The following is a 55,444-nucleotide window of genomic DNA, read 5'->3' as shown; positions in this document are numbered from 1 at the left end:
CACTTCACCACAACATCGAAACCGGACGGTGCGATCCATCTCTGACAGAGCTGGCGAGCGGCACCGGCATGAGCGACCGCAACGTTCGCCGTATGCTCCGAGAGTTGGAGCAGACCGGTTGGGCACGTGTCCAGAGTCGTGGTTATCACCGCTCCAACTCGTTCGAGCTTTGTGTTCCAGAGAAAGAATTAGACCGGACAGGCTTGTCCGGTCAGACCGATTTAAGACCGGACACTGATGTCCGCCCTGACGATCCGAGACCGGACAAACCGGGTCATATGACCGGACAAACCGGGTATGTAAGACCGGACACTGTTGTCCGCCAGAAAAGAGAATCGAACAGCGAAGAGAAAAGCGTAGAGAGAGAGTCTCTCGATCTCGGTGACGAAGATTCAGGGCAGCGTCGATCAGAGACTCACGATGACATCGAATCCAGTTTTGAGGAGTTCTATCGGAAGTACCCTCGCAAGGTTTCCAAGGGCGCCGCGCTCAAGGCCTACCGCGGCGTCGTCACCAAGAAGCTGGCGACGCGGGCCGAGCTGCTAGCCGGCGCCATGCGCTACGCCGCCGAGCGCAGCGGCCAGGATCCGAAGTTTACGAAACATCCGGGCACATGGCTGCACGGCCAGTGTTGGCAGGACGAACCGGCCGCTCCGATCACCAGCACAATCGACGCCGACGGCCGCCCCATGGCGTCACCACCACCTAGCCGGCTGCCACCGCAATGGCGCCGCGAAAGCAACACCGAACGGCTGATGCGCAAGCTGCAGGGGGGTGCGTGATGACAACCGACATCATCACCCCGACCGGTGCCGGCTCACTGGTGAAGCAAACGCGCACAGACGTCGCCACCCTCATGAACAGCGCACTGGCGCCTTTCATCTTGCAGGAACAGTGGTGCAGCTCAATCCAGGCTGCCAGAGATGCCGCCCCATTCCTCGCCGGCGATAAGGACGGCGAGCTCGTCGCGCTTTCCGACAATGCCGACTGGAGGGCTTCCCGCAATCGAGCGCTCGAGATCCAGGAGAGCCTACCACCACCCGCCGAGATCGAGGCGGCCTACCAGGCGGTGGATCAAACTCTTCGCGTCAAGCCCGTGTCGGGCGAGTATCAGCTGCTCGCCTCGAAGATGCTTGATGTGCTCGGGATCAAAGGCGGCGACGATACCGACGCTTATGTCGAGGCGCTGGCCTGGACGCTGTCGGATGTCTGGCGCGCGAAGGGTGACTCCGCCGATACGCCTCACTGGATTCCAATTCCCGCGCTCGCCAAGGCCGTCGACCGCGTCTGGCAATATCGTGATTCCTGGTATCATTTTGGCGGAACAAAGCGGCCGCCCCTCCCTGACATCGTCGATCACTGCAAGGAATACCGGCGCGATCTCGTCAATGTGCGGGATGGTATCGACATGCTTGGCCGTACCCGGAAACGACTCAGCCAGATCATCCGGACCGTCAATGCGTATGAAACCGAGGAATGGTGAGGAGCGCGCTCAAGCGCGCGCGGGCTCACCAGACTCAGAGTTGAGCAGGCTTGTCGACGGTGCCAACACCCTCGCAGTTCTGACAGACGCCGCGCATTCGTTCGTGTTTGTTCGGATCACCGCAGCAAACCGGACAAGGAACCCATTCTTTCTTGTTCGGCTCTATAAAGATTTCCATCCGCCCGTCGCAGACCACACATACACATTTCCCGTTGCAGACAGGGCACAAGGTCGTTCCGCCCGGCATTCTCAGAGCCTCCTCAGTGTCGTGGCGCGAAGGCCCTACCACACCGGCCCGTACCCTAGAAACGTCGCGGCCAGATCATCCGAACCGAGCGCGCCGCCCAAGCGGGCGCGCGGGCTCGAACCTCCCTTCGCCTGAAGGCCGCGAGAGTAATGAAGGATCATTTCGCCGTCGGGATAGCTCTTCTGGCTTCGTCAAGGCACACGGGTGACACCGCGTCGATAACCGGCTGCAGCGCCGCTAACCTCTGACCGGCGGGCAAATCGGAGGTCGCTCGCAATTGATTCTCGGACACCCGGTCGGCGATCCCGTTCGCGTAGCAATTGCAATACATCGAGAGGATCGCCTTCGAAATCCCAGCGTTGGCGGGGTCGTTCGCTTGCTTTTCGCCACACGTCCTGATCGCCGCACCGACGAATCCATCACGCATCGCGCCGGTAAGACCGACCTCCTGGCCTTTGACATAGGCCACGCCGTACTTCACGACGAAGAAGGCAATGCCAAATGCCGCCGCCCACGCGATCCAACCACCAATCTGCCTGCCCATGTTCCCGCCCCAGTTGTCGCCGGGAACTATATAGATCAACGGACGAAGCCGGCAAGTGCCCAGCGCAAGCCGCGCACGCTTCCCTCGCCATCTCAGAACGATCTTTGAGGAGCGCGCCGCCACGCGCGGGCATCCTTAGTTGGCAGACGTCTTCCCTGAGGCCAGTTCGTAGACGCGATGCAGCTGTTTCGCGAGCAAAGATTCGATCAGCCGTTCCATTTTGGAAACGTCAATCGTTTTGTCTTTCTTGTAAGCAGCGTCAGCGTCGTCCAACGCATCCTCATAGTCCCCGCGATGTGCAATCACCAACTCTGGAAGTGTGGGGGAACCGGGGAGGACAAAACCAAGCCTCACCGATAGGACGAAAAAGGAAAGCACTCTGGATGTGCGGCCGTTACCATCCGCAAACGGATGAATCCAATTGAGCCGCCACATAACGTAAGCGGCCAAGTAAACTGGCGGCTTGTCCCAATTGTCGTTCACATAATCGCACAGCTCCTCAAGGAGCTCGGGGACCTGGTGCGCGCCAACCGGTTCATGCTCACTGTTTACAATTTCAACGCCGCCAGGCCGTTGTACACCGGCGTAGGCGCTGATGCCTTGCAGAGCTTCACGCTGTAAGGCGTAAATGAGCGAGGGGCGAAGTTTAAACGGAGTTCGCTCTAAGGCCTGATGGACGCTCTTTTCCGCGTAGTCATATTGGCGGAGGCCGTTTGCGGCCTCCGCTTCAGCTTTCAACTGAGGATCAGTGATAAGCTCCGGCTCGAGGGCGTGACTGTGCCTCTCCTTACGCGGTTCGTTTGTCATCTGCCGCCAGCTTCTCGGCTTGGCGATCGATCATTTCACGCGTAATGCGGCTATTTTCGAACGCGGTGTTTCCATACGCAAAACTACGGCGCTGTTCCTCGCGCTGCGCAGGGGTCGGGGTCACCCGCTTTGCCACTTCGATCAGTTCCTTAAGTTCTTCCGTCATGGCGGCTCTCCCGTATTCAGAATCGGTTTGTACAACGCAACGGATAACGGCGCTAGCGTCTTTCGAGTTGCGTAAATTTTCCGTTGCAGAGCTGTGACGCTGATGCCACTGCCCCACCTCGCACAACCCGCACGCGTCCAAGCGCTTCGAGAATTTTTCGGCCGCCTAGCGGACCCACAGGGCTACGACGGCACAGGCGAAGGCAGCCGTGAGGGTGACGAGGTCAATTGACCAGTATTGCCCGATGAGATCGAGATGCCTTGAGCGGTTTTCGTCCCGGTATGTGTGAAGGTGCATGGCAGCCTCCTGTCGGGGTGGAGACGGTCATTTCAATCGTCTGCCGCCAAAACAGTTCCACGCAATTAGGCGTGGTCGTCTTTTACTGTAACAGCTCGCTTATAACCCTTGACCTGTTACGCGTAACATGTCAACATGCGTTGTGTTGTGAAGGGAGGCCACCATGAAAAACGCCATCGCCTATATTAGGGTCTCGACGCAGAAGCAGGGCAAAAGCGGACTTGGCCTGGAGGCGCAACAGGCCCTGATCCAGCGCTTCGCCGATCAGGAAGGCGTTCAGATCATCCAGACCTTCACCGAGGTGCAGAGCGGCAAGGATGACGACGAGAAGCGGCCACAGCTCGCCGCCGCTCTGGAAGTGGCCCGCAAGGCCAAGGCGCCGGTTATCGTCGCGAAACTCGATCGGCTAAGCCGTGACGTGCATTTCATCTCCGGCCTGATGAAGCACAAGGTTTCGTTCATCGTTGCCGATTTGGGTGCCGACACCGACCCGTTCATGCTGCACCTCTACGCCGCGCTCGCCGAGAAAGAGCGACGCATGATCAGCCAGCGCACCAAGGATGCACTGGCCGCCGCGAAGGCCAACGGTAAGCAGCTCGGCGGACTGCGTGACCATGGTCGCGAAGCCAAAGAGGCCGCAGTTGAGCGGGCGAAGGCACTGAGGCCGTATTTCGAGGAGCTGGCAGGTAAGTCCGCCCGCGAGATCGCGCGCATCCTGAACGACCGAAACGTCGCCACGCCTACTGGCAAGCCGTGGTCCGCCATGACGGTTATCCGCGCGCGCGATCGATTGGCCGCATGATCGCCGGTCTGCGAAGCCTCGCGCCTTAAGCAGCGCGCCACCAGAGGCGTCGTCAGGCTTCGCGCGCGCCCACTCCCCGACTCAGCAAATCCCGTGTAAGCGATTGCTGCCCCCGCAACCGACATGAGGACAGCTATGGCCAACTTCAAGGAATTGACGCGCCAAGGTGGCGAAAAGATCATCATCAACGTTGATGAGATCTTGACTATGCAGCGGCAGCCGGATGCCACGACCATCCACTTCTCCAAGGATCACGTGGTCCACGTCGAAGAGTTGCCTGCTGATATCCTGGCCGATCCCATCGATCGTCGCCTTTAGGGTCTCCCTGACTGTGGGTACGTTGAAGCTGCTAACGAGCTATTTGCAGATCATCAATCCATTCTTGGCCGCGATTCTGGCCGCCTGGAATGCATACGACGCGCGCGACAAGTTCTGGCGCTGCGCTGGTCTTGTGGCATCAACAGTGCTCCTCCTATTCATTGCGGTATCGGCGTTCATTCACCGCTGATCACCAACCACCCACCAACACGTATTCGTGACTTGCCGGAGAACATGGCGGTGAACAGGCTGATAAATCTGATTCGCTAGCTTCGCAGGCTCGCAGTCAGATCAACCCGCCCGCCTTAAGGAGACCACGGGCAACACCGGAACGGTGGTCGCGTGGTCATGCCTGTTTCCAAGTTTGATCAAAATCTCGGCCGTCGCGGCAAGGCGCGGATGCTCGAGCTCGCCGCCGAGGCCGAGGCAGAGCGGCAGGCCGAGGCCGCGGGGCTGTTGCGCGACTTAGGCCGCGAGCCGTCGCACGCCGAGCGCGTGATCGTCGAGCAGCTGAGCATGTTGATCGTCCGGGGTCGCCGGCTCCGCCAGTGCGGGAAGGGCGCCGACGCCGAAATGGTCGCGCGCTTGGTTTTGCGCGGTTTGACGCGGTTAGGCATCCGGCAGGGTAAACCCAACCAGACGCACCAATCCTCCACCGCCGAGCGCATCGCGGCTATCGGCGCGGCGAGGAAGGCGGCCGAGGCGGCGTCATGACGGAGGCACCCATCTCCGCCATCAGCTTCTTCGACGGCCTGAACTGGATCGATGGCCGACCGCTGGTCATCGAGGATTACCGGAAGGACATCTTTCATAAAGCGTTTGATACCTACCGGGACGACGGCATCCCGCAATATTCGATGGTGCTCGCCGGCCGAAGCAAGAAAAACTTCAAATCTGCCGATCTGGTCCTCGGCGGTTTGTACTCCTTGACATGCCGCGAGAGTCCGCAAGGCTCCGATGTCCTCCTGGTCGGAAACGACGAAGACCAAGCGGCCGCTGATCTCGATCTTGCAAAGAAGATCATCGCCGCGAATCCCGAGCTTGGCGAAGGGCTGGAGGTTCTGGCGAAGGAAATCCGGCGCAAGGATAACCGCGGCGTGATGCGGGTAATCCCGGCGCAGAACGTGATCGGTCAGCACGGCCGAACCGCGGTCTTTGTCGGATTTGACGAAATCCACGGGTACAGAAATTGGGACCTGCTTGAGGCGCTGGCGCCGGACCCGACCAGGACCGACACCCTCACATGGATCACAAGCTACGACTCCATCTATGACCTCGAAGGTTGCCCGCTGCACGATCTCAAAAAGATCGGCATGGAAGGGTCAGACCCGCGGATGCTGTTTTCGTGGTACAGCGCCGACTACTGCACCGATCCGAATTTCGCGCATCTTCCGCCGGACGAGCGCGCCAATCCAAGCATGGCGAGCTGGCCCGAGGGCCGAGGCTATATCGAGCAGCAGCGGCGCCGTCTTCCCTCGGCCCGCTTCCGCCGCCTGCACCACAATCTCCCAGGCGCTCCGCAGGGCGCGCACTTCGATCAGGGTCGCGTCGAGGCAGCGATCGTCTCCGGGCGACAGGTGATAGAACCGCAGGATGGCGTCGATTACCTCGCCTTCGTCGATATGTCGGGCGGTAGCTCCGATGATGCGACGCTCGCAATCGCACACTGGGACGACCGCAAGGCTGTTCTGCATCTTCTCATCAATCAGGGCCAGCCGACTCCCTTCAATCCGCGAGATGCCGTCAAGCGCTTCGCTGTTATGTGCAAGCTCTACCGCTGCAAGGTGGTTCACGGTGACGCTTATGCCGGTGAGACCTTCCGCCGCGACTTCGCCGATTGCGGCATCGACTACATCGTCGACAAGCGGACCAGGACCGACATTTACGAAAGTCTCGAGGTTGCGCTCAACGCCGGACAGGCCGAGATGCTCGACATCCCCGAGCTGCGGCGGCAACTGCTGACGCTGGTCCGCAAAGGCGCGACAATCGATCATCAAAGCGGCCAGCACGATGACTGGGCAACCAGCGCCGCCGGCGCGCTGACGCTTGCCAATCCTGACATCGGGAATCCAGAGCCGGCCATCCTGACGCACTACCGCAAGCTGTCCGAGGCCGTGGACAAGGAGCGCGCCGCCCCGCAAGCGGAGCAAGAACAGCAGCATCCTGAGCCCGGCGCGCTGAGGCGCGCGGATGGCCGCGCCAAGTTGAAATTGGTCACGGCAGTATCGCACCTAATCACCGCAAGCGGTGAAACGATCGCGGTCGAGTCCGATGCCGACGGCACGTTCTATGTCTGGGTCTCCGAGAGCGACGCCCGCCACATGCTCTCGCCATACAATCAACCGCTGCTCGAAGCCAACGAGGAGCTGCGCCAGATGCTCGGGCCGAACCCGCCGCAGCCGCAAGGCATCCGCATTGCCTCGATCCTGGAGGCGCAGCGGCCGCAGACCCGGAAAGAGTATTTCGAGTCTGTGATGCGGCGGAGGATCGCGGGCGCCAATGAGGTGGTCGAGATCATGCGACGCAAGGGGAGATGGCACGGATGAACAGGATCACAGAAATCCTCAATCACAGGGGGAAAATCATAATGCTGTTTGCAACACCCGAAAGCATCGAACGAGCGCGCCGTGATCTGCACAAAAATTACGAGGCAGAATATCGCGCGATACCGAACCGCTACCGAATCGCGAAGAGCATCCTCGAGGATGGTGATCTCCGCAAGCTTGCCGGCGCCGATCTCAGTGACTCACTGGCCGCGAAGCAGCTGGCCGACGAATTGACGAAGAAGCACTGCGGCAAATCGCATGTCGCGGCATCCGTCGCTGCCGGCGAGGCGATCATCGCGCAGCTCGATCTCGTCAAGCAGATGTTGGAGAGGGCGGAAGAACTCGATCGCATCGAGCGCCGCAGCGAGGCTTACCGCTTCGCGGTCAATCCTCCGGAGGCGAACTGAAAATGAGCGACGACGCCGAAAAGTCCATGACGACGGAGCGCGGCATTGCTCGCGATCTATCTCAGTACACACAAGCCGCGCAGAGTCGCGGCGAGGGATCGGATTGGTTCGGACCGCAGACCCCGATGCGACCAGTGGCGCCGCCGGAAGTGGCAGGCCGCGCGCTCGACTTCATTCCTGGCTACAACCTCAACACCCGTCCGCGCAACGGCGAAGCGGTCGACTTCGCGGCGCTGCGGTGTCTCGCCGACTCATACGATCCGCTCCGTCTCGTCATAGAGCGCAGAAAAGATCAAATTTGCCGATTGCAGTGGACGATCCGGCAGAAGCATGAAGGCAACGGCCGCAGGCCGAAAACGGCGCAGTTGCCGGCATCGGTGCGCTCGCGCATTGAGGATGTACAGGCCTTCTTCCGGCGCCCGGACTACGAGGTGACCTTCAGCGGATTCTTGCGTTCGGTTCTTGAGGATGTTCTGGTTATCGACGCGCCAGCAATCTTTTGCGAGCGAACTGCGTTCGGGTCGCTCACCGGCTTGCGCGTCGTGGACGGCGCCACGATCAAAAGAGTGATTGACGACTGGGGCCGCACGCCGAGGCCACAGCGGTGGACTGGTCGCCCATTCATGTGGAACGGCGCCGAGATCAACGCAGGCAACATCGTCGCGAGCGGCTTCCGCGTCCACGGTGGACTGGCTTGGCCTCCGGCCTATCAACAAGTCCTCAAAGGTTTGCCCGCGGTCGATTATACGGCACACGATCTCATTTACCGGCCGCTCAACATCAGGCCCGGACGGATCTACGGCTGCAGCGCCGTTCAGCAGATCATCAACACGGTTGAGATCGCGACGAAGCGCGCCGATAGTCAACTTGACTGGTACACCGAAGGCAACATGCCTGAAGGGATTTTTGGCCTCCCTGAGTCTTGGGTTCCGGACCAGATCCAGCGATTTCAGGATTATTGGGATAATCTGCACGTCGGCAATCTCGGCGTCCGCCGCCGGATGAAATTCATCGCCGGCAGCGGCAAGTACCAGCCACTAAAGGAGCCTGATCTTAAATCTGAGATGGACGAATGGCTATGCCGCATCATTTGCTTTGCGTTCTCCTATCCGCCGAACGCCCTCGTTCGCCAGCTCAATCGAGCATCGGCAGAGCAGCATGAGGAGCAGGCCGAGAAGGAAGGCCTGCAAAGTCTCAAGCAGTGGGCGGCCGAGATGTTCAACGACATCATCGAGCGCGAGTTCGATAGCAGCGGCGAGATCGAATTTGCTTGGGTCGAAGAGGAAGAGATCGACCAGTCGAAACAATCTGAGATTCTGGCCCGCTATGCCGACTCCGGCATCATGACGCGCAACGAAGCGCGAGCGCAGCTCGGCCTCGAGCCAGACCCGTCACCGATTGCTGGCGTGCTCGCGGTGCGCACGCCAAGCGGCGTCGTGCCCATCAACACAACGGAGAAAAATGATGTGCAATCAGAACTTCAACCCGCTCGACGACAAGCTTCTTCATAGAAACGAGGATCTCGACGCCCTGCGCAAGGACCGGGTCGCGCCGACAAAGCAGCGATCAGATACCAGCGAAGCCGAGCTTCGCAAGCGCGCCCTCGCGGCCGAGTTGCAACGTCACTATAGGTAAGCACCAATGCCAAAGACTGCAGTCGACCCGTTCTTCGTGACCAGCGGGCCAGACTCTGCGCCGCGCAAGGCCGCCGCGGTCACGCCGAGCAATACCCAGGATCTCAGCAATGTAACCAAGATGATTTTTGTCGGAGGCGCCGGCAACCTCGCGATCATCATGGCCGATGATGCCGATGCCTCGCCGGTCACAATCAATGCGGTGCCGGCGGGCACGATGCTCGAGCTTCAGGTCCGTCGCGTCATGGCGGCCAACACCACCGCTACCAACATCCTGGCGCTCTGGTGAAAGCGACAACTATCTTCTAGAGGAGGTAAGGACTCATGGCAGTAACCACCTACATCTGCCGACTGTTCGGCGGCAGAAATGTCACCACGATCCACGACAGTGTCGCCGGCACGGTCACCGTCGCCGGCCAAGTGCTCACGCTCTCGACGCTTTCGGCGGCATTGCAGGCGCAATTCGCGGCAGCCATCGCTTCGGGAAGCGGATCGAACCCCATCTTCTACAAAGGGTCTGCCGCTTTCGGTGGGTGCAACGTTTCACAGGCAATCGGCTCGATCGCAGATGCGAATCCTGCATGGGCGAACGCGATCAGGGCTGCGCTGGCGAATGTGCGCGATGACGCGGCGACGATCCAGGCCGGACTCTAGGATGATTTCGGTCGCGCGCTGTCCCCGGCGCGCGATCGGGCCCGGGAAGAAGGCGCGCACGGATGCAATGCCGCCTTTCCCGGGCCACCTTCAAGGTTTGCGCGAGGCATCCTTGCTCGGTCGGCGCGCGGGTCGGGTTTTAGAAAGGTCGCCTCCGTTGCCTCGCGTGGCGTTGGACATGAAGCGGTCAAGGCGATCGACGCGCGCATCATTTTGAGGAGTAGTGACGTGGAAGCTTACAAGATTGGGGTCACTATCGCGCTCGCCAACGGCGTCAGTCCGGTCCTCGCGATCATCGGTCGCGACATGCTCGGCCTCGGCACGAAAATAAAAGATATCGAGAACAACTTTGCCGGATGGTCGAAAGCCTTGTTAGGTGTCGGCGGCATCCTGGCCGGCGCGACGATCTTGGGAGCTATGGGAAAGCTCGTCGACAAGACCCGGGAATTTCAGGACGAGCTGATCAAACTGCAGCGCCTCGGCGGCGAGATCGGCAACGCCGCCGCAAGCGGCACCATGACGGCCAAGGCCTTCGACATCTCCAAGCGGGTACCGATGAAGGTCCAGGACCTGCTGAAAATCCCTGGCGCCACGTACTCGATCATGGGCGAGCACGAGGCGATGGAGACCTGGGAGCCGCTCGCAAAATACGCATGGACGCAACAGGCCGATGCGCACTTCCAGGGCGATGTAACGGGTGCCTTGCAGAAGGTGATCCGCGCCGGCGAAATGTCGGGCCGCATCACCGATCCGGTCACCAAGAATATCGACCCCCAGCGACTCGCCGCGTTTCTCGATACGGTTGCCCGCATCAAAGCGGCGACCCATGGCACTGTTAATGAAGACACCCTCCTCGCGCTGGCGCAACAGGGCGGTCCGACGCTGCGCGGCTTGAGCGATCAAGGATTCCTCTCGTTAGCGATCCAGTCCCAAATGATGGGAGGTCATCGCGCCGGTACCGCATACATGTCTCTTTGGCAGCAGCTCGCCGGGGGCACGATGATGAAGAGAACCGCCCAGGGCATGGAAGAGATGGGCTTCCTCAAGCCGGGCGAATGGACGACCGAGGGCGGCCACGTCTCGATCTCGAAGGAAGCATCGAACCGGCTCACAAATCTGATCGGACAAGATCCACTCGCCTTCGCGCAGAAGATCAACGAGGAGCTCGCCAAACGGGGCATCACTGATCCGATCGAGCAACAGCAGGCCATCATGCGCATGACCGGGCGTCAGACGACGCAGCGGCTAACGATGGAAGAAGCCACCGGGATGCAGCAGATGATCGCCGAGCGCGCGCGCATGCAGCAAGGCCTCGGCGCTGGCGCATCTTACGACCTGATCAACGACAAGAGCGTCACGGCAAATCTGGAGGCGATGAAAAACGCATGGAACAACCTTCTCGTCGCGGTCGCGGGCCCCAACAGTGAGAACGTCGTAGCCGTCCTGAAGCAGCTGACGGGCGCGATCAACGGCATGACGGCGGCCGTTTCCGGAATCTCGCCCGAGACAATGAAGGCGATCTTCGGAGTCGTCGCCGCCATCGGCGCGGGCCTCGTCGCCCTAGGCGCGATCTCGCTCGCGAGCCTCGCATCGGTGCCGGCACTGATCGGGGCCGCCGTGATCGCCCTTGGAGCATTCGTTGCCGTCAACTGGGAGTCGATCAAGAATCACTACGAGACTATCAGGAACGTTGCGACCACCATCATCAGCGCGGTCCCTGGGCTCGGAGCCGTCGCCGCCGCGCTGCACGAGTTGTCCAAGGTCCAGTGGCAGACCATCGTCGCCGCCTTCGACGGCATCAAGAACGCGATCATGAGCTTCATCGAATGGCTGGAGAGCATCCCCGGCAGGCTGCGGGGCTGGTTCGGCAACCCGAACGGCGCCGGCCGCAGCGACGGCGATTCGGTCGGCAAGGGCCTCAACCAGCCGATGCGGTTCGTCCCCGGCACCAATCGCAACATTCACATCCAAAACGCGACTAACTTGAACATCGATGGCCGCACGCTGGCGCAGGCGATCTCCGATCAGCTCGAGCAGCTCTACGGCTTCCCGACAGGAGCACCGTCGCCGGATGGTTCTGGCCGCTACTTCGCCGGCGATCATAACTTCTCAGATACTTGACCAATGAGGCGATCAATCTTGAATCTCGACGTAGAAGGCGCGATGGCGATGCACGACATTCACCGGGATGTTGCGGTCGAGTTGGCTGACGCAATTCTTGCGAAGCACTGCGGCGCGAGCGAGCTTTCCGCGGAAGGCCTGCGCGCGCTGCTGGACGACCTCGTCGCGAATGGCTTCATACCGCTGTCTGGATCGGAGCTAAATTGAAGGAGACCGGCACAATCACGATCGACGGCGTCGTTGTCGGCACGATGACGATCGAGACCGGCGAGGCCGGCACCGTGAACCTGTTCGGCGACATTGCACCGGACCTTGACGGCTACGAGCCGCAGGGCCGCGCTGCTGAGCGCAATCTCGGCGCTCGCGATGCCGACGCGCCGCCGTCTCACGGTCACGGTCATGGCAGCCATCGCCACGGTGTCAGGCATCACCGCGCCGAGCATCGTCATGGGCCGCGCCAGCAGCATCACGAGCACCGCGCCGAGCCGCACGACGAAAAGCCGCGCGAACGCTTCGGTGGTGAAGGCGACACCGATCCGCCGGTGCCGCGTGCACCGCGGGCACCCGAAACAGGCGGCCGTCCGGTACGGCGCGGCTCGGCCGAGGTCGATGCGGCGATCCAGGATGCCGCCAAAAGGCACGGTATCGACCCAAACTTCCTAAAGGGCGTCGCCTCGATCGAGAGCAACATGAATCCATCTTCGAACGCCCGCGCGGCAAACCCGCACAAGGGCTTGTTTCAGCTCAGCGGCGAGGAATGGCGGCGCTTCAGTAAGCCGGACGGCAACATCTACTCCGCGCGCGACAACGCCGAGGCCGCAGCCGCCAAGTTCGAGGCTGATGCCGCCGACTTCAAACAGCGCTTCGGCCGCGATCCAACCGAGGCCGAGCGCTACATGATCCATCAACAAGGCATGGGTCATTTCACCCGCGGCGCCCTAACGAACATCGCGGGCAACCCCTATCCCGGCATGCATGGTGCGCAGACGCCTGAGAGCTTTCGCGAAGGCTGGGGCCGCGAGGTTGCCAGACGCAAGGCGCAGTTCGAGAATCCGGCAGCGCCACCATCATCGCCTGAAGCTACTGCACCGACATCCGGACGGGGCAGCGCGAATCTCATGCACGGCCAGTATGGTGCACCGGGCCAGAATCTCGTCACGATCCATACGCCGAGCGGCAAGCCGGTCGTGGTCCACAAGGATGCCGCCGAGTCCTTCCGGGGTTTTCTCGCGGACCTCGAAGCGAGCGGCTACAAAATCCACTCGCTTGGCGGGTACAACCATCGCAACATCGCCGGATCGAACCGCCTATCCCAGCATGCTTATGGCAACGCCATCGATATCAACCCAGGTGCAAACCCGATGCGCCACGGGCTGCTTCACACAAACCTGCCGGACAACGTCTCGGACATGGCTGCCAAGCATGGGCTGTCATGGGGCGGCGACTGGCGAGGCCGCAAAGACCCGATGCATTTCGAATGGACCGGCAAGAGGCCGGCGCGCGGCGAAGTGGCCAAGTCCGATGTCAGCTTCGATCCGGGGACGATGGCGCCGTGAACACGCGGGGAAGCCGGTGATGGGTGCTGCTACGGTCCGGCCCGGGAGCTGTTCGGTTTCAGCCTGTCTTCCTGAAGAATGCTCAAATCAGGAAACTCAGGCGCGCAAGCCCGACACCGCCTCCAAATCTCTTCATCCTCGGCATGCCGACCCAGGGTCAGGTAATAATTGATGCCCTGATGCTTTGCGAAAACGATCCATTGTCCGGTAAGGGCTGGCTGGAGGCCTTCGCTCGGGGGTGCGTTACCGGCGCGCTGTGAATATCCCTCGATTACGAAATGATGGATCCAGCGATCGCGTGGCACTTCACGTTCTAGCTGTTCCAGCTTTTCGGGATTCCAATAGTTCACCAGATTCTTCGCAATGTATGCTGGCTGCATGAAATGCTTGTGCCAGAGCCCACGCAGTGGCGGTCGGCCTAACTCGGATTCAGGCTTCGTCAGTGAACGCTTGGGTGAGACGCCTTCTAGAATCGCAATCTCATCCAAGATCTGGTGAACGTGCAGAGTTCTATTTTCGTAGTGATAAACCAGCTGATGAAGCAATCCTGTCGAACACTTCCCCGACGAAGTCTTCAACGCTAGCCATTCTTCCATTTCTTCGCGCATCGTGTTCGGCGCCTTTTACCTCTCACTCCGATCAGCTTCGCGAGTATGCACCTAAACGGTGCAGTTGACGAGCGCCACGCGTAGGAGCAGCATGGTGTGCCGCTCGCGCAAAGCGGCCAGCTTTCGCAAAGCCGAATTCCCCAAGGAGACCATTAAATTCGCTGAGCGGTGACGGACTCGTCACCGATAGATGTTTTGTTGTTCCAACTTTGGAGAAAAATTAATGGCTGCAGATATCATCACGCGCACGCCGAGGGCGGAGCCCAAAAGCTTTCAATATCTCGGTGATGGTCAAGTGTTCGTCTCACTCACGACCGACGACGGCGAGCTCGGGTACGTTACCTCGGCGACTGGTCTCGTTCGGTCGGTCAATCTCGCTGTCGAGATGATGAATAAAAACCTGTCCAGCTTCCTGGGAGAGATCGGCGCGCTCTAAGTTACCGCGCGCTGATCGCGCCCACGTCTCGACGCCAAGGCCCGCCGCAACCCGGCGGGCTTTTTTGCTGTTCTCTAAGTTGTGATCACCGTAGCGGCTCACGTAGGCGCGCAAACGGGTTCCCTGTTGCCGATCAGTATCGAACGCATCACGGTTATTTCTACAACTAATCTGCTTCGCATCGAGGCTTTGGAGAGATGATTGCACTGAACTTGAATGTACCCGCCGACGTGCGCGAACAGTTGCAGGCGTGGGCCAAGTATAACTGCACGTCGATGACGGCGGAGTTGGTCCGCAGCGTTAGGGATCGGGCTGCGGCGGAGAAGAAGGGCCGCAGCGCAGGCAAGAGCAGCACCGGACTGCTCGCCGGGATAGCAGAGAAGACGGCGCGCTGATCCATGTCCCGCGCCCGGCAGACCTTCAAAAAGACCGACGTCACCAAGGCCGTGCTGGCCGTGGTGGCGGCCGGTCTGTCGGTCGCGCGGGTCGAGATCGAGAGCGGAAAGATCGTTGTGTTCGCCGAGACGCCGGAGCAGGATGCAGCCACCCTAACGCCGCTCGATCAATGGAGGCGGGAACGTGGTCAGGGCTAATATCGAAGGCGTCTTTCCCACCTACAAAACGCTCAAGGACGGCACCCGCCGAACGTATTGGTATCATCGAGCAACAGGCAAACGTCTGCACGGCGAGCCTGGCGAGCCCGAGTTCATTGCCGATTACGCGGCGGCCGAAAAGCTAATCCGCGATCGCCACGCGGGCACGCTGAACAGCCTGATCCGCTCTTACACAACTTCCATTGAGTTCGAGCAGAAGCTCGCCGCCTCGACGCAGGCTGAGTACAAGCGCATGCTGACGAAGGCAGAGACCGAATTCGGCACCATGCCGATTGCCGCTCTCGATGATCCCCGCGTCCGCAAAGACCTGCTCGATTGGCGCGAAAAAGTCGCGCGGAAATCCGGGCAGCGCGAGGCCGACAATCGGCTCTCCGCAATCTCCGCAATGCTGACATGGTGCGTCGACCGCGGGACACTGACGGCGAATCATCTGCGTGGGTTCAAGCGGCTTTACCATGTCGACCGCTCCGAAATCATTTGGTTGCCGGAGCATATAGCCGCCTTCATGAAGGTGGCGCCTATCGAGCTGCAGCGCGCGCTGATCCTGGCACTTCATACCGGCCAGCGCGAGGGCGATCTGCTGCGCCTGCCGTGGTCCGCCTACAAGGGCGAACATATTGAACTGCGGCAAGGCAAGGCACGCCGGAAGGGAAAGTCGGCGCCGCTGATCCACATCCCTTGCACCCGCGCGTTGCGCCGCATGCTCGACGGCATGAAGCAAGTCTCGACCCTGATCTTGACGACGAAGACCGGCCAGTCATTGAAGCCGCGCTACTTCAACACGCTGTGGGACCGGACCATGACGAAGGCCGGCTTGCAGACCGTGAGCCTGCCGGGACTGGACGAGCCCGTTGAACTGCACTTCCACGACCTGCGTGGCACAGCCGTGACGCTCTTGTCCGAAGCTGGCTGCACGCCGCAGCAGATCGCGACGATTACCGGGCATTCGCTTAAGACGGTCTACCGAATTCTGGAACGATATCTTGCGAGGACGCACGGGCTCGCTGAGCAGGCGATCTTCAATTTCGAGCACAGCCCGAGAACAAAGTTTGCAAACCGTCTGCAAACCGGCACCGCCAAGGCGCCGAGCAGAAACGGAAAACGCAATGCCAATCAATGATGTGGATGGCGCGCCCGGAACGATTCGAACGTCCGACCCTCAGATTCGTAGTCTGATGCTCTATCCAGCTGAGCTACGGGCGCGTTTTCGCGTGAGGGGCGTGAAAGCCCAAGGTGCATCCGAGGAGGCTCGGACGCATCAGCGAAAGAGCGCTCTAGCTACAAGGTCCCGATCCCGTTGGCAAGGTCTGGGGTGGGGGTTCTCTGGGTTGATTTGGGCCGGAAGCGCGCCCCGGGCAGTGAAAGCCGGAGTTTCCGGCTATTGCGGCATACGCCTCAGGCCCGTGCGCGCTCGGTGCGGATGATCTGGAGTTCCACCGGCCGGTCGGGAATGGCGATGCGGAAGGTGGCGCCGATGGTGCCCTCGACCAGGTTGATCTCGCCGTCATGGGCGCGGATCAGCTCGGCGGCGATCGCAAGGCCGAGCCCGCTGCCGCCGGGGCGGCCGGACGTCTGGAACGCCTCGAACAGGTGATCGCGGGTCTTCTGGGGAACGCCGGGACCGGTGTCGGAGACCTCGACGATCGCGACCGTCCCCTCGCGGCGACCGGTGATGCGGATCTGCTGGGCACCGCCGTCGGTCGCCGGACGGCTCTCCAGCGCCTGCGCCGCGTTGCGCACGAGGTTGAGCAGCACGCGGAATAGCTGGTCCGGATCGGCGTCGATCGCGAGCCCGCGCTCGATCGCGCTGATCCAGGTGATCGAGGCATCCGAGGCAAGCCCTGCCGATTCGCGCACCTCGACGACGACGGGCTCGACCAGGATCATGCGGCGGTCGGGCGCGGCCTCCTGGGCGCGGCCGTAGGACAATGTCGACTGGCAGAAGGCGATCGCGCGCTCGAGCGAACGCAGCAGTTTCGGCGCGAAGCGTTGCACCCTGGGATCGGGGACGCTTGCGAGCTGATCGGACAGAAGCTGCGAGGAGGCAAGCAGGTTGCGCAGATCGTGGTTGATCTTGGAAACGGCGAGCCCCAGCGCCGCCAGCCGGCTCTTCTGATGCAGCATCGAGACCAGGTCGCGCTGCATGTCGGACAGCTCGCGCTCAGCGACGCCGATCTCGTCACCACGTTGGCTCGGCACGATGATCCGCGCCGAACTTTCGGGGTTTTCGTGGAAACCGATCAGGCTCGCGGTCAGCCGCCGCATCGGGCGCACGAACAGATAATGCAGGGCGAGATAGACCAGGCCCGCGGTGAGGCCCGCGATCAGGAGCGCAACGATCAGGACGTTGCGTGAGAAGCGGTACATCGCCTGGCGCAGCGGCTTCTCGTCGATCACGACCTCGATGAACTGCGCCTGGCCCGGCGCCGGCCCGACCACGCGGATGGTCTGGTCGCCGTGCTCCAGCATGATCTGGAACGCATCGACGATCGCCGACCACACCGATATGTCGCGCAGGTCGACGTCATGGTCGATCGCAGCCGGCAGGTCGGCGCTGGCGAGCAGTCGCCGCTGCTGGCCCATCTTGATCGCCACCGCGCGGGCGCCGATGCTGGTGAGGATCTGGCGTGCCAGCGACTCCGGAACGTAGCCGGATGGCGCGGCATCGAGCACCAGCGCCGCGGTGTTGGCGGCGGCCAGCCGGTCGTTCAGCCGGTTGATCCGGAAGTTGGCGATCGCGGGCACAAAGATCAGCATCCCGGCGATCATCACCAGGGGGATCGTGAGCAGCAGAAGCTTGCCGGACAGGCCAAGCCGGTAAACCGGCTGCGCCCGAGACTTCTCCGTCGTCGGCTGATCGTCGGTCACTGACACGATATAGGCCTTCTTTGGCGCATGTTCAGCATGCTGCCGTGCACCATCGCCGGTCAAATTACGGATCGCTAATGTAAGCCGGTTCCATGAGCCCCGGATGCAGCCGGCTAAAGCCGGGCCACATATGCAACAACCCCACAGAATCAGGACTATTTCCGCGAATTACGACCTTTCGAAGAACCGCTTTTGCCGCACGGGGCGACATTGACGAAAAGGAGGCGCTCCCTTATAAGCCGCGCAAATTGTCCGCGATGGCCCGGTTTGCCGGGGGCGGCTCATTTGGGGCCGCGAATGGCCGATTTTGGGCCAGCCTGCATCACCGGACACCCTATCTCAATTCATCGGCAGATTGCCTGTTCAGCGGAGAACTACCCGTGAAGCGGACTTATCAACCCAGCAAACTGGTGCGCAAGCGCCGCCACGGCTTCCGCGCCCGTCTCGCCACGGCCGGCGGCCGCAAGGTCCTCGCTGCGCGCCGCGCGCGTGGCCGCAAGCGTCTGAGCGCCTGAGCCCCGGGCGTCTTCCGGAGATTCTAAATGGATCGGCTAAGGCAGCGGGCGGACTTCGTCGCCGTTGCCAATGGCGCGCGGGCGACCAGCCCGGCCTTTGTGCTGCAGGGCCGCGCCCGCGACGATGATGGCCCGATCCGCGTCGGCTTCACCGTCACCAAGAAGAACGGCACCGCTACCGAGCGCAACCGCATCCGGCGCAGGCTTCGCGCGCTGATACAGCAGCTCGACGTCATACCGATGCGACCACATCATGATTATGTGTTAGTCGGCCGCCGGGATGCACTGACCCGCGACTTCGCGGCCATGCTCGACGACCTCCGCGCGGCGCTTCGCCGCCTCGACCGGCAACCGGCCAAAAGCGGCGGCAGCCAGAATAATATAAAGAGCGGCGGCAACCGGAATTGAATGACGAGACCTTGAAGAGATGACCGATAACCGCAACACCATCATCGCCGTCATTCTGTCCGGCCTGGTGCTGATCGCCTGGCAATATTTCTACAACGTGCCGCAGATGGAGAAGCAGCGCGCGCAGCAGCACGCGCAGGCGGAACTGCAGAAGCAGCAGACGCCGCAGACGCAGCAGGCGACCCCTAGCACCGCACCGCAGCCGGGATCGGCGTCACCGCCTTCAGCCACACAACCGGCCTCCGGCGCGCCGGTCGTCAGCCGCGAAGCCGCGGTCGAGGCCAGCCCGCGCGTCAAGATCGACACGCCCACGCTGTCCGGCAGCATCTCGCTGAAGGGCGCGCGCATCGACGACCTGTCGCTGGAGAAATTCCGCGACACCGTCGACCCGAAATCACCGCCGATCGTGCTGTTCTCGCCGTCGCAGACGGCCGCGCCCTATTACGCGGAATTCGGCTGGGTGCCGGCGAGCGGCACCACGTTGCGGATGCCCGACGCGAGCACGGTGTGGCAGCGGGAGGGTTCCGGCACGCTGACGCCGACTAGTCCGGTCACGCTGAAATACGACAACGGCGAAGGCCTGACTTTCCGCCGCACCATCGCGGTCGACGATCGCTATCTCTTCACCATCAAGGATGAAGTCACCAATGCCGGCAGCGCCCCGGTCACGCTCTATCCCTTTGCGCTGATCTCGCGCCACGGCACGCCGCAGGTTTCCGGCTACTACATCCTTCATGAAGGCCTGATCGGCTATCTCGGCGACCATGGCCTGCAGGAATACGGCTACAAGAAGATCGACGACGCCAAGCGGGTGAACTTCACCGCCACCGATGGCTGGCTCGGTATCACGGACAAATACTGGGCTTCCGCGCTGCTGCCGGACACCTCCGCCAAGCTGCAGGCGAGTTTTTCCTCCGATCTTGTCAACAATATCAGGCGGTACCAGACGGACTATCTGCTGGAGCCGCAGACCGTCGCGGCCGGCGGCACCGTCACCGCCAACGCGCGGCTGTTCGCCGGTGCCAAGGAAGCCGGCGTCGTCGGCATCAACTTCCCGCTTGGGCCGGGCGGCTACAACCGGCAGCTCGGCCTCAATCACTTCGATCTGCTGATCGACTGGGGCTGGTTCTACTTCATCACCAAGCCGATGTTCCTGGCGCTCGACTGGTTCTATCGCCTGTTCGGCAATTTCGGCGTCTCGATCCTGCTGGTGACGGTGATCGTGAAGCTGTTGTTCTTCCCGCTCGCCAACAAGTCCTACGCCTCGATGGCGAAGATGAAGTCGATCCAGCCGCAGCTCGCGGCGCTGAAGGAGCGTTATCCGGACGACCGGGTGAAGCAGCAGCAGGAGATGATGGAGATCTACAAGAAGGAGAAGATCAACCCGATCGCGGGCTGCCTTCCCATCGCGCTGCAGATCCCGGTGTTCTTCTCGCTCTACAAGGTCCTGTTCGTCACCATCGAGATGCGGCACGCGCCGTTCTTCGGCTGGATCAAGGACCTGTCGGCGCCGGATCCGACCAACCTTTTCACCCTGTTCGGCCTGATCCCGTTCGATCCCACCACGATCCCGGTGTTCGGCCATTATCTGTGGCTCGGCATCTGGCCGATCATCATGGGCATCACGATGTGGTTCCAGATGAAGCTCAATCCGACGCCGCCGGATCCGACGCAGAAGATGATCTTCGACTGGATGCCCTTGATCTTCACGTTCATGCTGGCCGGCTTCCCGGCAGGCCTGGTGATCTACTGGGCCTGGAACAACCTGCTTTCGGTGGCGCAGCAGAGCTACATCATGCACCGGAACGGGGTGAAGGTGGAATTGTTCGACAACCTCAAGGCCACCTTCGCGCCGAAGAAAGCGACGTAACGACGTCATTGCGAGCGAAGCGAAGCAATCCATTTCACCGCTTGCGGAGCAATGGATTGCTTCGTCGCTTCGCTCCTCGCAATGACGGGCGCGAGCGAGACCTTCCCACATGACCGCCGAAACCGATGCGGAGCTGATCGAAGCGGGGCGCAAACTGTTCGCCGGCGACTGGCACTTCATCTGGGCCGCGCCATCGATCGAGACGCTGCCACCGATGGCGGGGTTAGAGGTTGCCTTTGCCGGACGCTCCAATGTCGGCAAGTCGAGCCTGATCAACGCGCTCACCGGCCGCAGCACGTTGGCACGCACCTCGCACACGCCGGGACGCACCCAGGAATTGATCTTCTTCGAAGGCCCGGAGAAAGCGGGCTTCCGTCTGGTCGACATGCCCGGCTATGGCTATGCCTCCGCACCCAAGGCCAAGGTCGCGTCCTGGACCGCGCTGATCCATAAATTCCTGCAGGGCCGCGCCACCCTGGCGCGGGTCTATGTCCTGATCGACGCCCGCCATGGCATCAAGGATGTCGATCTCGACGTCCTGAAGACGCTCGACAAATCGGCCGTCAGCTACCAGGTCGTGCTGACCAAGGCGGACCAGGTGAAGGCCTCCGAGCTTACGACCCGCATCGAAGAGACCGCGGCCGCGCTGGCCAAACACCCGGCCGCCTTTCCGGATATATTGGCGACCTCCTCACGGACCGGCGCCGGCATGCCGGAGCTGCGCGCCGCGATGGTACGCCTGCTCGAGGAGCGCCGCGGATGACCAGCCTGCATCGAATCCTGCTCTTCCTGGCCGGCCTCATGGGCGCTTGTGGCGTGATGCTGGCGGCCGGATCCGCCCATCTCGCCGATGCGACGCGGCTTGCAGCCGCCTCGTCGATGCTGCTGTTTCATGCCAGTGCGGTGCTCGGGGCAATCGCCCTCGTGGGTCGCGGCCTGCTGAACCGCGCGATCGGGACCGCCTCTGCGGTCGGCTTCGTCATCGCCGCGTCATTGTTCGCCGGCGATCTCTGCCTGCGCCAATATGCCGGCCACGGACTGTTTCCGATGGCCGCGCCGACCGGCGGAACGCTGTTGATCGTGAGCTGGCTGGTGCTGGCGGTAGCGGCGGTATGGCCGAATCGCGATAAGCTGTAACCTCGTGGCCCGGGTGGAGCCAACGGGGCTACAAGTGAGAGACGCGCTTTTCGCGAGCCCGCCAATCAGATAGAACCGCGCCCGACGCCGCTCTCTGGGAATTGCGAGACCCGCTCCATGACCGACACACAGATCAGCCCGCTCGACCAGGCCCGCATCCTGTCCGAGGCGCTGCCGCACATGCAGGAATATGACGATGAAACCATCGTCATCAAATATGGCGGCCATGCCATGGGCGCAGAGGACACCGCCAAGGCCTTTGCGCGCGACATCGTGCTCCTGGAGCAGACCGCGATCAATCCGGTGGTCGTGCATGGCGGCGGGCCGCAGATCGCGACCATGCTCAAGCGCCTCGGCATCCAGTCCGAATTCGCGGCGGGCCTGCGCATCACCGATGCGGCGACCATCGAGATCGTCGAAATGGTGCTGGCCGGCTCCGTCAACAAGCAGCTCGTCGGCTATATCAACGAGGCCGGCGGCAAGGCGGTCGGCCTCTCCGGCAAGGACGGCAACATGGTGAAGGCGTCGAAGACGACGCGCACCATGATCGATCCAGGTTCCAACATCGAGAAGGCGATCGATCTCGGCTTCGTCGGCGAGCCCGAGAAGGTCGACCTGACGCTGCTCAACCAGCTCATCGGCTATGAGCTGATCCCGGTGCTGGCGCCGCTGGCGACATCCAAGGACGGCGGCCAGACGCTGAATATCAATGCCGACACCTTTGCCGGCGCGGTCGCGGGCGCGTTGAAGGCCAAGCGCCTGCTGCTGCTCACCGACGTGCCGGGCGTGCTCGACAAGTCCAAGAAGCTGATCCCGGAATTGTCGGTGAAGGACGCGCGCAAATTGATCGCCGACGGCACCATTTCCGGCGGCATGATCCCGAAGGTCGAGACCTGCATCTATGCCTTGGAGCAGGGCGTGCAGGGCGTCGTCATCATCGACGGCAAGACGCAGCATGCGGTCTTGCTGGAGCTGTTCACCGATCAGGGCACCGGCACGCTGATCCACAAGTGATGGCTGGGGCGGCCACGCACACTGGAGCCGTCATGGCCGGGCCTGTCCCGGCCATCCACGTCCGGTTTGCCGACGGTAGGAAAGGCGTGGATGCCCGGGTCAAGCCTGGGCATGACGAGCTTAAGACAAAGCAATCGCGTCGTTCCGGGCTGGCGCGTCTTCTAATGGCGCTGCCGGCCGCCACGCTCTCGTTGTTGTTTTCCTCCGCGCCGGCGCTGGCCGACCTGAAGCTCTGCAACCGCATGAGTTACGTGGTCGAGGCCGCCATCGGGATCGATGAGAAATCGGCGACCGCGACGCGGGGCTGGTTCCGCATCGACCCCGCCGCCTGCCGCGTGGTGGTGCAGGGCGCGCTTTCCGCCGACCGCGTGCGTCTGAATGCGCGGGCGCTCGGCGTCTACGGCGCCTCGCCGATCCCGCAAAACGGCACCGATACGCTCTGCGTCGCGCAGGACAATTTCGTCATCGCCGCCGCCCGCCAGTGCCGCAGCGGCCAGACGCCGGCGCAATTCACGCAGATAACACCGACCCAGTCCGAGGACGGCAACCTCGTCGCCTATCTCGCCGAAGGCTCGGAATATGACGAGGAGCAGGCACGGCTTGCCGGCATCCAGCGCTTGCTCGTGATCGCCGGCTATGATGCCGCGCCGATCGACGGCGTCGACGGGCCGAAGACGCAAGGAGCGTTGTCGGCGTTCCTCAGGAGCCGCGGCCTCTCCAGCGACGTCGTGCAATCGCCGAATTTCTTCACCACCATGATCGATGCCGTGCAGAAGCCATCCGCGACCGGACTGACCTGGTGCAACGACACGCCGCACAAGATCATGGCGGCGGTGGCGACCGACGACGGCAAGGCCGTCACCAGCCGCGGCTGGTATCGGATCGATCCCGGCAAGTGCCTGCATCCCGACGTCGCCGGCCAGCCGAAGCAGATCTTCTCCTTCGCCGAAGCCGTCGATGCCGAGAACCGCACCATCCGCCTGAAGGACAAGCCGTTGAACTGGGGCGGCGCGACGCAGCTCTGCACCCGCGAGAGCAAGTTCGAGATCGCCGAGCAGGGCGATTGCCCCACGCGTGGCCTTGCCACGGTCGGCTTTGCGCCGGTCGACATGACCAGCGGCGGCAAGACGCTGCGCTTTGCGATGCCGTGATAGAAGTTCGTCGTCCCGGCGAAGGCCGGGACGACGTGAGAGAGTGGTGAAAATGTCCCGCGCCTTCGACCATATCGACACCTGGGTGTTCGATCTCGACAACACGCTGTATCCGCATCACGTCAATCTGTGGCAGCAGGTCGATGCGCGGATCGGCGAATTCGTGAGCAACTGGCTCAACGTCACGGCGGAAGAAGCCCGCCGCATCCAGAAGGACTATTATCTGCGCTACGGCACCACCATGCGCGGCATGATGACCGAGCACGGCGTCCGCGCCGATGACTACCTCGCCTATGTCCACCAGATCGATCACTCGCCGCTGGAGCCGAACCCGGCGATGGGCGCTGCGATCGCAAGGCTGCCCGGCCGCAAGCTGATCCTGACCAACGGCTCGACCGACCATGTCGGCGCGGTGCTCGCGCGTCTCGGTATCGGAGACCATTTCGAGGCGGTGTTCGACATCATCGCCGCCGAGCTCGAGCCGAAACCGGCGCCGCAGACCTATCAGCGCTTCCTGGCGCTGCACGACGTCGATCCAGGCAAGGCCGCGATGTTCGAAGACCTCGCGCGCAACCTGGTCGTGCCGCATCAGCTCGGCATGACCACGGTGCTGGTGGTGCCCGACGGGACGCAGGAGGTGGTACGCGAGGACTGGGAGCTCGAGGGCCGCGACGCCGCGCATGTCGACTATGTCACGGACGATCTGACGGGGTTTTTGCAGATGCTGCGCGCCACAGGCTGAAAACGTAGCCCGGATGGAGCCAACGGGGCGCGCATTCGCGCGACCCGTTGGCTTCATCCGGGCTACGGCAGAACCAGCCTTGACTCCGCCGCGCCAAATCCCGAAAAAGCTCCAAATACCCTCCCCGCCGCTCGCCTCAAGGAATCGCCCGATGTCGCTGTCCGCCCTCGAGTCCATCGTCAACGCCGCGTTCGAAGCCCGCGACGGCATTTCGACCTCGACCACGGGCGAGGTGCGCGAGGCCGTGGATTACGCGCTCGAGCTGCTCGACAAGGGCGAGACGCGCGTTGCCGAGCGTGAGACGAGCGGCAAATGGAAGGTCAACCAATGGCTGAAGAAGGCGGTGCTGCTGTCGTTCCGCCTCAACGACATGGGACAGATCCCCGGCGGCCCCGGCAAGGGGTCGTGGTGGGACAAGGTGCCGTCGAAGTTCGATGGCTGGGGCGAGAACCGCTTTCGCGATGCCGGCTTTCGCGCGGTGCCGGGCGCCATCGTCCGCCGCTCCGCCTTCATCGCCCGCAACGTCGTGCTGATGCCCTCCTTCGTCAATCTCGGCGCCTATGTCGATGAAGCAACCATGGTCGACACCTGGTCGACCGTCGGCTCCTGCGCGCAGATCGGCAAGCGCGTGCATATTTCCGGCGGCGTCGGCATCGGCGGCGTGCTCGAGCCGCTGCAGGCCGAGCCCGTGATCATCGAGGACGATTGTTTCATCGGAGCCCGCAGCGAGGTCGCCGAAGGCGTGATCGTGCGTAAGGGCGCGGTGCTCTCGATGGGCGTGTTCCTGGGGGCATCCACCAAGATCGTCGATCGCGAGACCGGCGAGACGTTTGTTGGCGAAGTGCCTGAATATGCCGTCGTCGTGCCCGGCACGCTGCCGCCCAAGCCGATGAAGAACGGCCAGCCGGGCCCGGCGACCGCCTGCGCCGTCATCGTCAAGCGCGTCGACGAGCGCACCCGCGCCAAGACCAGCATCAACGAATTGCTGCGCGACTAAGGACGCTGCTAAGCTCGCTCATGGGGCATGATCGCTTGAAAGGTCAGCTCCATGGCTGAGGCGAGCACCCGACCAGGCCGCTCCCTTCGCGAGATTCCGGCAGGTATCTGGGCGCTCGGTTTCGTCTCGATGCTGATGGACATCTCTTCGGAGATGATTCATGCGCTGCTGCCGGTCTATCTGGTGACGGTGCTCGGCACCTCGATGGTGACGGTCGGCGTCATCGAAGGCATCGCCGAGGCGACGGCCTCGATCACCAGGATATTTTCCGGCGCGATTTCCGATTGGCTCGGCAAGCGAAAATGGCTGGCGGCGCTCGGCTATGGCCTTGCAGCGCTGACCAAGCCGATCTTTCCGCTGGCGCCGACGGTCGGCTGGCTGATGGCCGCGCGCTTCATCGACCGGATCGGAAAAGGCATTCGCGGCGCTCCGCGCGACGCGCTGGTGGCGGACATTGCTCCGGCGCATCTGCGCGGCGCCAGCATTGGCCTGCGGCAATCGCTGGATACGGTTGGCGCCTTCATCGGACCATTGATCGCCATCGGCCTGATGTGGCTGACTTCAGACCATTTCAAGGCTGTGTTCTGGTTTGCAGTCATTCCCGGCTTGCTGTCGTTCGCCCTTATCGCGTTTGCGGTGCGTGAACCCGCGCGGGCGAAAGGGTTGCGCGAGGTGCGCAATCCAATCAGCCTCAGCGAAATCAGAAATCTGGGCGCGGCCTATTGGTGGGTGGTGGCGATTGCGAGCGTGTTCACGCTGGCTCGCTTCAGCGAGGCGTTTCTGATCCTCCGCGCGCAGAATGTTGGCCTGCCGGTTACGCTCGCACCGGCCGTGCTGGTCCTGATGAATGTCGTCTACGCCGGCGCGGCATATCCGGCCGGCGTGGTGTCCGATCGCATGGACCGCACAACCGTGCTGGCGTTCGGCATCGTGCTTTTGATCGTCGCCGATCTTTTGCTCGCGCTTCTGCCCAGCATGACCGGTGTCGCGCTGGGCATCGCGCTGTGGGGACTGCATATGGGCTTCACGCAAGGGCTGTTGGCAGCGCTTGTCGCGGATACCTCGCCCGCCGAGCTGCGGGGCACAGCTTACGGCTTTTTCAACCTGGTCTGCGGGATCGCGATGCTTGCGGCCAGCGTGATCGCGGGGGCGTTATGGGACAGTGCCGGACCGCGAGTTACGTTCTTCGCGGGTGCCGTCTTTGCGCTGGTTGCACTGGCAGGTCTAGTCAGCGTGCGGGGCCGCGCCACGTCAAAAGCAAGCTGATCGGCTGCGTCGCAGAGCCGCAACACGAAGTCGGGAGCATGCCGCGCAAGGCTGGCCCGCCGCCGCGGTGGCGTGTTAAGTCCGTACGCATGACCGATGCCATTTCCATCACGCGCGACCTTGTCCGCTGCCCTTCCGTCACGCCGGCCGACGCCGGCGCGCTCGGCGTGCTTGAGAACATCCTGAAAGCCGCCGGCTTCGAGGTGCACCGGGTCACCTTCAGCGAGCCCGGCACCGCCGACATCGACAATCTCTATGCGCGCATCGGCGATCAGGCGCCGCACATCACCTTTGCCGGCCATACTGACGTGGTACCGCCGGGCGACGAGTCCGCCTGGACGCATGGCCCGTTCTCCGGCGAGGTGAAGGACGGCTTTCTCTACGGCCGCGGCGCCGTCGACATGAAGGGCGGCATCGCCTGCAGCGTCGCTGCTGTGCTTGAATATCTCAAGGACCATGGCGGCAAGCCGCGAGAGGACGGTCGAGGGTCGATCTCGTTCCTGATCACGGGCGACGAGGAAGACGTTTCCATCAACGGCACGATCAAGCTGTTGAAGTGGGCGGCAGAGCGCGGCGAAAGGTTCGATCACTGCGTGCTCGGCGAGCCCTCCAATGTCGAGGTGCTCGGCGACACCATCAAGGTCGGCCGCCGCGGCTCGCAATCCGGCACGCTTTATGTCGAGGGCGTGCAGGGCCATGTCGCCTATCCGCACCGCGCCTCCAATCCGGTGCCCGATATTTCGCGATTGATCGTCGCACTGAGCGACGAGCCGCTCGACCATGGCAGCGCGCAATTCCAGGCGTCCAACCTCGAATTCACCTCCGTCGACGTCGGCAATGCCGCGAGCAACGTCATCGCCGGCCAGGCGCGGGCGAAATTCAACATCCGCTACAACGACAACCACACCCAGGAGGGCCTGCGTAAGCTGGTGGAGGAACGCCTGACCAAGGCCTGCGGCAACCGCATCCGCGCCCGCATCGTCTGGGAGCCGTCGAACTCGAACGTGTTCGTAACCAAGCCCGGCCCGTTCACCGACCTTGCGGTGGCAGCGATCGAGGCGGTGACCGGACGCAAGCCGGAGCTCTCGACCTCGGGCGGCACGTCGGATGCGCGCTTCATCTCGAGCTGTTGCCCGGTGATCGAGTTCGGCCTGGTCGGCCAGACCATGCACCAGATCGACGAACGAGCGCCGATCGCCGATTTGGAAAAACTGACGCAAGTCTATCGCGGCGTGCTGGACAGGTATTTTGCCTAGTCTCCAGGACTGAGGCGTTTGCTCCGCCGTCGCCACTCACTCCGCCATCATGGCCGGGCTAGTCCCGGCCATCCACGCTTCTCCGCTTGGGGTTAAGTATCCGTCGTCATGCCCGGCCTTGTGCCGGGTATCCACGCCCTTCGCCCACCCTCCCACAAGGAAGGCGTGGATGGCCGGGACAAGCCCGGCCATGACGGCGGAGAGGGCCGAGGTCTAATACTCCACCCGCACGAGATACAGGCCCTCCGGCGGTGCCACCGGCCCGCAGGCGGCGCGGTTGCGGGCGGCAAGGGCTGCGGCGAGATCGTCGGCGGTCCAGCGGCCTTCGCCGACCCAGACCAGCGAGCCGACCAGCGAGCGCACCTGGCTATGCAGGAACGAGCGCGCCGAGGTGACGATACTGACCGCATCGCCGTTGCGCGTGACATCAAGCTGGTCGAGCGTTTTCACCGGCGATTTCGCCTGGCATTCGGTGTCGCGGAAGGTCGTGAAGTCATGCTTACCGATCAGGCGCTGCGCGGCTTCATGCATCGCGTCCGTATCGAGATGGCGTGGCACGCGCCAGACGCGGCCGATGTCGAGCGCAAGGTTCGCGCGCGTGTTCCTGATGCGATAGAGGTAATGGCGCTTCTTTGCGGAGAAGCGCGCCTGGAAATCATCCGGTACGATCTCGGCCCCGAGCACCGCGATCGGATTTGGACGCAGATGCGCGTTCAGGCCGTCGCGCAGGCGGTCCGGCGGAAACGGCTTTGCGATGTCGCAATGCGCGACCTGTCCGAGCGCGTGCACGCCGGCATCGGTGCGGCCGGAACCGTGGACGCGCACATCCTCGCCACACATCGCCTTCACCGCGGTCTCCAGCGCGCCCTGCACGCTCGGCGCATTGTCCTGGATCTGCCAGCCGCAGAACGGCGTGCCGTCATATTCGATGGTGAGCTTGTAGCGGGGCATGACCTATGTGAACCGCGCGCCGGCCTTCAGCGGCGTGCCGCGCAGGAAGTCGATCGACTTCATCCGTGCCTTGCCTTCGCGCTGCAGCTCGAGGACACGGATGGCGCCCTCCCCGCAGGCGATCGCGAGGTTGTCATCGAGCACGGTGCCCGGCGTGCCCGAGCCGCTCGCGAGCTCGCAGCGGAGAATCTTGATGCGCACCGATTCGCCGTCGTGTGGCAATTCGGCCCAAGCGCCTGGGAATGGCGACAGGCCGTGGACATGCCGCAGCACGTCGTGCGCAGGTCTGTTCCAGTCGATCCGCGCCTCGGCCTTCTCGATCTTGGCGGCGTAGGTGACGCCGTCCTCACTCTGCTTGGTCAGTTGCAGCCCGCCGCGTTCCAGCGCGGCCATCGCCCGCACCATCAGGTCGGCGCCGAGCGGCGCCAGCGCATCGTGCAGATCGGCCGCCGTCATCCGGTCGGTGATCGCAAGCCGCTCGGCCATCGCGATATCGCCGGTGTCGAGACCGACATCCATCTTCATCACCATCACGCCGGTTTCGGCATCGCCGGCCATGATCGCGCGGTTGATCGGCGCGGCGCCGCGCCAGCGCGGCAGAAGCGAAGCGTGCAGGTTGTAGCAACCAAGCCTCGGCGCATCGAGGATCGCCTGCGGCAGGATCATTCCATAGGCAACCACGACCGCCGCATCGGCCTGATGCGCGCGGAATTCTTCCAGCGCTTGCGGCGTCTTCAGCGTCTTCGGCGTTAGCACGGGAATGCCGTTTCGCCGTGCCTCCTGCTCGACCGGCGTCGGTTGCAGTTGCAGGCCGCGCCGCCCGCCCGGCTTCGGCGCGCGGGTATAGACGGCGGCGATCTCGTGGCCGTGCGCGACCAGTTCGAGCAGCGTCGGCACGGCGAAATCGGGCGTACCCATGAAGATCAGGCGGAGCGGCATGGGGCGGGTTACCTCGGCTGAAAGTAGAGTACCCGTCATGGCCCGGCTTGTCCCGGCCATCCACGGCTGCAGAGAACGTGGATGCCCGGGTCAAGCCCGGGCATGACGGCGAAAATAGTGCCGACCTTACTCCACCGCGCGCTTGGCGGCCTTGGCGAACTTCTTCAGCACGCGGTCGCGTTTCAGCTTCGACAGATAGTCCACGAACAGGATGCCGTTCAAATGGTCGATCTCGTGTTGGATGCAGGTGGCGTAGAGGCCCTCGGCATCCTCTTCATGCACCTTGCCGTCGATGTCGGTGAAGCGCACGCGCACCCGCGCCGGCCGCTCGACCTCCTCGTAATATTCGGGGATCGACAGACAGCCCTCTTCGTAGACCGACTTCTCCTCGGACGCCGAGATGATCTCCGGATTGATGAAGACGCGCGGCTTCGGCGTGGTCTCGCCGTTCTCGTCCTTTTTCGCGAGATCCATGGTGACCAGCCGCAGCGGCTGCGCGACCTGGATCGCGGCCAGCCCGATGCCGGGCGCCTCGTACATGGTCTCGAACATGTCGTCGACCAGCTTGCGGATCTCAGGCGTGATCTTTTCGACGCGTTTGGAAACGAGCCGCAACTGCCTGTCCGGCAGGATGATGATTTCTCTTAGGGCCATGGCGGGCGATTTAAGCGCTTGATATGCCGGGGTCAATGCGATCCGGAACCGGTTAAGACCGCCTTAACCATGATTCTTCAGCCATTCTTAACCATGAAACTTCACGGCTTGTTAACCATAAATGTTCCACTTTCGTTCGCGCCCGCCAGCGAATCGGCTATAGCGCTTCTATGAACGAGATTCTCTTCATGGTCGGCGACTGGCCGGTCCGCATCGCCGACGCGCTGGTTGCGTTCGGTGTGCTCGTGCTCGTCCTGCTGCTGACGATCGCCATCGTGATCGCGCGGTCCTCCCGGCGCGGCGCAGAACTAGCTGTCGCGCAGACCATCCGCGCCGATGAGCTGGAAGAGCGGCTCAGCGAGGTGCTGCGCGCCCAGAGCGAGGCGAGCGGCCGGGTCGATGCGATGACGCAGGCGCTTGCCGGCCGCCAGACCGAGATGGCGCGCGCCGTCAACGAGCGCCTGGATTCGGTCACCCATCGCGTCGGCCAGTCCATGGAACAGACCACGCGCCACACCATGGACAGCCTGCGCCATCTGCATGAGCGGCTCGGCATCATCGACAACGCGCACAAGAACCTCACCGACCTGACGACGCAGGTGACGACGCTGCGCGACGTGCTCGCCAACAAGCAGTCGCGCGGTGCCTTCGGCCAGGCGCGGATGGAAGCGATCGTCCAGGACGGACTGCCGAAGGATTCCTACGAATTCCAGTTCACCCTCTCGAGCGGCAAGCGGCCGGACTGCGTGGTGTTCCTGCCCGACCAGCGCCCGCTCTGCATCGACGCGAAATTCCCGCTGGAGGCGATGACCGCCCTGCACGATGCGCGCAGCGACGAGGAACGCAAGATTGCCAGCCAGCGCCTGCGCAACGACGTGATGAAGCACGTCAGCGACATCGCGGAGAAATACCTGATCGCCGGCGAGACCCAGGATACCGCGCTGATGTTCGTGCCGTCCGAATCGGTCTATGCCGAGATCCATGACGGTTTCGACGATGTGATCCAGAAGGCCTACCGCGCCCGCGTGGTGCTGGTGTCGCCCTCGCTGTTGATGCTCGCGATCCAGGTGATGCAGCAGATCATGAAGGACGCGCGGATGCGCGATGCAGCCGACCAGATCCGCACCGAGGTGATCAAGCTCGGCGACGATCTGTCGCGGCTGCGCGACCGCGTGCTCAAGCTGCAGAACCATTTCTCGCAGGTGAACGAGGACGTGCGCCAGATCCTGGTTTCCGCCGACAAGATCGAGAAGCGCGCCGGCCGGATCGAGGAGCTCGATTTCAGCAAATCGGACGCCCCGGTGGAACTGCCGCGGATCGTGCCGAGCGGCCGGCCCGAATTGTTCCCCGCCCCGCCCAAGCTGCAGGCGGGCGAGTAGGACAGGGGCAGATTTTCCCATCGAATCTGCTAACAGGGCTGCATGACCGCGCCTGAAGCGACAGCCGCCGCGACCGAGAAAGCCGAGCCTGCCGCCACCTCCTGGCGCGACAGCCTTGCCGTCTATCTGCAGCCGCGCGTCCTGATCGTGCTGGTGCTGGGCTTCTCGTCAGGCCTGCCGCTGGCGCTGTCCGGGTCGACGCTGCAGGTGTGGATGCGCGAGGTCGGCGTCGATCTCGGCACTATCGGCCTGCTCGCGCTGGTCGGCACGCCCTACACATTGAAATTCCTCTGGGCGCCGCTGGTCGATGCGCTGCATGTGCCGTTCTTCACCCGACATTTCGGACGCCGCCGCGGCTGGCTATTGTTCTCGCAACTGTTGCTGATCACCACCATCCTGCTGCTCGCGATCGCCGATCCCGCACATTCACCCTGGTTCGCCGCCTTTGCCGCGCTGCTGGTCGCCACCACCTCCTCGACACAGGACATCGTCGTCGATGCCTTCCGCGTCGAGAGCCTGCCCGAGAGCGAGCAGGCCGCCGGCATGGCGTCCTATGTCGCCGCCTATCGCATCGGCATGCTGGTCTCGACCGCGGGCGCGCTGTTCATCGTCAGCGGCTTTGAGGGCGAGGGCCTGGTGCGCTCGTCGGCATGGATGTGGGGTTATGTGGTGATGGCCGCCCTCGTCGTGATCGGCATGATCACCGCGCTGGTTGCAACCGAACCGGCGCAGTCGAAGGACGCCGAAGCGGCCACGGCCGCGGAAACAGCGTTCTCGCGCGTGATCCGCGCGGCGGTCGGCGCCTTCTCCGAGTTCCTGAGCCGGCGCGATGCCATTGCGGCGCTTGCCTTCGTGGTGCTGTTCAAGTTCACCGATGCGTTCTCTGGCACGATGACGGCGCCGTTCGTGATCGATATCGGCTTCAGCAAGGTCGACTACGCCGCGATCGTCAAAGGCGTGGGATTGGCCGCGACCCTGATCGGCGGCTTTGCCGGCGGCTTCGTGGCGCGACGCTATTCGCTGGCAACCAGCCTGTGGATCGGCGGCATCGTGCAGGCGCTCGCCAACCTCTCCTTCTCCTGGCTCGCGTTGGTCGGCGTCAACCAGTGGGCGCTCGCGCTCGCGATCACCTGCGAGAACTTCACCAGCGCGATCGGCACCGTGATCTTCGTCGCCTATCTCTCGGCCCTGTGCCGCAATCCCCTGCACACGGCGACGCAATATGCACTGCTCACCGCGCTCGCCGCTGTGGGGCGCACCTATCTCTCGTCAGGCGCTGGTTTCGTAGCCAAAGCGACAGGCTGGCCGGTGTTCTTCGCGATCTGCGTGCTGGTCGCGATCCCGAGCCTGATCCTGCTCGCCTGGCTGCAGCGCCGCGGGCATTTCGACGAGCTCGGGCCGGTGAAGGTTTAGAACGTAGCCCGGATGGAGCGCAGCGAAATCCGGGACAGTCGAGGTTGTTTCCCAAGAATCCCGGATTACGCTTCGCTGCATCCGGGCTACGAGGCCAAACCTTAGTGCTTCGTCACCACGCTCCACTTGGTGACCACCGCCTCGCTCATCTGCCCCGCTTCCTGTGCGCAGGCGACTTCGTCGACCTTCACCGAGATTTCCTTGCCGACAAAAGGCCTCAGTTGCGCGGCCTGGGCGTCGTTGGCGGGGACAAGCTGGAACGTCTCAGGACCGGTCTCGAGATTGCACAGCCCGTTCGGCGGCGGCAGGCGGCGCGGTTCGCTGGTAAGCTGATAGGTTGCGATGCGCTTGCCGGCTTTCTTGATGTCGCGGACGCGCAGCGTGTTGAGTTCGCCCGACAGCACCTCGCCGGCATGGATCGGCTTGCCCGGCTTCGGCGCGGCCTCCTCCTCTTGGGCCAGCGCGGCGGGCGCGGCAAGCACCGCTCCCAGAATGACCGCAAAGCACAGGCGAATGCCGAATCGGTGGTTCGTCATCTCGTTCAGTTCCGTTGTGTTTGGCTAGAAAAGCGTTCGCTGCCGCATAGCAGCGGATAGCGTACCTTCATCAAGGTAATCAAGCTCGCCGCCGACCGGCACGCCATGCGCCAGCCGGGTCACTCGGACATTGGCCTCTTGAAGCAGATCGGTGATGTAGTGCGCCGTGGTCTGGCCATCCACGGTTGCATTCAGCGCCAGGATGATCTCGTTCACCTGCGGATCATGCGCGCGCGCCACGAGCTGATCGATGGTGAGATCCTGCGGGCCGACGCCGTCGAGCGGCGACAGCGTCGCGCCAAGGACGTGATAGCGGCCATTGGTCGCGTTCGCCCGTTCCAGCGCCCAGAGATCGGCGACGTCGGCAACCACGACGATGATGGAAGGATCGCGGCGCGGATCGGTGCAGACCGTGCAGGGATTCTGCGTATCGATATTGCCGCAGGTCTTGCAGACCTGAATCTTGTCGATCGCCACCTGCAGCGCCGAAGCGAGCGGCGTCATCAAGGCTTCGCGCTTCTTGATCAGGTGCAGCGCCGCGCGCCGGGCCGAGCGCGGCCCGAGGCCCGGCAGCCGCGCCAGAAGCTGGATCAGGCGCTCGATTTCAGGTCCGGCGACGCTTGCGGCCATTTCAGGTGAGACCAAGCCCGGGCGGCAGGCCGAGCCCACCGGTGAGCGCCTGCATCTTCTCCTGCACCGCCAGTTCCGCCTTGCGCCGCGCGTCATTATGCGCAGTGACCAGGAGGTCCTCAAGGATCTCGCGTTCCTCCGGCTTCATCAGCGACGGATCGATCCTGACGCCTTTGACCTCCATCTTCGCGCTCATGCGCACGGCGACGAGGCCGCCGCCGGAAATGCCCTCGACCTCGACGTTGCCGAGTTCTTCCTGCATCGCCTGCATCTTGGACTGCAACTGCGCCGCCTGCTTCATCATGCCGAGAAAATCAGCCATCGGTGGTCCCTTCAATGTGTTCGCGCATGATCTCCGCGCCAACGCTACGCGTTTGTCGCGAAGGAAAACCGGTCCCCACTTTTCCGGATCAAGCTAATCGTCCCCGTCGCCGCTCTCGATGGGGTCTTCGCCGACAATATCGGTCTCCGCCGGCTCGGCGGCAAGTCTGCGCACCTCGACGACCTTCGCGCCGGGAAAGCGGGCCAGAACCTCCTTCACCCGCGGATCGGCTTCGGCCGCGCGCTCGCGCTGGCTCTTCTCGGCGAGATTTTGCGAGCGAACGGTCGGCTGCCCGGCTTCGTTGGAGACGATCACGGTCCAGCGGCGGCCGGTCCATAGTTCCAGCTTGCGCGAGAGATCGGTGACGAGGCCGCGCGAGGCATGCGGCTCCAGCGCGATTTCGAGCTGTCCGTCCTCGATGCGCACCAGCCGCACATCCGCTTCGAGCGCGCCCTTGGTCATCAAATCGCGTTTCTCGCCGGCGAGCGCGAGAAGCTGCATGAAGCTGGTGATGCGGAGCGCAGGCGCCGATTGCGTCTCGGGCGCCGCAGCCTGCGGTCGCAGCGAGGCCTCCGCGCTGGCGCGGGGCGCCACGGCGGAAGCACGCACCGGCGATGACGCGATCGAGGAGACGGGCGCCGATGACGCAGCCCGCGATGCGGTCGCGCCGCCCGCGACCACCGGCGCCGCGCCGCCGCCGTTCTGCTCGATCATCCTGATGGCTTCGTCCGGCGTCGGCAGGTCGGCGACGTAGGCGATCCGCACCAACACCATCTCGGCGGCGGCGGCCGGGCGGGTGGCGGTCTGCACCTCGGCGATGCCCTTGAGCAGCATCTGCCACATCCGCGACAGCACCCGCATCGACAGCTTGGCCGCGAACTCGCGGGCGCGGACGCGCTCGGTCTCGCCGAACGCCACGTTGTCGGCGGTAGCCGGCACGATCTTCACGCGGGTAACGAAATTGACGAATTCGGCGAGGTCGGACAGCACCACGACCGGATCGGCGCCGACATCATATTGCGCGCGGAATTCGGTGAAGGCGGCCGCGATATCGCCGCGCGCCAGCGAATCGAACAGGTCGATCACCCGGGTGCGATCGGCAAGCCCGAGCATCTGCCGCACTTCCTCCGCGCGCACGGTTCCGGCCGCATGCGCGATCGCCTGGTCGAACAACGACAGCGAATCGCGCACCGAGCCCTCCGCGGCGCGCGCGATGATGCCGAGCGCTTCCGGCTCGACCTCGACGCCTTCCTTGGCCGCGATGTTACTGAGATGCTTCATCAGCACATCGGCCTCGACCCGGCGCAGGTCGAAACGCTGGCAGCGCGAGAGCACCGTGACCGGGACTTTGCGGATTTCCGTGGTGGCAAAGACGAACTTGGCGTGCTCCGGCGGCTCTTCGAGCGTTTTCAGGAACGCGTTGAAGGCCGCGGTCGAGAGCATGTGGACTTCGTCGATGATGTAGACCTTGTAGCGGGCGCTCGCCGGTGCATAGCGCACGCTGTCATTGATCTGGCGGACATCGTCGACGCCGGTGTGGGACGCGGCGTCCATCTCCAGCACGTCCATGTGCCGGCTTTCCATGATCGCCTGGCAGTGCAGGCCGAGCACGGGCATCTGGATGCTCGGCCCCTTCACCGATCCGTCGGGCAATTCATAGTTCAGCGCACGGGCCAGGATGCGGGCGGTGGTGGTCTTGCCGACCCCGCGCACCCCGGTCAGGATCCAGGCCTGCGGGATTCGTCCGGTCTCGAACGCGTTCGAGACCGTCCGCACCATGGCCTCCTGGCCGATCAGATCGTCAAAGCTGGAGGGGCGGTATTTGCGCGCCAGCACCCGGTAGGGCCGCGCGGCCTCGGGCGCATTGAGGCCAGCCTCGCCGGCGCCGTCAGCCTGATTTGGGGGAGCGCCAGCGTCGTTCATTGGTCGATCCGCAATTGAATGTCTCTCGGGCCGGCTTTGCGGAAAGGAGCGGAATCAAATGCAAAACCGCGGAACAGGCCGGCTTATGCATGATTCGCTCGGAAAAACAGGTAGGAGACTGACGAGCGACCCGATCCGGACCTCGTTAGGGCTGCTTCCTTCCGGACCTGACCCGGTTGGCGAGTGGCTCGTCCACCGCCAATCTCCCGATCCCTATTTGGGGCCAAAAGGACCGGAAAGCAAGCCGGTCTTAGCCCCGTCATACCCCTCGCCGTCGGCGAGCCTGATGACAGGCTCCGGCGGGGTATCCAGTACGCCCGCGCCCTCACGGCCTGAGCACCGCTATCGCGGAATACTGGATCATCCGCTTTCGCGGATGATGGCGCCTTGAAATGACGTTGCGAGCGGTGTCCATTTCAGGTCACTTTTGGCCCGACGCCATCAGATCAGCGATGGCCGCACTGGAACCCACATGCCCTCTGACACCTCCGCCTGGTCACTGCACGCACGCCTCAAGGAAGACACGATCGACATCGGCGACCTGCCGCTGTGCCGGGTCCTGGTCATCAAGGATGCCAATTACCCCTGGCTATTGCTGGTGCCGCGCCGCGCGGGCGCGGTGGAGATCATCGATCTCGAGGAGGTCGAGCAGGCGCAGCTCATGACCGAGATCACCCGCGTCGCGCGCGCCCTGAAGGAAATCACCAAATGCGACAAGCTGAATATCGCAGCGCTTGGCAATGCGGTGCCGCAGCTTCACGTTCACATCATCGCGCGCCGTACCAGCGACGCCGCCTGGCCGCGCCCGGTATGGGGCGTGGTTCCGCCGCTGGCGCATGATGCCGAAGAAGTGCAGAATTTCATCAGCGCGCTTCGCCGCAAGATCTGGTTGGATTGAAGAATAGATGTCAGCATTCAATAATTTTCCGCTGGGGCAGCCGGCTTTCGTCACCAATGTTCTCGACCGCGCCGCGCATCTGCGCACCAATGAGGAGAAGCTGTTCGCGCTGGAAAGCCGCGGCGACGCCCGCGCTTACGTGATCTACCGCGACTCGCTGGTGGTGAAGCAGGAGGAAAGCGGCCCGCGGGCGCTGCTTTCGGTCGAGGAGGCGCTGAAATTCGGCGCCAATCCAGGCACGGTGTTCCTGGGACTGCGCGATGGCGCGCCGGTATTCGGCATGGGCATTGCGCCGCAGGCAGCGGAAAATCTGGTTGGCCGCAGCGATGTCGCTGTTACCGAACTGCGCGGCATGGCGATGCAGGGCACCGTCCCACCCGACCAGCTCTCGGCGATCGCGATGGCAAAATCCATGGTGACCTGGCACCAGCGCCATGGCTTTTGCGCCAATTGCGGCGCGCGCACCGCGATGAAGGAAGGCGGCTGGAAGCGCGTATGCCCGAGCTGCAAGGCCGAGCATTTTCCGCGCACCGATCCTGTTGTCATCATGCTGGTGACCCACGGCGACAGATGCCTGCTCGGCCGCCAGAAGCAATTTCCGCCGGGGATGTATTCCTGCCTCGCGGGTTTCGTCGAAGCCGCCGAGACCATCGAGGACGCGGTCCGGCGCGAGATCTTCGAGGAGTCGGGAATCCGCTGCACCGAGGTCAATTATTACATGACGCAGCCCTGGCCCTATCCATCATCCCTGATGATCGGATGCACCGCGCGCGCAACCAATGAGGAGATCATCGTCGACCGCACCGAGCTCGAGGATGCGCGCTGGTTCGATCGTGCGGAAGCGACCTTGATGCTCAAGCGGCAGCATCCCGATGGCCTGGCTGGTCCACATCCTTTCGCCATAGCCCATCATCTGGTCGGACGTTGGCTGCATGGGGGAGACGTCGCGGGCGCATAGTGCCCGCGCAACACACTGAAGTTGAACAGTTTTTGGGGCAGGACCAGAGCGCTCGCCCGGCCGAGAGCAGCCAATAGGCTTGCTTTAGAAGATTTTTCTATATATGAGGGATTTAACCTCCTCATATGGAACTTTCTTCTCATGACCGAGCTCGCCGTATCGCTGCATGACGCCAACCGCCGGCTTGACGCCATTGACCGCAAAATCCTGACCGTGCTGCAGGAGGACGCTTCTCTCTCGGTTGCCGAGATCGGCGATCGGGTCGGCCTGTCCTCCACTCCTTGCTGGAAGCGCATCCAGCGGCTCGAGGCGGATGGCGTGATCCTGCGCCGGGTCGCCCTGGTCGACCAGAACAAGATCGGGCTCGGCATCACCGTGTTCGTGTCGGTCGAGAGCTCCGACCATTCCGAGGCCTGGCTGCGCAAATTCGCTGACGCGGTGAGCGCCATGCCTGAAGTGATGGAGTTCTACCGGATGGCCGGCGACGTCGACTACATGCTGCGCGTCGTCGTCGCGGACATGTCGAGCTATGACATCTTCTACAAGAAGCTGATCAGCGCCGTGCCACTGAAGAACGTCACCTCGCGCTTTGCGATGGAGAAGATCAAGTCGGTGACCGCGCTGCCGGTGCCGGCGGCGTAGAAGAGGATTGCCTCACTCGAGCCGCTGCTACAAGTCGTCATACGCGGGCTTGACCCGCGTATCCATCGATCTTCGCAAAGAGTCCCTTTCCGGATGGATTGCCGGGTCAAGCCCGGCAATGACGAGGTGAAGACGTTCTCAAATCTTCTGATTGTACTCGCCGACCTCCGGATGCGTGCGCAGCACGCTATCCACGGTCTCAAACATGTCGCGCATGCGCTGCTCGCTGACCGGGCTTTCGACCACCACCACGAGCTCCGGCTTGTTGGAGGAGGCGCGCACCAGGCCCCAGCTCCCGTCCTCGACCGTGACGCGCACGCCGTTGACGGTGACGAGATCGCGGATCGCCTGGCCGCCGATCTTGGCGCCCTGCTTTTGCAAATCCTCAAAGTGCTTCACGACGGCGTCGACCACGCCGTATTTGGCCTCGTCGGCGCAGTGCGGCGACATGGTCGGCGACGACCAGGTCTTGGGCAGCGCGTTCTTCAGGTCGGCCATCGACTTGCCGGGCGCGCGGTCGAGCATCTCGCAGATCGCGATCGCCGAAACCAGGCCGTCGTCATAGCCGCGGCCGAACGGCTTGTTGAAGAAGAAGTGGCCGGACTTCTCGAAGCCGGCGAGCGCGCCGAGCTCGTTGGTGCGGCGCTTCATGTAGGAGTGGCCGGTCTTCCAGTATGCGGTTTTCGCGCCCTGCTTTTGCAGGATCGGATCGGTCATGAACAGGCCGGTCGACTTCACGTCGACCACGAATTGCGCATCCTTGTGGATCGCCGACATGTCGCGCGCCAGCATCACGCCGACCTTGTCGGCGAAGATCTCCTCGCCGGTGTTGTCGACCACGCCGCAGCGGTCGCCGTCGCCATCGAAGCCGAGACCGACATCGGCCTTGTGCTGCAAGACCGCATCGCGGATTGCGTGCAGCATCTCCATGTCTTCCGGGTTCGGATTGTATTTCGGAAAGGTATGGTCGAGCTCGGTGTCGAGCGGGATCACCTCGCAGCCGATCTTCTCCAGCACCTGCGGCGCAAACGCGCCGGCGGTGCCGTTGCCGCAGGCGGCCACCACCTTGAGCTTGCGCGTCAGCTTCGCCCGGTCGGTGAGGTCGGCGATGTAGCGCGCCGGAAAATTCTCGTGGAATTGATACGAGCCGCCGGCCTTGTTGTTGAAGCTGGCGCCGAGCACGATCTCCTTCAATCGCGTCATCTCGTCGGGGCCGAAGGTCAGCGGGCGATTGGCGCCCATCTTGACCCCGGTCCAGCCATTGTCGTTGTGGGAGGCGGTGACCATCGCGACGCAGGGCACGTCGAGGTCGAACTGCGCGAAATAGGCCATTGGCGTCACCGCCAGCCCGATGTCGTGCACCTTGCAGCCCGCAGCCATCAACCCGGAGATCAACGCATATTTGATCGAGGCGGAATAGCCGCGGAAATCGTGGCCGGTCACGATCTCCTGCTTGACCCCGAGTTCCGCGATCAGCGCGCCGAGCCCCATGCCCAGCGCCTGCACGCCCATCAAATTGATTTCCTTGCCGAACAGCCAGCGCGCGTCATATTCGCGAAACCCGGTCGGCTTCACCATCGGCTCGGATTCGAAGGCATAAGTGTTCGGAACCAGAACGGGCTTGGGCTTGGGAAACATCTTGTGGCAGCCTCGCGAGAGCGTGATGATCAATGCCGCAGCCAATAGCCAAAGGCGGACCGCGGCGAAAGGTGGGATTGGCTGCTATTGGCTGACAATTGCGGCGGATTTCGAGACTCTTGAGCGCTGTTATCGCGTGCTCAATCGGGCTGGTGCCTAATCTTCAAGCTCTGCGAGCATTCGCCTGACAATGGGCTCCAGCGCCGGAAGATGAACCGTCGCGATCTCCCAAAGCTGCTTGTCATCAAGTCGTTGATACTCGTGCCGCAGGATATTCCCTATCCCTATGATGGACGACCAGGGAGCATCGCTGTGCCGCGCCAAAAGATCGTTCGGTAGCGCCTTGGCAGCCTCTGAGACGATCTGCGCAGCGCGCTCGATGGCGCGGCGGTGAATATAGCTTGCCTGATATTCTTCGAAGGATAGTTCTGCCGCTATAGCTGCAACGCCTTCGATTTCATCGCAAATGTGAAGCAACCGTGCGCGTGGGCTCTTGCTCGCGGCCATCAAAAAATCCGCACAGCTTCCCGTTCTACATCCGCGCGGATGTAGGGTGACAATCCTGCGCGCGTCGAATAGCCGACTTCGACCTGACGGCCGAGCGCCTGTTGCAGCGCCTCGTAGGCCTCCATGAACGGAAGGAAACCAAAATCCCGATCAGACGCAGGATCGACAAAGAGGTCCACGTCCGAGTCTGAACCCGCCTCGTCACGAGCGTAAGAACCGAACAGGTAAAGAGCGCCGACGCCGACGGCCCGCAACGCGGGCTCGGTCCCCTTCAATCTGGCAATGACATCATCACGGCGCATGGCCTGAATATAGCCGCAGCGCAGGCATTTTCCAGTACGTAAGACGGCGCGGCCTCTTACTGCTCCAGCACCAGCCGGCCATTGGCATATTCAAAGCGCTTCAGCCTGGACAGGAAGGACAGGCCAAGCAGGTTTTCCGAAAGCGCTTCGTCCGGCAGCACCATGGCGTCGACGTCGCGGACGATGAGGCCGCCGAGATCGATCATGGCAAGGCGGGTGCGCGCGGCCTTGATGGTGCCGTTGGCGGTGCTGACGGTCGCGGTGTAGTCGCCGCGCGACGGGCGCAAGCCGAAGCGTGCGGCAGATTTCTCATTGAGCGCAACAAGCGAGGCGCCGGTGTCGACCATGAAGTCGATGCGCTGGCCGTCGATGCGGCCGTCCGTCGCAAAATGTCCGCGGGAGTCGCGGGGAATGCTCAGCGTGCGGCCGCCGCCCTGCGCCACGGTCTGAACGGGGATACTCTTCGAAGCGGTCGTGGCGGACGCGGAGGCCGGCGTCATCTTGTCCGCCATCTGCGCCATGAAGCTGCCGAGGCCGATCAGGATGGCGGCGAAGATCATTATGTTACGCATGACGCCACGCACATTTCCGGGAACTGGCCGATTTCACCACGCCATCGGCCAAGTCGCGACCGACAGCGGCGATGGAGCCTGCCATTTTCGCGAAAAGGATGAGTGAAGCGTTAACGGCAAGCGGCAATCGCAGGGGTGCGGATTACGTCCCGCGCGGCTTGGCCCGGCGCGTCGGCACGGCGGTGGCCGGGTCTTCCGGCCAGGGGTGCTTCGGGTAGCGCCCGCGCAGATCGGCGCGGACCGCGGCGTAGCTGCCGCGCCAGAAGCCCGGCAGATCCCGTGTCACCTGCACCGGGCGCTGCGCCGGCGAGAGCAATTCCAGCACCAGCGGCACGGCGCCCTTGGCGATCGACGGATGGGTGTTGAGCCCGAACAACTCCTGCAGCCGGACCGCGATGGTCGGGCCCTGCTCGGCCTCGTAGTCGATCGCAAGCTGGGTGCCGGTCGGCGCCTCGAAATGGGTCGGCGCATCCTGCTCCAGCCGGGCACGCAGATTCCAGGGCAACAGCACCATCAGCGCATCCGAGAGATCGCCGGCCAAGAACTCCTTCAGCGAGGTCTTGTCGTAAAGCGCCGGCACCAGCCAGGCCTCACGCTCCCGCGCCAGCGCCTCGTCCGACAGATCCGGCCAGCTATCGCCTTCGGCCTTGCGCAGGAACATCACGCGGTCACGCCATTGCTTCAGGTTTTTCGACCACGGCAGCTTGTCGAGACCTGCGGCGATCAAGCCGTCGGCGAGCACGCGTGCGGTCTCCGCGGAGGGTGACAGCGCCAGCGGCGCTTCCGAGAGCGTGATCGCGTGCAACGTGCGCTTGCGCCGTGCGCGCAGCGCCACCGCACTGCGGTCGAACGAAATGTCTTCCGTGGTCTCGATCTCACTTGCGAAACGCAGCTCGATCTCTTCCGGCGTAATCGGCGCCGCCAACAAAATCCGGCCGCTCGCCGCCGTGCCGGTCAACTCTCCGACCGCGATATAGGATGAACGCGCAAGTGAAGACGTCTGCTCGACGCTGGCGCCGCGGCCGTTGGCGAGCACAAAGCTGCCATTGCCGCGGTTGCGGGCGACTCGATCGGGAAAGGCGAAGGCCAGCATCGTGCCGGTGGAGAGCTCGCCCGTGGCCTCGGACGTTTTCGGCGAAGTCACCTGCGAGGCCCAGCGCTGCGCGAGGCTGCGCGCGCTCGAGGCGCGCTGCGAGCGGTCGCGACGGAACTGATCGAGCCTGACATCGAGATCGACGCTGTCGCCGCCTAGCCCGCGTTCGGTGAGCACCGCTGCGATCTCTGCGGCTCCTGCCGCCGCGCCAAACCGCGCCGAATCCACGATCATGCGGGCGAGCCGCGGCGGCAGCGCCAGTGCGCGCAGGCTATGGCCCTCCGCCGTGATCCGGCCGTCGACATCGAGCGCGCCGAGTTCGCGCAGCAGCACGCTTGCTTCGTTCCAGGCAGGCGCGGGCGGCGGATCAAGGAAAGCAAGGCCGGAAGCGTCGCTTACGCCCCATTGCGCGAGGTCGAGCACCAGCGAGGACAGGTCGGCGGAGAGAATCTCGGGCTGCGTGTAAGGGGCAAGCGAGGCTGTCTGCGGCTCGTCCCAGAGCCGGTAACAGACGCCGGGCTCGGTACGGCCGGCACGGCCGCGACGCTGGTCGACCGCGGCGCGCGAAGCGCGCACGGTTTCCAGGCGCGTCAGGGCGATGTCGGGCTCATAGCGCGGCACGCGCGACATGCCGGAATCCACGACAATCCGGACACCCTCGATGGTCAGCGAGGTCTCGGCGATCGAGGTCGCCAGCACCACCTTGCGGTAACCTTTGGGCGCCGGCGCGATGGCGCGATCCTGGACGCTGGCGTCGAGCGCGCCGAACAGCGGCACGATTTCGATCGCGGCGTCATGGATGCGCTCTTCGAGAAAATTCTGCGTGCGGCGGATCTCGGCGGCGCCCGGCAGGAACGCCAGCACCGAGCCGGGGTCGGCACGAAGGGCAGTCGCGATCGCGTCCGCCATCTGCCGTTCCAGCGGAACGTCCACTTTGCGGCCGAGATAGCGTGTCTCGACCGGAAAGGCGCGGCCTTCACTCTCCACGACGGGAGCATCACCAAGCAGCTTTGCGACACGGGCGCCGTCGAGCGTTGCCGACATCACGAGCAGGCGAAGATCCTCGCGCAAGCCCTGTTGCGCATCACGCGCCAGCGCAAGCCCCAAATCGGCATCAAGCGAACGCTCATGAAATTCATCGAACAGGACTGCGGCAATGCCAGCGAGTTCGGGATCGTTGAGGATCTGGCGCGAGAAGATGCCTTCGGTGACGACCTCGATGCGGGTTGCGCGCGATACTTTCGAACCGAAGCGGACGCGATAGCCGACGGTCTCGCCGACCCGCTCGCCAAGCGTCTGCGCCATCCGCTCTGCACTGGCGCGGGCCGCGATTCGCCGCGGCTCCAGCACGATGATCTTCTTGCCCTCGGTCCAGGGCTCGTCGAGCAGCGCCAGCGGCACCCGCGTGGTCTTGCCGGCGCCGGGCGGCGCGACGAGCACGACCGTGTTCTTCGCGGCAAGCGTCGTCGCGAGCTCGGGGAGCACTGCGTCGATTGGAAGTGGGGTGTCGAAATGACGGGGCACGGTCTCACTACCTCGTCATGCCCGGGCTTGTCCCGGGCATCCACGTCTCTCTTGTCAAAAAGGAGAAAACAGAACGTGGATGGCCGGGACAAGCCCGGCCATGACGAAAGGTAATGTTCATCAAACCAGCGGTTCGGGTGCGCGGCCAACGCTCTCATAGCTGAAGCCGTGCGCGGCCATGTCCTCAGGGCGGTAGATGTTCCGCAGGTCGACCACGACCGGCTGCCGCAACAGGCTCTTCAGCCGCTCCAGGTCGAGCGTGCGGTACTGCACCCACTCGGTGACGACGACCATGGCATCGGCGCCGGTCACGCATTCATAGGGATCATCGCAATATTCGATATCCGGCAGCTCCTTGCGCGCCTGCTCGATGCCGACAGGATCATGGGCCCGCACTTTCGCGCCCATGTCCAAGAGGCCGGTGACGATCGGGATCGACGGCGCCTCCCGCATGTCGTCGGTCTCCGGCTTGAAGGTAAGGCCGAGCACGGCGACCGTCTTGCCGCGCAAATTGCCGGCGAGGTTGACGACCTTGCGTGCCATCGCGCGCTTGCGGTTGTCGTTGACGCCGAGCACGGCCTCCACGATTCGCAGATTCACATCGTGGTCCTGCGCGATCTTGATCAGCGCGCGGGTGTCCTTGGGGAAGCAGGAGCCGCCGAAGCCGGGGCCGGCATGCAGGAACTTGGAGCCGATGCGGTTGTCGAGCCCGATGCCGCGCGCGACTTCCTGGACGTCGGCGCCGACCTTTTCGGAGAGATCGGCGATCTCGTTGATGAAGGTGATCTTGGTCGCGAGGAATGCGTTCGCGGCGTATTTGATCAGCTCCGCCGTCCGCCGCGCCGTGTACATCAGCGGCGCCTGATTGAGTGACAGCGGCCGGTAGACATCGCCGAGCACTTTCCGCGCGCGCTCATCGGAAGTGCCGACCACGATGCGGTCCGGGAACTTGAAGTCGCGGATCGCGGCGCCCTCGCGCAGGAATTCCGGATTGGAGGCGACCGCAACATCGGCGGCCGGATTGGCTTCGCGGATCAGGCGCTCGACCTCGTCGCCGGTGCCGACCGGCACGGTCGATTTGGTCACCACCACCGTGAAGCCTTTGAGCGCACCGGCGATCTCGCGGGCGGCGGCATAGACGTAAGAGAGATCGGCATGGCCGTCGCCGCGGCGCGACGGTGTGCCGACCGCGATGAAGACCGCGTCGGCTTCGGCGACCGGGTCCTTCAGATCCGTTGTGAAGTCGAGCCGCCTGGCCTTCACATTGGAAGCAACGAGGGCGTCCAGCCCCGGCTCGAAGATCGGGATTTCGCCGCGGCGAAGGGCGTTGATCTTCTCGACATCCTTGTCCACGCAGGTGACGTGGTGTCCGAAATCCGCAAAACACGCGCCGGACACCAGTCCCACATAACCCGTGCCAATCATGGCGATGCGCATGAAACCACCCGCTTGCTATCGTTAACGATTCCGCAACTCCGGTCAGCGTCTTAGAACATTTGCCCGCCAGGAGGAAACGGCAAAAAACAGGCACGAGCGGCATGTCATTTGTATGAATAAAGGCGATAGCAACCGATCCGGCCGAAGATGCGCCAAATGCGCGCCGAAACAGGACAGTCATGACCGCAAACGGGACAACCTCCGCGAGCCTGCGTTCCGCCGCATCGCCGGACGGGCGCGTCGATTGGGTGGACTACGCCAAGGGCATCTGCATCGTCATGGTCGTGATGATGCATTCGGTCCTGGGAGTGGAGGCCGCCGCCGGCGAGACTGGCTTCATGCATGCGGTCGTGATGTTCGCAAAGCCGTTCCGGATGCCGGATTTCTTCCTGATTTCGGGCCTGTTCCTCTCGCTCGTGATCGACCGTGACTGGCGTACCTATCTCGATCGCAAGGTCGTCCACTTCGCCTATTTCTATGTGCTGTGGGTGACGATCCAGTTCGCGTTCAAGGCGCCGGCCTTTGCCGCCGAGACGAGCTGGAGCCATACCGGCTATCTCTATCTCGAATCCTTCATCGAGCCGTTCGGCACGCTGTGGTTCATCTATCTGCTGCCGATCTTCTTCGTCGTCACAAAACTGACACGCCATCTGCCGCCGCTCGCGATTCTGGCGCTGGCCGCCGGACTTGAGATGGCACATGTGGTGACCGGCTGGACCGTGATCGACGAGTTCTGCGCGCGCTTCGTCTATTTCTATGCCGGCTATCTCTTTGCGCCCTACGTCTTCAAATTGTCGAACCGCGCCCGCTCCGCGCCGATGTTGGCGCTGACCGGGCTCGCGCTATGGGTGCTGGTCAACGGCGGACTGGTGATCGCGGGAGTGAGCGAATGGCCGCTCGTCTCGCTGGCACTGGGATTTGCGGGCGCGTTTGCCATCGTCGTCACCGGGACGCTGCTGGCGCGGATGAAGTGGCTCACCGCCTTGCGCTTCTGCGGCGAGCATTCGATCGTGATCTATCTCGCCTTCTTCCTGCCGATGGTGATCGCCCGCGTCGGCCTCTTGCGCAGCGGCGTGATCCACGACATCGGTCTGATCTCGCTGCTCGTCACCATCACCGGCCTCATTGGCTCGCTCGTGATCTGGCGCGTGGCGCTCGCACTCCGTGCCAACTTCCTGTTCGAGCGCCCCGCCACGTTCTGGATCGCACCGAAGAAAGCAGCAGTATTGCAGGCCGCGGAGTAGCACACCGCCGTCATTGCCCGGCTTGGCCGGGCAATCCAGTATGCGGCGACCTCTCCGCATGCCTCGACCGCTCTGGAATACTGGATCATCCGCCTTCGCGGATGATGACAGCGGGGATAGCCGTGTCAGCGGACCAAAATTCCGCACCTCAAGGCTGTCATTTGCTGCAAAAATCCCTAAATTTCGGCCATGCCGAAATCAGCCTCCAAGACCTCAGCCAAGACAGAACCCAAAGCCGCCCCCAAGCCCGTTGCCGCCAAGGCTCCGGCCAAGGGCCACCATGTGTTCCTGGTCGACGGTTCCTCCTACATCTTCCGCGCCTACCACGCGCTGCCGCCGCTGAACCGCAAGTCCGACGGGCTGCAGGTCAATGCCGTGCTCGGCTTCTGCAACATGCTATGGAAGCTCTTGCGCGAGATGCCCGAGGACAACCGGCCGACCCATCTCGCCATCGTCTTCGACAAGTCCGAGATCACCTTCCGCAACAAGATCTATCCCGACTACAAGGCGCACCGGCCGCCGGCGCCCGACGACCTGATCCCACAATTCGCGCTGATCCGCGAGGCGGTGCGCGCCTTCGACCTGCCCTGCCTGGAACAGGTCGGCTTTGAGGCGGACGACCTCATCGCGACCTATGTCCGGATCGCCGCCGAGCGCGGCGCGAGCGCGACGATCGTGTCCTCCGACAAGGACCTGATGCAGCTCGTGACAGACGGCATCACCATGTACGACACCATGAAGGATCGCCGTATCGGCATTCCAGAGGTGATCGAGAAGTTCGGCGTGCCGCCGGAAAAGGTGGTCGAGGTGCAGGCCCTGGCCGGCGATTCCACCGATAACGTGCCGGGCGTCCCCGGCATTGGCGTCAAGACCGCGGCGCAGCTCATCATCGAATATGGCGATCTCGAATCCCTGCTCACCCGCGCCGGCGAGATCAAGCAGCCGAAGCGGCGCGAGGCGCTGGTCGAGAATGCCGAGAAGGCGCGTATTTCGAGGCAGCTCGTGCTGCTCGACGACAAGGTCGAGCTCGAAGTGCCGCTCGACGATCTTGCCGTGCATGAGCTCGATCCGCGCCGGCTGATCGCCTTCCTGAAGGCGATGGAGTTTTCGACGCTGACCCGCCGCGTCGCCGAATACGGGCAGATCGACCCGTCCGATATCGAGCCCGATCCCGGCAACAAGAGCGGCGCGAGCGTGTTTACACCATTGCCGCCCTCGGGCGTCGAGCCCGCGCCGGGTCCCGGCGGGTCCGTGCAGCCCGCGCCTGCCGCCAAGGAGCGCAATAAGCCCGCCGGCAAGGAGGACAAGGGCTCGAGCCTCAAGGGCACGCCGATTGTGCTCGCGGAAGCACGCGCCGAGGCCGCGCGCAAGACGAAAATCGATCGCAGCAAATACCAGACCATCAAGAGCCTCGATCAGCTCAACGCGTTGATCGCGCGAATTCACGATACCGGCCATGTCGCGGTCCAGGCGAAGGCGAATTCGATCGATCCGATGCAGGCGGAAATCTCTGGCATCGCGCTGGCGCTCGGCCCGGATGACGCCGCCTACATCCCGCTCGCCCACAAGCAGGCGGGCGGCGGCAGCGGGCTGTTCGACGCAGGCCTGGCACCGGACCAGATCAAGTTCGAGCAGGCGATCGAAGCCTTGCGGCCGATCTTGGAGTCGCAGGGCATCCTGAAGGTCAGCTTCGACGTCAAGTTCAACGCGGTGATGCTGGCGCAAGCCGGCATCACGCTGCGCAACTTTGACGATGCGCAGTTGATCTCCTACGTGCTCGATGCCGGGCGCGGGTCACATGCACTGGAATCGCTGGCCGAGCGCTGGCTCGGGCACGCCGTGATCGCCGAGAACGAACTCGTCGGCAGCGGCAAGAACAAGCTGACGTTTGACCAGGTCGCGATCGACAAGGCGACCGAGCACTGCGCCGAGAGCGCCGACGTGATCCTACGGCTGTGGCGCGTATTGAAGCCGCGCCTGGTCGCGGAGCGGATGGCGACCGTCTATGAGACGCTGGAGCGGCCGCTGGTTTCGGTGCTCGCGCGGATGGAGCGGCGCGGCATCTCGATCGACCGCCAGGTGCTGTCGCGGCTGTCAGGCGATTTCGCCCAGACCGCGGCGCGCGTCGAGGCCGAGATCCAGCAGATCGCGGGCGAGCCGATCAATGTCGGCAGCCCGAAGCAGATCGGCGACATCCTGTTCGGCAAGATGGGACTGCCCGGCGGCACCAAGACCAAGACCGGAGCGTGGTCGACGACGGCGCAGGTGCTGGACGACCTCGCCGAGCAGGGCTACGAATTCCCGAAGAAGATCCTGGAGTGGCGGCAGGTCTCGAAGCTGAAATCGACCTATACCGACGCGCTGCCGACCTACGTCAATCCGCAGACCCACCGCGTCCACACCACCTATGCGCTGGCGGCGACCACGACGGGCCGGCTGTCGTCGAACGAACCGAACCTGCAGAACATCCCCGTGCGTACCGAGGACGGCAGGAAGATCCGCCGCGCCTTTGTCGCGACGCCCGGGCACAAGCTGGTATCGGCTGATTATTCGCAGATCGAGCTGCGCCTGCTCGCGGAAATCGCCGACATCCCCGTGCTGAAGCAGGCGTTCCGCGACGGCCTCGACATTCACGCCATGACCGCATCCGAAATGTTCGGCGTGCCGATCAAGGACATGCCGAGCGAAGTGCGCCGCCGCGCCAAGGCGATCAATTTCGGCATCATCTACGGCATCTCGGCCTTCGGCCTCGCCAACCAGCTCGGCATCGCGCGTGAAGAGGCTTCCGCTTACATCAGGAAATATTTCGAGCGCTTCCCGGGCATCCGCGCCTATATGGACGAGACCAAGGATTTCTGCCGCCGCAATGGCTATGTCACCACGCTGTTCGGCCGCAAATGCTACTACCCTGATATCAAGGCCAGCAACGCCTCGGTCCGCGCCTTCAACGAGCGCGCCGCGATCAACGCCCGCCTGCAGGGCTCCGCCGCCGACATCATCCGCCGCGCCATGACCCGCATCGAAGGAGTGCTCGCCGAGAAGAAGCTTTCAGCGCAGATGCTCTTGCAGGTGCATGACGAACTGATCTTCGAGGTCCCCGACGAGGAAGTCGCTGCGACCCTGCCCGTCGTGCAGCATGTGATGCAGGACGCGCCATTCCCGGCCGTGATCCTGTCGCTGCCGCTGCAGGTCGACGCCCGCGCCGCCAACAATTGGGACGAGGCGCATTGAGCTCTCTCCGTCGTCGCCCGTCCGGACGACGACAGCAAAAATGCTCTCGGAGCAATTGCGCAATGGAATCGCGGCACGACGCACGTTAGAAACGTGCATCCTCCCGCGAGTTCCTGATGCCCCACACCTCCGCTTTGCTCGGTTTTGCGCTGCTCTCGTTCGGCATGGTGCTGACGCCGGGGCCGAACATGATCTACCTGATTTCGCGTTCGATCACACAGGGACCGGCGGCGGGGATTGTGTCCCTCGGCGGGGTGGCGCTCGGCTTCGTGTTCTACATGCTATCAGCGGCGTTCGGCATCACGGCGCTGTTGTTCGCGATTCCCTATGCCTATGACGCGCTGCGCTTTGCCGGCGCGGCCTATCTGTTGTGGCTGGCGTGGCAGGCGCTGAAGCCCGGCGGGCGCTCGCCGTTCCAGGTGAAGAAGCTGCAGGTCGACAGCCCCCGGAAGCTGTTCGCGATGGGATTTGTTACCAACCTGCTGAATCCGAAGATCGCGATGCTCTATCTGGCGCTGCTGCCGCAGTTCATCGATCCCACAGGCAGCGTTCTGACGCAGTCGCTCGCGCTCGGCGCGATCCAGATCGCGATCAGCGTCAGCGTGAATGCGATGATCGCGCTCGCCGCCGGCTCGATCGCGCTGTTCCTCGGCACGCGGCCGGCGTGGCTGCTGCTGCAACGCTGGCTGATGGGGACCGTGCTGGCGGGGCTTGCGATGAAGATGGCGTTCGAGGCGAGGAGAGCGTGAGTTCTCGCTCGTCATGCGCGGGCTTGACCCGCGCATCCATCGTCTGCAGCAGCAGACAAGGGATAATTTACGAAGAGGATGGATTGCCGGGTCAAGCCCGGCAATGACGAAACCTAATCCAGCTTCGCTTCCATCCCGCCCTTCACGCCTGGACGAGCCATCAGCTTGTTGTACCAGCGCTCGACATTGGGGAAATCGCCGAGATTGACCTTGTGGCGCGGGTGGCGCCAGGCCCAGCCGAGGATGGCGAAATCGGCGACCGACAGATCGTCGGCGACGAAGTCGCGGCCTTCGAGCCGGCGGTTCAGCACGCCGTAGAGGCGAAGCGTCTCGGTCATAAAGCGCTTCAGGCCATAGGCGCGGTCATGCTCGTTCTCGAGCGCGATGAAATGGTGCACCTGACCTGGCATCGGCCCAAAACCGCCCATCTGCCACATCAGCCATTCATAGACCGGGATGCGCTCGATCAAGGGCTTGGGCAGGAACTTTCCGGTCTTCTCGCCGAGATAGAGCAGGATCGCCCCCGATTCGAATACGCTGACCCGCTTGCCGCCGGGGCCGTCCGGGTCGACGATTGCGGGAATCTTGTTGTTCGGGCTGATTTCGAGGAAGGCCGGCGCCATCTGCTCGCCCTTGGTGATGTTCACCGGGAACACCTGGTAAGGCAGCCCCATCTCCTCCAGCGCAACCGAGATTTTGCGGCCATTCGGCGTGTTCCAGGTGTGCAGCTCGATGGTCATTTTCGCTTCCCCCACAATCGTTTGAGGCATCCCTAGCGCGGAACCGGACACCGTTACAACCAGCCTTTGCGAATATGGATCCGCGCCACATGCGACGCGGGGCGTTGTTGACGGGAACCTTTCGGCGCTGGAATCTCGCCACGACCGCCGATAGATTGCGCGCCACCGTAAACGACCCGGAAAGCCGCCTTTGTCCAAATCAGCCGCCCGCGCCCGCCTCGCCGAGATCATCCGTAAGCGCTCTTTCGGGCGCGGCGAGATCACGCTGGCCTCGGGCCGCAAGAGCGATTTCTATTTCAACCTCAAGCCGACGATGCTGGATCCCGAGGGCGCCGCATTGCTCGCCGAGCTCACTTATGAAGCGCTGAAGGACGACAATCTCGATTTCGTCGGTGGGTTGGAGATGGGCGCCGTGCCGCTCGCGGGCGCGATCGCGCAGCTCTCCTGGATCAAGGGCCATCCGATCGCGGCCTTCTTCGTGCGCAAGAAGCCGAAGGAACATGGCGCGAAGCTTGCGGTCGAGGGACTTGCCAAAGGCGAGACGCTGCAGGGCAAGCGCATCGTGATCGTCGAGGATGTCACCACCACCGGCGGCTCGGCGATGAAGGCGGTGGAAGCCGTGCGCGAGGCCGGCGGCGACGTCGCGCTGGTCTTCACCATGGTCGACCGCGAGGAAGGCGCAACAGAAACGTTCGCGGAAGCCGGCCTGCCGTTCCGCTCGTTGTACAAAGCGGGCGAGTTCCTGAAGAGCTAGAGCACGATCCGGAAAAGTGGGAACCGGTTTTCCGAAAAGATCATGCTCAAAAAAGCTAGAGCGGGATGACGATTCGAAGAATAGTCATCCCGCTCTAGTGTTGCCGCATCGGCACACCGCGCGAGATTGCGCTCATCTCCATAGTTCTTCCGCAATCAACTGCTCGTTTACCATCCCACATTAGGGTGAATCGCGCGGAGACGACGTCTCGGCTCTGTTGGCTCTGTCGGGTGGAGTTGGCGTTGCGTAGAGGGTTTGCTGATAGTCGCGTGCGGCGCCACGTGACACTCGTTGCCGCAACCGTTGTGGGCGCGCTGACGCTCGCGCCCGCGCAAGTCTCGGCGGAAGGGCTGCTCGATTTCTTCTTCGGCGGCGGGCAGAAGCAGCAGTCGCGACAGGGCCAGCCACAACCCAATTTCTTTGATCCGTTCGGCCTCAACCAGCAGCAACAGCCGCAGGCTGCGCCCGCGCCGCGCGTTGCCGGTTCCGGCCCGGCCTTTTGCGTCAGAAGCTGCGACGGCAAATATTTCCCGCTGAGCTTGCGCGGCAGCGCGACACCGGTTCAGCTCTGCCAGGCGTTCTGTCCGGCGACTACCACCAAGGTTTATTACGGTGGCAGCATCGACTACGCGACCTCGTCGGCCGGCGAACGCTATGCCGACAGTGAGAACGCCTTCGCCTACCGCAAGTCATTGCGCGCAGACTGCACCTGCAACGGCCGCGATCCCGCCGGCCTCGCGCCGGTCGACCTCACGCTCGATACCTCACTTCGCGCCGGCGACGTGGTCGCCACCACCGATGGCCTGGTTGCCTATACCGGCGTCCGGGTCGGCAACAACCAGAGCGCCGACTTCACGCCGGTCGCGTCCTACCCCGGTCTCACCGCCGAACTCCGTGCCCGGCTCGGCGAGATGAAGGTCGCGCCGGTCGCGGCCGAAACGGTCGGCGAAGCGCCGCAGCCGGACACGAGCCATGACGGCGCACCGCCGGTCACCGTCGTGCCGAAATCAGCCGCGCCGAAGGCGAAGCGGGCGGAGATCAATTAGTCTACCGTCATTGCGAACTTCACCGCCCGACGATCACCCCGATGACATTCGGCGCGGCGCGATATTTCTCCTCGATCGCCGCACGCGCTGCGGCACGGTTTTCCGGCGTCAGCAGTCCGCGCTTTTCAGCGAGGATCATCCAGCAATAGCCCCACCAGTCCGTCAGCATGCCCTGGTCGTCGACGAGGTCATAGCCCTGCTCGGCGGCAAAGATGCGCGCATGCGCTTCGTCGAGCGAATCGAGCCAGGCGTGATCCGCGGGTGAGAACAAGTCGTCGCTGATGTCGTCGATGGTGTAACCCCAGATCGACATGCAGACCGCGTTGAACTCGCGGTCGATCTGGTCGTCATCGACCCATTGGCGGCGGGACGCCTGATGCAGGCGCGACAGCGAGCGCGCAAAGTCGGCGATGCGGGTGAGCGCGAATTGATCGAAGGCAATAGTGGACATGTAGTCCTCGCGGGAACGGACAGGCCATAGATGTTGTGTCGGCGATGCCGCCGAATCAGAATGATATCAAATACTTGCTAAAATGTTCTTAATTTGTTCCGAGACGTCCGAAAGCCTGATACGTTCTTGTCCCTAGGTAGAGGCGCAATTTCCCGAGAGCGCGAAAAATGGCGTTGCAGGACATCATCCGCCAAGCAATCGAGCTTGGCCGGCCGACAGGTTTCATCACCTTCGATCAACTCAGCGAGTTGTGCCCAATAGAGGTTGAGCCGGAGGATATTGAAGCTCTCATGGCAGCTTTGAGGAATGCAGGAATCGATCTCGTTGAGAGCGAGTGATCATTGTGGACCGGATAGAGTGGAACTGATGTTGCTCTAGGCCGTGTGGACAGTTACCTTATCCAGAGCAGAGTGGCGGCAATGGCGACGACGGCGAAGTAGTTTCGCG

The 55,444-nt window shown here is 63.2% G+C and carries 60 protein-coding genes, 1 tRNA gene and 1 other RNA gene (1 of these 62 cut by a window edge); 39 read left to right on the top strand and 23 right to left on the bottom strand.

The window, feature by feature from the left end; genetic code table 11:
- Positions 1-782: the 3' portion of a helix-turn-helix domain-containing protein gene (locus tag AAFX91_RS00310; protein WP_394565190.1), read on the top strand. It extends 367 nt beyond the left edge of the window; only the last 782 of its 1,149 coding nucleotides appear in the window; its start codon lies off the left edge, out of view; it ends in the stop codon at positions 780-782.
- The gene (locus AAFX91_RS00305) at positions 782-1,483 is read left to right on the top strand and encodes a hypothetical protein (protein ID WP_394565189.1); all 702 of its coding nucleotides are present in this window, start codon (positions 782-784) and stop codon (positions 1,481-1,483) included. Before AAFX91_RS00310 ends, AAFX91_RS00305 begins: the two co-directional genes overlap by 1 nt.
- A gap of 404 nt (positions 1,484-1,887) precedes the next feature.
- Here AAFX91_RS00305 and AAFX91_RS00300 read toward each other — a convergent pair whose 3' ends face one another.
- From AAFX91_RS00300 to AAFX91_RS00285, 4 genes are all read right to left on the bottom strand, one after another.
- Positions 1,888-2,274 carry a hypothetical protein gene (locus AAFX91_RS00300; RefSeq protein ID WP_394565188.1) on the bottom strand — a complete coding sequence of 129 codons (387 nt, stop codon included), beginning with the start codon at positions 2,272-2,274 and terminating at the stop codon, positions 1,888-1,890.
- Positions 2,275-2,409: 135 nt separating this feature from the next.
- Positions 2,410-3,012, bottom strand: a complete 603-nt coding sequence (locus AAFX91_RS00295; protein WP_394565187.1) for a Fic family protein — start codon at positions 3,010-3,012, stop codon at positions 2,410-2,412.
- A 49-nt stretch (positions 3,013-3,061) separates the two neighbouring features.
- The gene (locus AAFX91_RS00290) at positions 3,062-3,247 is read right to left on the bottom strand and encodes a hypothetical protein (protein ID WP_394565186.1); all 186 of its coding nucleotides are present in this window, start codon (positions 3,245-3,247) and stop codon (positions 3,062-3,064) included.
- 165 nt (positions 3,248-3,412) lie between these two features.
- Complete coding sequence (locus AAFX91_RS00285; RefSeq protein ID WP_394565185.1) at positions 3,413-3,544, bottom strand: hypothetical protein; 132 nt, start codon at positions 3,542-3,544, stop codon at positions 3,413-3,415.
- Between the two features lie 163 nt (positions 3,545-3,707).
- Here AAFX91_RS00285 and AAFX91_RS00280 point away from each other — a divergent pair, with 163 nt between their 5' ends.
- From AAFX91_RS00280 to AAFX91_RS00230, 11 genes are all read left to right on the top strand, one after another.
- Positions 3,708-4,346: a recombinase family protein gene (locus tag AAFX91_RS00280; RefSeq protein WP_394565184.1), complete on the top strand. Its 639-nt coding sequence runs from the start codon at positions 3,708-3,710 to the stop codon at positions 4,344-4,346.
- Between the two features lie 135 nt (positions 4,347-4,481).
- Positions 4,482-4,664 carry a flagellar FlbD family protein gene (locus AAFX91_RS00275; RefSeq protein WP_394565183.1) on the top strand — a complete coding sequence of 61 codons (183 nt, stop codon included), beginning with the start codon at positions 4,482-4,484 and terminating at the stop codon, positions 4,662-4,664.
- A 342-nt stretch (positions 4,665-5,006) separates the two neighbouring features.
- Entirely contained in the window at positions 5,007-5,378 is a 372-nt protein-coding gene (locus tag AAFX91_RS00270) for a hypothetical protein (RefSeq protein WP_394565182.1), read from the top strand.
- Positions 5,375-7,210: a hypothetical protein gene (locus tag AAFX91_RS00265; protein WP_394565181.1), complete on the top strand. Its 1,836-nt coding sequence runs from the start codon at positions 5,375-5,377 to the stop codon at positions 7,208-7,210. The genes AAFX91_RS00270 and AAFX91_RS00265 overlap by 4 nt, the downstream gene beginning before the upstream one ends.
- Before the next feature lie 41 nt (positions 7,211-7,251).
- Entirely contained in the window at positions 7,252-7,617 is a 366-nt protein-coding gene (locus AAFX91_RS00260) for a hypothetical protein (protein WP_394565180.1), read from the top strand.
- Positions 7,618-7,619: 2 nt separating this feature from the next.
- Complete coding sequence (locus AAFX91_RS00255; protein ID WP_394565179.1) at positions 7,620-9,128, top strand: phage portal protein; 1,509 nt, start codon at positions 7,620-7,622, stop codon at positions 9,126-9,128.
- Between the two features lie 130 nt (positions 9,129-9,258).
- Positions 9,259-9,540 (top strand): hypothetical protein, encoded by a 282-nt coding sequence (locus AAFX91_RS00250; protein WP_394565178.1) that lies wholly within the window; start codon positions 9,259-9,261, stop codon positions 9,538-9,540.
- Between the two features lie 35 nt (positions 9,541-9,575).
- Positions 9,576-9,905, top strand: coding sequence for a hypothetical protein (locus AAFX91_RS00245; protein WP_394565177.1), 330 nt, complete (start codon positions 9,576-9,578; stop codon positions 9,903-9,905).
- A gap of 228 nt (positions 9,906-10,133) precedes the next feature.
- Positions 10,134-12,026 carry a hypothetical protein gene (locus AAFX91_RS00240; protein ID WP_394565176.1) on the top strand — a complete coding sequence of 631 codons (1,893 nt, stop codon included), beginning with the start codon at positions 10,134-10,136 and terminating at the stop codon, positions 12,024-12,026.
- Positions 12,027-12,068: 42 nt separating this feature from the next.
- Positions 12,069-12,233: a hypothetical protein gene (locus AAFX91_RS00235; RefSeq protein WP_394565175.1), complete on the top strand. Its 165-nt coding sequence runs from the start codon at positions 12,069-12,071 to the stop codon at positions 12,231-12,233.
- The gene (locus AAFX91_RS00230) at positions 12,230-13,582 is read left to right on the top strand and encodes a M15 family metallopeptidase (RefSeq protein ID WP_394565174.1); all 1,353 of its coding nucleotides are present in this window, start codon (positions 12,230-12,232) and stop codon (positions 13,580-13,582) included. The genes AAFX91_RS00235 and AAFX91_RS00230 overlap by 4 nt, the downstream gene beginning before the upstream one ends.
- 29 nt (positions 13,583-13,611) lie before the next feature.
- On the opposite strand, the gene AAFX91_RS00225 is transcribed toward AAFX91_RS00230, so the two are convergent.
- The gene (locus AAFX91_RS00225; RefSeq protein ID WP_394565173.1) at positions 13,612-14,190 is read right to left on the bottom strand and encodes a hypothetical protein; all 579 of its coding nucleotides are present in this window, start codon (positions 14,188-14,190) and stop codon (positions 13,612-13,614) included.
- A 223-nt stretch (positions 14,191-14,413) separates the two neighbouring features.
- Between AAFX91_RS00225 and AAFX91_RS00220 the strand changes: the two genes are divergently transcribed.
- From AAFX91_RS00220 to xerC, 4 genes are all read left to right on the top strand, one after another.
- On the top strand, positions 14,414-14,626 hold the full coding sequence (locus tag AAFX91_RS00220; protein WP_394565172.1) for a hypothetical protein: 213 nt from the start codon (positions 14,414-14,416) through the stop codon (positions 14,624-14,626).
- A 197-nt stretch (positions 14,627-14,823) separates the two neighbouring features.
- Positions 14,824-15,021: a hypothetical protein gene (locus AAFX91_RS00215; RefSeq protein WP_394565171.1), complete on the top strand. Its 198-nt coding sequence runs from the start codon at positions 14,824-14,826 to the stop codon at positions 15,019-15,021.
- Positions 15,022-15,024: 3 nt separating this feature from the next.
- Positions 15,025-15,219 (top strand): hypothetical protein, encoded by a 195-nt coding sequence (locus AAFX91_RS00210; protein ID WP_394565170.1) that lies wholly within the window; start codon positions 15,025-15,027, stop codon positions 15,217-15,219.
- Positions 15,206-16,360: a tyrosine recombinase XerC gene (gene xerC, locus AAFX91_RS00205; protein WP_394565169.1), complete on the top strand. Its 1,155-nt coding sequence runs from the start codon at positions 15,206-15,208 to the stop codon at positions 16,358-16,360. The genes AAFX91_RS00210 and xerC overlap by 14 nt, the downstream gene beginning before the upstream one ends.
- A 6-nt stretch (positions 16,361-16,366) precedes the next feature.
- Here the strand turns inward: xerC and AAFX91_RS00200 are convergent.
- Together AAFX91_RS00200 and AAFX91_RS00195 are read right to left on the bottom strand one after the other, a co-directional pair.
- Positions 16,367-16,443: transfer RNA gene (locus tag AAFX91_RS00200), tRNA-Arg, on the bottom strand.
- A 192-nt stretch (positions 16,444-16,635) separates the two neighbouring features.
- Complete coding sequence (locus AAFX91_RS00195; protein WP_130577787.1) at positions 16,636-18,114, bottom strand: sensor histidine kinase; 1,479 nt, start codon at positions 18,112-18,114, stop codon at positions 16,636-16,638.
- Between the two features lie 374 nt (positions 18,115-18,488).
- Between AAFX91_RS00195 and rpmH the strand changes: the two genes are divergently transcribed.
- From rpmH to dapE, 11 genes are all read left to right on the top strand, one after another.
- Positions 18,489-18,623 carry a 50S ribosomal protein L34 gene (gene rpmH / locus AAFX91_RS00190; RefSeq protein ID WP_008542748.1) on the top strand — a complete coding sequence of 45 codons (135 nt, stop codon included), beginning with the start codon at positions 18,489-18,491 and terminating at the stop codon, positions 18,621-18,623.
- A gap of 27 nt (positions 18,624-18,650) precedes the next feature.
- On the top strand, positions 18,651-19,031 hold the full coding sequence (gene rnpA, locus AAFX91_RS00185) for a ribonuclease P protein component (RefSeq protein WP_130577786.1): 381 nt from the start codon (positions 18,651-18,653) through the stop codon (positions 19,029-19,031).
- A 19-nt stretch (positions 19,032-19,050) separates the two neighbouring features.
- Positions 19,051-20,901 carry a membrane protein insertase YidC gene (gene yidC / locus AAFX91_RS00180; protein WP_394565168.1) on the top strand — a complete coding sequence of 617 codons (1,851 nt, stop codon included), beginning with the start codon at positions 19,051-19,053 and terminating at the stop codon, positions 20,899-20,901.
- 109 nt (positions 20,902-21,010) lie between these two features.
- Positions 21,011-21,664, top strand: coding sequence for a ribosome biogenesis GTP-binding protein YihA/YsxC (yihA, locus tag AAFX91_RS00175; protein ID WP_394565167.1), 654 nt, complete (start codon positions 21,011-21,013; stop codon positions 21,662-21,664).
- Positions 21,661-22,038, top strand: coding sequence for a DUF423 domain-containing protein (locus AAFX91_RS00170; RefSeq protein ID WP_394565166.1), 378 nt, complete (start codon positions 21,661-21,663; stop codon positions 22,036-22,038). Before yihA ends, AAFX91_RS00170 begins: the two co-directional genes overlap by 4 nt.
- A 117-nt stretch (positions 22,039-22,155) precedes the next feature.
- On the top strand, positions 22,156-23,052 hold the full coding sequence (gene argB / locus AAFX91_RS00165) for an acetylglutamate kinase (RefSeq protein WP_130577782.1): 897 nt from the start codon (positions 22,156-22,158) through the stop codon (positions 23,050-23,052).
- A 164-nt stretch (positions 23,053-23,216) separates the two neighbouring features.
- On the top strand, positions 23,217-24,203 hold the full coding sequence (locus AAFX91_RS00160; RefSeq protein WP_394565226.1) for a DUF1036 domain-containing protein: 987 nt from the start codon (positions 23,217-23,219) through the stop codon (positions 24,201-24,203).
- 43 nt (positions 24,204-24,246) lie between these two features.
- Positions 24,247-24,945 carry a pyrimidine 5'-nucleotidase gene (locus AAFX91_RS00155; protein WP_165421025.1) on the top strand — a complete coding sequence of 233 codons (699 nt, stop codon included), beginning with the start codon at positions 24,247-24,249 and terminating at the stop codon, positions 24,943-24,945.
- Positions 24,946-25,096: 151 nt separating this feature from the next.
- Positions 25,097-25,942, top strand: a complete 846-nt coding sequence (gene dapD, locus AAFX91_RS00150; protein WP_130577779.1) for a 2,3,4,5-tetrahydropyridine-2,6-dicarboxylate N-succinyltransferase — start codon at positions 25,097-25,099, stop codon at positions 25,940-25,942.
- 51 nt (positions 25,943-25,993) lie between these two features.
- On the top strand, positions 25,994-27,208 hold the full coding sequence (locus AAFX91_RS00145; RefSeq protein ID WP_130577778.1) for an MFS transporter: 1,215 nt from the start codon (positions 25,994-25,996) through the stop codon (positions 27,206-27,208).
- An 89-nt stretch (positions 27,209-27,297) separates the two neighbouring features.
- On the top strand, positions 27,298-28,464 hold the full coding sequence (dapE, locus tag AAFX91_RS00140; protein ID WP_394565165.1) for a succinyl-diaminopimelate desuccinylase: 1,167 nt from the start codon (positions 27,298-27,300) through the stop codon (positions 28,462-28,464).
- Between the two features lie 213 nt (positions 28,465-28,677).
- Here the strand turns inward: dapE and truA are convergent, their stop codons facing one another.
- The 3 genes from truA to def form a co-directional block, all read right to left on the bottom strand.
- Positions 28,678-29,415, bottom strand: coding sequence for a tRNA pseudouridine(38-40) synthase TruA (gene truA, locus AAFX91_RS00135; protein WP_130577776.1), 738 nt, complete (start codon positions 29,413-29,415; stop codon positions 28,678-28,680).
- Between the two features lie 3 nt (positions 29,416-29,418).
- Positions 29,419-30,354 (bottom strand): methionyl-tRNA formyltransferase, encoded by a 936-nt coding sequence (gene fmt / locus AAFX91_RS00130; protein WP_130577775.1) that lies wholly within the window; start codon positions 30,352-30,354, stop codon positions 29,419-29,421.
- 126 nt (positions 30,355-30,480) lie between these two features.
- Complete coding sequence (gene def / locus AAFX91_RS00125) at positions 30,481-31,008, bottom strand: peptide deformylase (protein WP_207234411.1); 528 nt, start codon at positions 31,006-31,008, stop codon at positions 30,481-30,483.
- 170 nt (positions 31,009-31,178) lie between these two features.
- On the opposite strand from def, the gene AAFX91_RS00120 reads away from it, so the two are divergent.
- Both AAFX91_RS00120 and AAFX91_RS00115 read left to right on the top strand, forming a co-directional pair.
- Entirely contained in the window at positions 31,179-32,387 is a 1,209-nt protein-coding gene (locus AAFX91_RS00120; RefSeq protein WP_130577773.1) for a DNA recombination protein RmuC, read from the top strand.
- 42 nt (positions 32,388-32,429) lie between these two features.
- On the top strand, positions 32,430-33,800 hold the full coding sequence (locus AAFX91_RS00115; RefSeq protein ID WP_130577772.1) for an AmpG family muropeptide MFS transporter: 1,371 nt from the start codon (positions 32,430-32,432) through the stop codon (positions 33,798-33,800).
- Positions 33,801-33,901: 101 nt separating this feature from the next.
- On the opposite strand, the gene AAFX91_RS00110 is transcribed toward AAFX91_RS00115, so the two are convergent.
- From AAFX91_RS00110 to ffs, 5 genes are all read right to left on the bottom strand, one after another.
- Entirely contained in the window at positions 33,902-34,336 is a 435-nt protein-coding gene (locus tag AAFX91_RS00110) for a hypothetical protein (RefSeq protein WP_130584319.1), read from the bottom strand.
- A 24-nt stretch (positions 34,337-34,360) separates the two neighbouring features.
- The gene (gene recR / locus AAFX91_RS00105) at positions 34,361-34,966 is read right to left on the bottom strand and encodes a recombination mediator RecR (RefSeq protein ID WP_130584318.1); all 606 of its coding nucleotides are present in this window, start codon (positions 34,964-34,966) and stop codon (positions 34,361-34,363) included.
- Between the two features lies 1 nt (position 34,967).
- Positions 34,968-35,288, bottom strand: a complete 321-nt coding sequence (locus AAFX91_RS00100) for a YbaB/EbfC family nucleoid-associated protein (RefSeq protein WP_130584317.1) — start codon at positions 35,286-35,288, stop codon at positions 34,968-34,970.
- A gap of 93 nt (positions 35,289-35,381) precedes the next feature.
- Positions 35,382-37,211 (bottom strand): DNA polymerase III subunit gamma/tau, encoded by a 1,830-nt coding sequence (locus tag AAFX91_RS00095; protein ID WP_394565164.1) that lies wholly within the window; start codon positions 37,209-37,211, stop codon positions 35,382-35,384.
- A gap of 110 nt (positions 37,212-37,321) precedes the next feature.
- An RNA gene (gene ffs / locus AAFX91_RS00090) (signal recognition particle sRNA small type) lies at positions 37,322-37,418 on the bottom strand.
- Positions 37,419-37,683: 265 nt separating this feature from the next.
- Between ffs and AAFX91_RS00085 the strand changes: the two genes are divergently transcribed.
- The 3 genes from AAFX91_RS00085 (at position 37,684) to AAFX91_RS00075 (ending at position 39,709) form a co-directional block, all read left to right on the top strand.
- Entirely contained in the window at positions 37,684-38,109 is a 426-nt protein-coding gene (locus tag AAFX91_RS00085; RefSeq protein WP_130584053.1) for an HIT domain-containing protein, read from the top strand.
- Positions 38,110-38,116: 7 nt separating this feature from the next.
- A complete protein-coding gene (gene nudC / locus AAFX91_RS00080; protein WP_394565163.1) occupies positions 38,117-39,067 on the top strand; it encodes an NAD(+) diphosphatase in 951 nt (316 codons plus the stop codon).
- A 141-nt stretch (positions 39,068-39,208) separates the two neighbouring features.
- Positions 39,209-39,709: an Lrp/AsnC family transcriptional regulator gene (locus AAFX91_RS00075; RefSeq protein ID WP_130584054.1), complete on the top strand. Its 501-nt coding sequence runs from the start codon at positions 39,209-39,211 to the stop codon at positions 39,707-39,709.
- 138 nt (positions 39,710-39,847) lie between these two features.
- Here AAFX91_RS00075 and AAFX91_RS00070 read toward each other — a convergent pair whose 3' ends face one another.
- The 6 genes from AAFX91_RS00070 to AAFX91_RS00045 all read right to left on the bottom strand — a co-directional run bounded on the left by AAFX91_RS00070 (position 39,848) and on the right by AAFX91_RS00045 (position 46,782).
- Positions 39,848-41,347 (bottom strand): phosphomannomutase/phosphoglucomutase, encoded by a 1,500-nt coding sequence (locus AAFX91_RS00070; RefSeq protein ID WP_394565162.1) that lies wholly within the window; start codon positions 41,345-41,347, stop codon positions 39,848-39,850.
- 156 nt (positions 41,348-41,503) lie between these two features.
- The gene (locus AAFX91_RS00065) at positions 41,504-41,854 is read right to left on the bottom strand and encodes a DUF86 domain-containing protein (RefSeq protein WP_394565161.1); all 351 of its coding nucleotides are present in this window, start codon (positions 41,852-41,854) and stop codon (positions 41,504-41,506) included.
- Positions 41,854-42,156 carry a nucleotidyltransferase family protein gene (locus tag AAFX91_RS00060; RefSeq protein WP_394565160.1) on the bottom strand — a complete coding sequence of 101 codons (303 nt, stop codon included), beginning with the start codon at positions 42,154-42,156 and terminating at the stop codon, positions 41,854-41,856. Before AAFX91_RS00060 ends, AAFX91_RS00065 begins: the two co-directional genes overlap by 1 nt.
- A 56-nt stretch (positions 42,157-42,212) precedes the next feature.
- Positions 42,213-42,728 carry a TIGR02281 family clan AA aspartic protease gene (locus AAFX91_RS00055; protein WP_130582091.1) on the bottom strand — a complete coding sequence of 172 codons (516 nt, stop codon included), beginning with the start codon at positions 42,726-42,728 and terminating at the stop codon, positions 42,213-42,215.
- A 142-nt stretch (positions 42,729-42,870) separates the two neighbouring features.
- Entirely contained in the window at positions 42,871-45,345 is a 2,475-nt protein-coding gene (gene hrpB / locus AAFX91_RS00050) for an ATP-dependent helicase HrpB (protein WP_394565159.1), read from the bottom strand.
- Between the two features lie 120 nt (positions 45,346-45,465).
- Positions 45,466-46,782 carry a UDP-glucose/GDP-mannose dehydrogenase family protein gene (locus AAFX91_RS00045; protein ID WP_130582092.1) on the bottom strand — a complete coding sequence of 439 codons (1,317 nt, stop codon included), beginning with the start codon at positions 46,780-46,782 and terminating at the stop codon, positions 45,466-45,468.
- Positions 46,783-46,961: 179 nt separating this feature from the next.
- On the opposite strand from AAFX91_RS00045, the gene AAFX91_RS00040 reads away from it, so the two are divergent.
- From AAFX91_RS00040 to AAFX91_RS00030, 3 genes are all read left to right on the top strand, one after another.
- Positions 46,962-48,026: an acyltransferase family protein gene (locus AAFX91_RS00040; protein WP_394565158.1), complete on the top strand. Its 1,065-nt coding sequence runs from the start codon at positions 46,962-46,964 to the stop codon at positions 48,024-48,026.
- 189 nt (positions 48,027-48,215) lie between these two features.
- Positions 48,216-51,257, top strand: a complete 3,042-nt coding sequence (gene polA / locus AAFX91_RS00035) for a DNA polymerase I (protein WP_394565157.1) — start codon at positions 48,216-48,218, stop codon at positions 51,255-51,257.
- A 116-nt stretch (positions 51,258-51,373) separates the two neighbouring features.
- Complete coding sequence (locus tag AAFX91_RS00030) at positions 51,374-52,006, top strand: LysE family translocator (protein WP_282532524.1); 633 nt, start codon at positions 51,374-51,376, stop codon at positions 52,004-52,006.
- A 113-nt stretch (positions 52,007-52,119) separates the two neighbouring features.
- Here AAFX91_RS00030 and AAFX91_RS00025 read toward each other — a convergent pair whose 3' ends face one another.
- Positions 52,120-52,746 carry a glutathione S-transferase family protein gene (locus tag AAFX91_RS00025; protein WP_394565156.1) on the bottom strand — a complete coding sequence of 209 codons (627 nt, stop codon included), beginning with the start codon at positions 52,744-52,746 and terminating at the stop codon, positions 52,120-52,122.
- A 190-nt stretch (positions 52,747-52,936) separates the two neighbouring features.
- Between AAFX91_RS00025 and pyrE the strand changes: the two genes are divergently transcribed.
- Both pyrE and AAFX91_RS00015 read left to right on the top strand, forming a co-directional pair.
- On the top strand, positions 52,937-53,500 hold the full coding sequence (gene pyrE / locus AAFX91_RS00020; RefSeq protein WP_394565155.1) for an orotate phosphoribosyltransferase: 564 nt from the start codon (positions 52,937-52,939) through the stop codon (positions 53,498-53,500).
- A 281-nt stretch (positions 53,501-53,781) separates the two neighbouring features.
- Complete coding sequence (locus tag AAFX91_RS00015) at positions 53,782-54,546, top strand: DUF2865 domain-containing protein (RefSeq protein WP_394565154.1); 765 nt, start codon at positions 53,782-53,784, stop codon at positions 54,544-54,546.
- A 19-nt stretch (positions 54,547-54,565) separates the two neighbouring features.
- Here AAFX91_RS00015 and AAFX91_RS00010 read toward each other — a convergent pair whose 3' ends face one another.
- The gene (locus tag AAFX91_RS00010; RefSeq protein WP_130582097.1) at positions 54,566-54,997 is read right to left on the bottom strand and encodes a hypothetical protein; all 432 of its coding nucleotides are present in this window, start codon (positions 54,995-54,997) and stop codon (positions 54,566-54,568) included.
- 167 nt (positions 54,998-55,164) lie between these two features.
- Here AAFX91_RS00010 and AAFX91_RS00005 point away from each other — a divergent pair, with 167 nt between their 5' ends.
- On the top strand, positions 55,165-55,335 hold the full coding sequence (locus AAFX91_RS00005) for an RNA polymerase sigma factor region1.1 domain-containing protein (RefSeq protein ID WP_130582098.1): 171 nt from the start codon (positions 55,165-55,167) through the stop codon (positions 55,333-55,335).
- The last annotated feature ends 109 nt before the right edge of the window (positions 55,336-55,444 follow it).

This window comes from Bradyrhizobium sp. 31Argb, assembly GCF_043638955.1.
In the GTDB taxonomy this organism is placed as follows: domain Bacteria; phylum Pseudomonadota; class Alphaproteobacteria; order Rhizobiales; family Xanthobacteraceae; genus Bradyrhizobium.
Note: the sequence above shows the minus strand (reverse complement) of the source record. Positions and strands in the feature narration are given on the sequence as shown.

Bases quoted from the DNA above. Each gene is read 5' to 3' on its own strand.
- AAFX91_RS00305 (WP_394565189.1), top strand. From the start codon at position 782: ATGACAACCGACATCATCACCCCGACCGGTGCCGGCTCACTGGTGAAG.
- AAFX91_RS00300 (WP_394565188.1), bottom strand. From the start codon at position 2,274: ATGGGCAGGCAGATTGGTGGTTGGATCGCGTGGGCGGCGGCATTTGGC.
- AAFX91_RS00290 (WP_394565186.1), bottom strand. From the start codon at position 3,247: ATGACGGAAGAACTTAAGGAACTGATCGAAGTGGCAAAGCGGGTGACC.
- AAFX91_RS00285 (WP_394565185.1), bottom strand. From the start codon at position 3,544: ATGCACCTTCACACATACCGGGACGAAAACCGCTCAAGGCATCTCGAT.
- AAFX91_RS00280 (WP_394565184.1), top strand. From the start codon at position 3,708: ATGAAAAACGCCATCGCCTATATTAGGGTCTCGACGCAGAAGCAGGGC.
- AAFX91_RS00275 (WP_394565183.1), top strand. From the start codon at position 4,482: ATGGCCAACTTCAAGGAATTGACGCGCCAAGGTGGCGAAAAGATCATC.
- AAFX91_RS00265 (WP_394565181.1), top strand. From the start codon at position 5,375: ATGACGGAGGCACCCATCTCCGCCATCAGCTTCTTCGACGGCCTGAAC.
- AAFX91_RS00260 (WP_394565180.1), top strand. From the start codon at position 7,252: ATGCTGTTTGCAACACCCGAAAGCATCGAACGAGCGCGCCGTGATCTG.
- AAFX91_RS00255 (WP_394565179.1), top strand. From the start codon at position 7,620: ATGAGCGACGACGCCGAAAAGTCCATGACGACGGAGCGCGGCATTGCT.
- AAFX91_RS00250 (WP_394565178.1), top strand. From the start codon at position 9,259: ATGCCAAAGACTGCAGTCGACCCGTTCTTCGTGACCAGCGGGCCAGAC.
- AAFX91_RS00245 (WP_394565177.1), top strand. From the start codon at position 9,576: ATGGCAGTAACCACCTACATCTGCCGACTGTTCGGCGGCAGAAATGTC.
- AAFX91_RS00235 (WP_394565175.1), top strand. From the start codon at position 12,069: ATGGCGATGCACGACATTCACCGGGATGTTGCGGTCGAGTTGGCTGAC.
- AAFX91_RS00225 (WP_394565173.1), bottom strand. From the start codon at position 14,190: ATGCGCGAAGAAATGGAAGAATGGCTAGCGTTGAAGACTTCGTCGGGG.
- AAFX91_RS00220 (WP_394565172.1), top strand. From the start codon at position 14,414: ATGGCTGCAGATATCATCACGCGCACGCCGAGGGCGGAGCCCAAAAGC.
- AAFX91_RS00215 (WP_394565171.1), top strand. From the start codon at position 14,824: ATGATTGCACTGAACTTGAATGTACCCGCCGACGTGCGCGAACAGTTG.
- AAFX91_RS00210 (WP_394565170.1), top strand. From the start codon at position 15,025: ATGTCCCGCGCCCGGCAGACCTTCAAAAAGACCGACGTCACCAAGGCC.
- rnpA (WP_130577786.1), top strand. From the start codon at position 18,651: ATGGATCGGCTAAGGCAGCGGGCGGACTTCGTCGCCGTTGCCAATGGC.
- yidC (WP_394565168.1), top strand. From the start codon at position 19,051: ATGACCGATAACCGCAACACCATCATCGCCGTCATTCTGTCCGGCCTG.
- yihA (WP_394565167.1), top strand. From the start codon at position 21,011: ATGACCGCCGAAACCGATGCGGAGCTGATCGAAGCGGGGCGCAAACTG.
- AAFX91_RS00170 (WP_394565166.1), top strand. From the start codon at position 21,661: ATGACCAGCCTGCATCGAATCCTGCTCTTCCTGGCCGGCCTCATGGGC.
- argB (WP_130577782.1), top strand. From the start codon at position 22,156: ATGACCGACACACAGATCAGCCCGCTCGACCAGGCCCGCATCCTGTCC.
- AAFX91_RS00160 (WP_394565226.1), top strand. From the start codon at position 23,217: ATGGCGCTGCCGGCCGCCACGCTCTCGTTGTTGTTTTCCTCCGCGCCG.
- dapD (WP_130577779.1), top strand. From the start codon at position 25,097: ATGTCGCTGTCCGCCCTCGAGTCCATCGTCAACGCCGCGTTCGAAGCC.
- AAFX91_RS00145 (WP_130577778.1), top strand. From the start codon at position 25,994: ATGGCTGAGGCGAGCACCCGACCAGGCCGCTCCCTTCGCGAGATTCCG.
- dapE (WP_394565165.1), top strand. From the start codon at position 27,298: ATGACCGATGCCATTTCCATCACGCGCGACCTTGTCCGCTGCCCTTCC.
- truA (WP_130577776.1), bottom strand. From the start codon at position 29,415: ATGCCCCGCTACAAGCTCACCATCGAATATGACGGCACGCCGTTCTGC.
- fmt (WP_130577775.1), bottom strand. From the start codon at position 30,354: ATGCCGCTCCGCCTGATCTTCATGGGTACGCCCGATTTCGCCGTGCCG.
- def (WP_207234411.1), bottom strand. From the start codon at position 31,008: ATGGCCCTAAGAGAAATCATCATCCTGCCGGACAGGCAGTTGCGGCTC.
- AAFX91_RS00120 (WP_130577773.1), top strand. From the start codon at position 31,179: ATGAACGAGATTCTCTTCATGGTCGGCGACTGGCCGGTCCGCATCGCC.
- AAFX91_RS00115 (WP_130577772.1), top strand. From the start codon at position 32,430: ATGACCGCGCCTGAAGCGACAGCCGCCGCGACCGAGAAAGCCGAGCCT.
- AAFX91_RS00110 (WP_130584319.1), bottom strand. From the start codon at position 34,336: ATGACGAACCACCGATTCGGCATTCGCCTGTGCTTTGCGGTCATTCTG.
- recR (WP_130584318.1), bottom strand. From the start codon at position 34,966: ATGGCCGCAAGCGTCGCCGGACCTGAAATCGAGCGCCTGATCCAGCTT.
- AAFX91_RS00100 (WP_130584317.1), bottom strand. From the start codon at position 35,288: ATGGCTGATTTTCTCGGCATGATGAAGCAGGCGGCGCAGTTGCAGTCC.
- AAFX91_RS00095 (WP_394565164.1), bottom strand. From the start codon at position 37,211: ATGAACGACGCTGGCGCTCCCCCAAATCAGGCTGACGGCGCCGGCGAG.
- AAFX91_RS00085 (WP_130584053.1), top strand. From the start codon at position 37,684: ATGCCCTCTGACACCTCCGCCTGGTCACTGCACGCACGCCTCAAGGAA.
- nudC (WP_394565163.1), top strand. From the start codon at position 38,117: ATGTCAGCATTCAATAATTTTCCGCTGGGGCAGCCGGCTTTCGTCACC.
- AAFX91_RS00075 (WP_130584054.1), top strand. From the start codon at position 39,209: ATGACCGAGCTCGCCGTATCGCTGCATGACGCCAACCGCCGGCTTGAC.
- AAFX91_RS00070 (WP_394565162.1), bottom strand. From the start codon at position 41,347: ATGTTTCCCAAGCCCAAGCCCGTTCTGGTTCCGAACACTTATGCCTTC.
- AAFX91_RS00065 (WP_394565161.1), bottom strand. From the start codon at position 41,854: ATGGCCGCGAGCAAGAGCCCACGCGCACGGTTGCTTCACATTTGCGAT.
- AAFX91_RS00060 (WP_394565160.1), bottom strand. From the start codon at position 42,156: ATGCGCCGTGATGATGTCATTGCCAGATTGAAGGGGACCGAGCCCGCG.
- AAFX91_RS00055 (WP_130582091.1), bottom strand. From the start codon at position 42,728: ATGCGTAACATAATGATCTTCGCCGCCATCCTGATCGGCCTCGGCAGC.
- AAFX91_RS00045 (WP_130582092.1), bottom strand. From the start codon at position 46,782: ATGCGCATCGCCATGATTGGCACGGGTTATGTGGGACTGGTGTCCGGC.
- AAFX91_RS00040 (WP_394565158.1), top strand. From the start codon at position 46,962: ATGACCGCAAACGGGACAACCTCCGCGAGCCTGCGTTCCGCCGCATCG.
- polA (WP_394565157.1), top strand. From the start codon at position 48,216: ATGCCGAAATCAGCCTCCAAGACCTCAGCCAAGACAGAACCCAAAGCC.
- AAFX91_RS00030 (WP_282532524.1), top strand. From the start codon at position 51,374: ATGCCCCACACCTCCGCTTTGCTCGGTTTTGCGCTGCTCTCGTTCGGC.
- AAFX91_RS00025 (WP_394565156.1), bottom strand. From the start codon at position 52,746: ATGACCATCGAGCTGCACACCTGGAACACGCCGAATGGCCGCAAAATC.
- AAFX91_RS00010 (WP_130582097.1), bottom strand. From the start codon at position 54,997: ATGTCCACTATTGCCTTCGATCAATTCGCGCTCACCCGCATCGCCGAC.
- AAFX91_RS00005 (WP_130582098.1), top strand. From the start codon at position 55,165: ATGGCGTTGCAGGACATCATCCGCCAAGCAATCGAGCTTGGCCGGCCG.